The organism is Actinoplanes sp. NPDC049265 (assembly GCF_043197135.1).
Lineage (GTDB): Bacteria > Actinomycetota > Actinomycetes > Mycobacteriales > Micromonosporaceae > Actinoplanes.
Map to the genome: position 1 here is coordinate 56,807 of NZ_JBICSP010000015.1, position 55,916 is coordinate 112,722.

Genomic DNA, 55,916 nt, shown 5'->3' on the forward strand with positions numbered 1-55,916 from the left:
CGCAACCTCTACGCCGCCAAGCACAACGGCCGCAACCGTGTCGTCGGGGACGACTGACGGCTGCGGCCGTGGTAACCAGCCGGGGCGTGCTTTGATCAGGGCTTGATCGGCAGGGTCTCGCCGGCCAGGATCTTCTTGCCGCCGGCGACCTTGCCGTCGTACGGGCTCTCCAGCTTCCACAGCTTGGCCAGCTGGGCGGCGTCGTCGTAGTCGTAGCCCTTCTTGAAGAAGGCGTCGACCTGCTTCTGCTCGGCCGAGGTCTGCGGCGGGGCGGTGTTGCCCGGCTTGATCGGCAGCTTCTTGCCGTCCAGCAGCTTCTGCCCGGCGATGGACTTGACCTGGAGGAGCTCCTTGTCCTCCATCTTCCAGATCTTCTGCAGCTTGCGGGCCTCACCGAGCTCGTAGCCGGCGGCGAAGTACTTGTCGAGCGCCTTCTCCTCGGCCTTGGAGATGCCGGGGCCGGCGTTGGGGTGGGCGTCGTCGCCGGCCGGGGGCAGCTTGCCGGCCTCGATGAGCTTCTTGTTGAGCTCGGTCGGGCTGAGCGGGGACGCGCTGGCGGCCGGGGCGGCGCCCGGCTGCACGACAGCGGTCCCGCCGACGCCGGCGGAGGTGTCCGACGACTTCGCGGAGAAGGCGTGGGGAAGCGCGAAGGCACCGCTGATCACAGCGGCCCCCAGCAGCGCGCCACCGGCGGTCTGGGCGATCAGACGGCGACGGCGGTTCTTGGGCTGCTGCTCGGCGCCCAGCAGGGCCTCACCGAGCTGAATGGTTTCCGGGTTCTCGTTGGTCACATTCCCTGAGATGCGGCTGCGCCCGGTTCTGTGCACTCCGGTCCGGAGAATATTCTCAGCCGAGCTTGGCCGCCGCCGGGATCACCCGCTCGGCCATGGCCCGGAGCTGCCGCGGCTCGTCCACCCGGGGCACGCCGCCATAGGCCACGGTGAAGCCCAGGGCCGCGTACCGCTCCAGGTCGGCCGGCAGGCCGGCGTCGTCGGGGTCGAAGTAGCCGTGCATCACCGACTTCTCGATCTCGTCGAAGTCGCGGCCGGCCCGGTCGCAGTGCTCCCGCAGCAGGCGCAGCTTGCGGGGCAGGTCGTCGGCACCGAAAAAGTTGCAGGCGTCGGCATACTCGGCCACCAGCCGCAGCGTCCGCGTCTCGCCTCCGCCGCCGACCAGGATCGGCGGTCGCGGCCGGCTCAGCGGCGCCGGGTGATTCAGCCGGTCGCCGCGGCCCGCGAACATGTCCCGGCACACCCGCAGCGTCGCCTCGACCTGGTCGAACCGTTCGCCCAGGGGCGGGAAGGGCAGATCCAGACCACGGGCTTCCTCCGGGTACGAGCCGGCCCCGAGCCCGAGGATCGCCCGTCCCCCGGACAGCACGTCGAGCGTCGTGACCAGCTTGGCCAGCATCGCCGGGGCCCGGTAGGAGACCGCGGTGACCAGGGCCAGCAGCTTGACCCGGGAGGTGTGCGCGGCGAGATGGGCAAGCGTCGTGTACGCCTCGAGCATCTCGAACTCCTCGGCCCGCTCCGGGTGCACGGTCGGGTGTTGCCAGAGGTGGTCCATCACGGCGAGCCGGTCGAACCCGGCGTCCTCCGCCTCCCGGGCGATCCGGGCCAACGTCGGGCCCAGGCCGCCCGGTCCGTCGGCAAAGGTGAAGTCGGCGATGTAGAGACCGAGTTTCACGATCGTCCTCTCTGCTGGGTGTGTCCGGGGGTCAACCTTGGCCGCCCGGCCCGGCCGGGGCTTGTATCTGAGCGCCGCCGATCCGAACATGAGCGACATGACGGGCACCAGAACCCTGGCGCTGGAGGTCGGCGGCCCGGGCGGGATGGACGCCTTCCGCTCCGGCTGGCTCGCGTCGATCGGCGCGTCGTTCCCGCTGCCGGCGTTCAGTTCGGGTTATCTCCGCGGCCGGGTACGCGCGGCCCGGCTGCACGACGTGGCCATCACGACGATGTGGACCGAGTCGCTGATCCGCACCGCCGACGAGACCGGTGACACCGAGGACCAGGTGCAGCTGTGGGCCGTACACCGGGGACGGTGGACGCTGGCCGGGCCGGGTGCGACAGTGCCCGGGGGCGGGTTCCTGCTCCGGCCCGGCGGGCGGAGGTCCGGGTTCGAGGTCGGCCGGCACACCGCGGCCCAGGTGCTGCGGCTGCCCCGGGACCTGCTCGAGTCACTGCTGGGCGGCCGCACGGTGACCGGGCCGGTGACGTCGGCCGAGGTGCGGGTGCTGCTGGCCCACGTCGGCGCCGTCCACGACACGCTGGGCGAGCTGACCGCGCCGGGCGTACGCGCCGCTCATGATGCCCTGATCGAGCTCGTCCGGGCGGTCGCCGCGGGCCGGTTCGACGACACCGAGCCGCGTCTGGCCCACGCCCTGGTCCGGGCGGCCAAGGACCTCGCCGACGCCCGCCTCACCGACCCGGCGCTGGCCCCGGCGCTGCTGGCCGGCGCGTTGCACGTTTCGGTCCGTACGCTGCACCGGGCGTTCGCGGCCGGCGGCGAGTCGGTGTCCGGCTACATCCGGGCCCGGCGGCTGGAGCAGGCCCGGCTCGCTCTGTCCGGCCCGGCGAGCGTGACCCAGGTGGCCGCCCGCTGGCACTTCGCCGACGGCAGCCATTTCGGCAAGGCCTTCAAGCGACGGTACGGCCGGACCCCGACCGACTATCAGCGGTCGCTGCGGTCAGCCGGCGAGGACCCGGCCGGCGATCTCCTCGGCCAGGGCGAAGGCGGACGTGGCGGCCGGTGACGGCGCGTTGCGGACGTGCGTGACGACGCCCGCGCGGTCGATCACGAAGTCGTCGACCAGGGCGCCGTCGCGGCCCAGGGCCTGGGCCCGCACGCCGGCGTGGACGGTGCCGTCCAGGTCGGCGGTGGTCAGCGACGGTACGTAGCGGGCGGCCTCGCGTACGAAGGCCCGCCGGTCCACGGCCATCCGCAGCTCGTGCAGGCCGGTCCGCCAGAACCGCCGGCCCAGCCGCCAGGTGCCGGGCCAGGTCGCGGTCTGCCACAGGTCGCGGGGGCGCCAGCGGTTCAGCGTGTACGCGTCCCGGGCCGGCGCCAGCAGCGCGGTCGGGCCGAGCATGGTGTGGCCGTCCACGTGCGGGGTCACGTGCACGCCGAGGAACGGCAGCCGCGGGTCCGGCACCGGATAGATCATGTGGCCGGTGACGGGTGCCCGCAGCCGCAGGTAGGCGCCCCGGAACGGGACGATCCGCGGGCCCTTTCCGGCGGCCAGGCGGTCTGACCACAGCCCGGCGCAGACCACCACCCGCCGTGCCGTCAGCCGGCCGCCGGCATGCTCGACCGCACCGCTGGGATCGACCCGCCGCACGTCGACGCCGAGCCGGACGTCCAGTTCCGAGGCCAGCGACCGGGCCACCGCGGCGAAGTCGGCGATTCCGGTGTCCGGCGCGTGCAGGGCCGCCACCCCGCGGACGTTCGGTTCGATCTCGGTCAGTTCCGCACCGGTGATCCGGCGCAGTCCCGGCACCCGATTGGCCCGGCCGCGTTCTTCCAGCGCTTCCAACCGGGTCAGTTCCGAATCATCGGCGGCGACGATCAACTTGCCGCACCGGGAGTGCGGGATGTCGTGGGCGGCGCAGTACTCGTACATCATCCTGGCCCCGCGCACGCACAACCGCGCCTTCAACGACCCCGGTGGGTAGTAGACGCCGCCGTGGATCACCCCGGAGTTGTGGCCGGTCTGGTGGGCGGCCACCCGGTCGGCCCGGTCGACCACGACGACCGAGTCGCCCGGCCGCCGGCGCCGCAGCTCCCGGGCCACGGCCAGCCCGACGATGCCCGCGCCGACCACCACCAGATCCGCATCCATCCGCCGAATCTACTGGGAGCCGGCCATCAGCCGCTGCTCCAGCACCTCGCCGGACAGCGGCCGGAAGAAGTGGAAGCCCTGCCCGAGGGCGCAACCCATCTCGCGCAGCCGGTCCGCCTGCTCCTCGGTCTCGATCCCCTCGGCCACCACGGTCAGCCCGAACGCGGCACCCAGCCCGACCACGGCCGCGGCCACGCCCCGCTCCTTCTCGTCGTCGGCGATCCCGGTCACGAACGAGCGGTCGATCTTGAGCACGCTGACCGGCAGCCGCCGGAGGTACGTCAGGGCCGCGTACCCGGTGCCGAAGTCGTCCACCGCGAACCGCACTCCCATGTCCCGCAGCGTCTCCAGGCGCTCCACGGTCAGCGCGTCCGGTTCCAGCACCACGCTCTCGGTCAGCTCCAGCACCAGCTGGCCGGGCGGGAACCCGGTCTCGGCCAGGATCACCCGGATCACCTCGACCAGCCGCGCCTGCACCACCTGCCGGGGCGACAGGTTGACGCTGAGCAGCAGGTCACGGGCGGCCGGGATCTCGGACCGCCAGCGGGCGGCGGCCCGGCAGGCGGCGCGCAGCACCCACTCGCCCAGTGGCACGATCGCGCCGGTCTCCTCGGCCAGCTCGATGAACTCGCCCGGGAACAGCAGCCCGCGCGCCGGATGCTGCCAGCGGACCAGCGCCTCCACCGCCACCGGCCGGCCGGTGTCCAGGCGGACCACCGGCTGGAAGTTCACCACCAACTCGTCGTTGGCGATCCCCCGGCGCAGATCGGCGTCCCGGCTGCGGGTGTCCAGCTCGGCCGAGTAGACCGTGCACCGTCCGGTGCGTTTGGCCGCGGCGGTCGCCGTCTCGGCGTGATGCAGCAGGATCTCGCCGCCGGGCGCCTCGGCGTCGCGCACCGCCACCCCGATGCTCGCCTCCACCGCCAACAGCTGATCACCGAAGATCACCGGGGTACGCAGCGCGTCCGACAGCCGCTCGGCCACGGCCAGCGCGGCCCGGATGGTCGGCAGGTTGTTGATGATCACGGCGAACTCGTCGCCGCCGAGGCGGCCCGCGGTGTCCCCGGCCCGGATCACCGCCCGCAGCGCCGTGGCCACGGCCAGCAGCACCGCGTCGCCGGCGTCGTGCCCGTACGTGTCGTTGATGGGTTTGAACCGGTCGAGGTCGATCACCAGCACCGCGGTGTGCTTGCCGTCCCGCAGCGGCTGGCCGGTCAGCTGGGCCAGCCGCTCGGTGATCAGGGTGCGGTTGGCCAGACCGGTCAGGCTGTCGGTGACGGCCAGGTCGCGGTTCTCCCGCAGCGCGTACATCTGCCGGGCCACCACCAGGAAGGTGAGCAGCACCGCGCCGACGATCATGCCGCCGAGGGCGCGGTCGGAGCCCCGCCCGGCCACCGCCGACAGCAGCGCGTAGGCCAGGCCGACCCCGGCGTACGGCAGCCAGCTGACCGCCGAGCGGGCCGCCCGCTCGCCGGGAATCGGCTCGGCCGCCTCCCGATGGGCCCGCCACGCCGCCACCGCCATCAGGTAGTACGCGAACAGCCAGGCCAGATGCGACCAGTTGGTGCCGGTGAAGCCGCCGTGCAGGGCGCTCCAGGCGTAACCGGTGTCGGCCACCACCTGCAGCACCACGGCACCGGTCAGCAGGCGCAGCGACATCGGCCGCTGCCGGCCCGGGCGCCGGAACAGGGCCATGGCCACGGCCAGCACGAGCAGCAGGTCGCCGATCGGCAGCGCGGTCGAGTAGGCGAGCTCGGTCCATCCGGCGTCCCGGCTGGCCAGCAGCGGGCCGAGCACCAGGTACCACAGCACCATGAACGCGCTGACCCCGACGATCAGCGCGTCCAGGGCCAGCCGGATCCGGTCCTGGCGACTGCGTTCCGGGCCGGGCAGCAGGAGCAGGCCGGCCAGCATGAACGGAACGAAGGCGAGGAAGAAGTAGTCGGAGACGGCCGGATAGCTGTCGCGATGCAGCAGGTCGTGCTCGGCGAACCAGACGACGCTGCCGATCACCAGACTGGACAGCGCACCGGTGATCAACCACCACGCCCGCCGGGTGCCGGCGTCCTGCTCGGGCTGCCGGGCCACTCGGACGCCGAAGACGGCCAGGACGAGCGCGTTGGGCATGTTGGCCAGGTCCGCGACGGTGACCCGGACCGCCTCCGATCCCCAGCCGCCGAAATAGAACACCAGATATCCGGCGAGCAGCACCCCGCATGCGGCGACCGTGCTCGCGGCCAGGCGGTCCGCCCGGACCCATCCGAACCTCACGTCCCACTCTTCGGCGACTTTTCCCGGTTGTTGAGCGGTAGCGCACCGGAATGGGATGCTCGACGACATGTGCACCGAGAAGTGCTCGCAGCTCACCCGCCGGTCCGCCGTGATCGGGGCGGCAGCCGCCGTGACCACCGCCGCCCTCGGCCCCGAGGCCGCGTCCGCCGCCCCCACCGGCCGTCCCGTGCCCGGGCGCCACCTGCAGGACCTCACGTACCCGTACACGACGTCGTTCCCGGCCTTCACCGCCGGCGAGGAGCCGTCCCGGCGGGTCTACACCAGCATTCCCCACGACGGCTACTACATGCAGGAGTGGCGGATCATCGAGCACACCGGGACGCACGTCGACGCGCCCGGCCACTTCGCCGAGGGCGGGCGCCTCTCCACCGAGCTGCGCCTGTCCGAGCTGATCACCCCGGCGGTCGTGGTGGACATCGCGGCCCGTGCCGCGCGCGAGCCCGACACCATGGTCACCGTCGACGACCTGCGCGGGTACGAGCGGAGCCACGGCCGCATCCCCGACGGCGCGGCCGTGCTGATGCATTCCGGCTGGGGCGCCAAGGTCGGCGACGCGGGCGCGTACCGGAACCATTTCCCCGGCTTCTCGGTCGAGGCCTGCGAGTGGCTGCTGCGCCACCGGCGGGTGGCTTCGCTGGGCGTGGACACGATGAGCATCGATCCGGCGCCGTCGGAGACGTTCGACGTACACGTCACCCTGCTCGGCGCCGACCGCTACGGCCTGGAAAACCTGGCCAACCTCAACCGCGTCCCGCCCTCGGGCGCGACCATCGTCGTCGGTCTGATCCCCTACGAGCAGGGCTCCGGCGGCCAGGCCCGCGTCTTCGCCACCTGGTGACTCCGCCCCGCGCGCTCTCACCCCGGACGGGTTCACTCCCGCGTCTTCACCAGCCGGGGAGCCCGGCCTGCCGGGTGAGCCACTCGGCGGCCGGCACGGCGAAAACGGCCACCACCCCCGCCATGGTGGCGATCGACGGCCGGCGGGCCAGCACCGCGTACCCCAGGATCACCGCCGGCGCCATCACCACCTGCGCCACCGTCGGCTCCCGGCTCAACCACAACCCGTCGGCCGCGATCCACATGGCCAGCCCCGCCTGGTAACAGCGCTCCGCCCCCCACCGCACCGCCGAGGTCATCAGCCCCGCCGCCCGGTCGCTGGCCTCATCCATCACCGTCGTCGGCAGATAGAGCGCCGCCGCCAGCAGAAACCCCAGCACGATCCAGATCCCCGGGTACGCCGTGACCGGCCGATGCAGCGCCCACCCCGCCGCCGGCGCGAACACCCCCACGACCAGCGCGTTGACGGCGACGTCAAGCCCCGGCCGCGCCTTGAGCCGCAGCGGCGGCGCGCTGTAGGCCCAGCCCAGCCCCAGCACGACAGCCGCACCCACCACAAAGGCCGGCCCCAGCGCCGCCGCCACAACCAGCGTGACGGCGGCACTCCCCCGGTGCCAGCGCCGCACCACCTCCGGTCCGAGCACACCCGTGACCAGCGGCGCCGTGGCCTTACGCGGATTGACGCGATCGGTCGGCAGATCATGGAGATCGTTCTGCGCCAGCACGGACACCCAGACCAACGGCCCGAGCAGCAACGCCAGCAACAGCCCCCGCGCCGGTGGCACGAGCTGGCCGCCGCCGAGCACGGAGCCGAGAAACGCCCCGCCCCACCCGAGCGGCCAGAACCAGGGCCGGCTCAACCGGACAAGCGGCCGAGCGCCAATCACCACCATGCCGTCAACGCTAGAAACCGGCGGGCGTCCGGACCTCCCGCGCGAGCGCCAACCGCCTCCCCCTCGCGAGGGACATCGGCACCACGCGCCAACCTCTCAGGCGGAACACCTAGGCCGCATCGGACGGATCACCCAGGGCTGCGGCGGCCAGCTCCCGCAACACATCGTCGAGCGGCGTCGGCTTCAGATCGAACTCGGCCGCCGTCCGTGACCAGTCCAGGACGCACTCGCGCTGGTACATGTACTGCATCTCCGCCGACTCGACCATCAGCGGGTCCACCATCGCCGTGTGGAGCTCCAGCGGCGTCATCGCGCGGACGGCCGGCTGCGGGCGGCCGGCCACCGTCGCGAACCGGGTCGCCAGCTCGCGGATCGACATGTCCGAGGTCTGCGGCGTGTGCCAGGCACTGCCCCATGACCGCTCGGATCGCGCCACCGCGACGAGCGTCCTGGCCACGTCACCCGTGTAGGTCCAGCTGTGGGCCACGTCCAGGTCGGCCGGGAACACGACCTCCCGACCGGCCCGCACCTGGGGGCCGATGAACCAGTTGAACAGGGCCATTGCGCCCACGCCGAGGTAGTCGGCCGGCCGGACCTCCGTGAACCGCAACCGCCCGGCCTCGTGCGCGGCGAGGCCGTCGCGGTACATCCGCGCCCGTACGCGGCCCTTGATGGTGGTCGGGCGCAGCGGCAGGTCGTCGGTCAGCGGCCGGTCGGCCGGGCCGTAGCCGTAGGCGTTGGACAGGTTCACGTACCCCGCGCCGGTCTGCTCGGCCGCGTTCAGCAGTGCGTCCGACAACGCGGGGGCCTCTTCCGGCCATCGGTGGTACGGCGGCATCGCGCAGTTGATCAATGTGGCGGCGCCCTTGGCCAGGTCGGGCAGCCCCGACGTGGCGTCCGCGGCTGCGAGCTCGATCCGTGGGTGCGCCGGCCCGGCGCCGCGTCGCGTAACCACCCGGACGTGGTCCCCGGACTCGGCGAGCAGGAGCGCGGTGGCCGTGCCGGTCGGGCCCGCACCGACAACAACGTGGAATGTCATGCCTTCGACGTTAGGAACGAACGGGAAGACCGTGGATGGCTCAGAAGCTCAGAAAGATGTCTTAGAGTCTTCGGAGTGGATGCGCTGAGCGACGTGCTGATGGCCATGCGCACCAGCAGCCCGACGGCGGCTCGCACCAGCAGCCGCGCCCCGTGGGGTGTGCGCTTCTGCCAGACCAGGGCGGCGGGCTGCCATGTCGTCCTGGCCGGCACCTGCTGGCTCGTGTCCGACCATGGCGAGCCGGTCGCGCTGGGCGTCGGTGACGTCCTGTTCACCCCGCACGGTGACGGCTACGCGCTCGTCGACCAGTTGGGCCGCCCGATCGTCGACTACGAGCCGCGGCCCGACGACGCCACGCGACTGGACGAAATGCACATCGACGGTGCCGGCGCGGTTACCGAGCTGCTGTGCGCCTACTACCTGTTCGACCCGGCCCGCCCGCACCCGTTGCTGGCCGACCTCCCGGCGGTCGTCCACCTGCCGGCGCGGGCCGGGCAGCACCCGTCGTTGCGCAGCGCGGTGGAGCTGTTGGGCAGCGAGCTGCTGGACCCGCGCCCCGGCACCGAGGCGGCGCTCCCGGCGCTGATCGACATGCTGCTGTTGTATGTACTGCGGGCGTGGTTGGCGGAGCAGCCCCCCGACACGGCCGGCTGGGCCACGGCGCTGCGCGACCCGGCCATCACGACCGTGCTGCGCCAGATCCACCGCTCCCCCGAGAAGCCGTGGACCGTCGAGGACCTCGCGGCGGTCGCGGGCCTGTCCCGCGCGGCGTTCGCCAAACGCTTCAGCACGATCATCGGCCAGCCTCCACTCACGTATCTGACCTGGTGGCGTATGACGACCGCGGCCCGTCTCCTCCGCGAGTCCGACGCCTCGCTCCGCACGGTCGCCACCCGCTGCGGCTACGGCTCGGAGTACGCGTTCGGCAAGGCGTTCAAACGCGCCTACGACGTGGCACCCGGCCAATACCGCACACAGCGCCCAACCTGATCCGAGGATCCAACGTCCCTGTTCGGCAGTAAGGCGGGAGTCCCTTTCGGGCGCGCGACCACGGCCGCACGGCTGATCTCAGCGCTGCGTCACGCCGCCACAAAACCCTGCCCATGCCCTGGCGCCCGAAGTCGATGACGTGGGTCAACCGCGAGCCGGGAAGGCGCGGCTGGGATGCTGGCGCGGTGATCGTGGAGTTCGAGTCGGAGCTGTGGGTCTGGGCGGCCCGGCGGGATGACAGCTGGACGTTCGTCAGCCTGCCGGTCGACGAGTCGGAAGAGATTCGCGAGCTGGTCGGCGGGCTGGCCCGCGGTTTCGGGTCGGTGCGGGTGCGGGCGGCGATCGGCGGCAGCAACTGGCGTACGTCGATCTTCCCGGACGCCGGCCGCCGGTGTTACGTGCTGCCGGTGAAGAAGGCGATCCGTACGGCCGAGCGGCTCAACCCGGGTGACATCGCGCTGATCCAGGTGGAGACCGTCGATGTTTGACGATATCGCCGCCGATCCGCTGGTGGTCGGCATCGTCCTGACCGGCTCGCACGCGCGCGGCACGGCCACCGGACAGTCCGACGTCGACGTCTGCGTGGTGACCACCGGCACGCGTCCCCGTCGGCGCACCCGTGAGGTCGACGAGTTCTCGTGCACGCCGGAGCAACTCGCCGACACCAGCGACACCTACATGCGATACACCTTCCGCGGCGCGCGGGTCGTGCTCGACCGGGGCGGCGTGCGGGAGCTGGTCGACCGGCAGGCCACCCCGACCGCAGAGGAGGCGCGGCGCTGGTCGCGCGAGAGTCTCGACGGGTACGTGAACTTCCTCTACCGCGCGGCCAAGAGCGACCGTGACGGCCATCCGACGGCGGCCGCGCTCGACCGGGCGGAGAGCATTCCGTGGCTGCTGACCACGGTTTTCGCGCTGCACGGGCGGCTCCGCCCGTACAACAAATATCTGCGGTGGGAATTGCGGACCTATCCGCTCGGCGACCCGTGGGGCGACCTGCCGGAGCGGGCCCTGAACGATCCGGCGGGGCAGTTCTCGGACGTCGAACGGCTGGCCCGCGAGCGTGGTCACGGCGATGTCCTCGACAGGTGGGGCGACGATCTGGGGTTGATCAGATCAGCGTACGGAAGAAGGCGGTGATGTCCTCGGCCAGCAGTTCCGGCTCCTCGTAGGCGGCGAAGTGTCCGCCTCGCGGCATCACCGTGTACCGGGTCAGGTGGTAGGTGCGTTCGGCCCAGCTGCGCGGCTGCTGCCCGCCGATGTCGGCCGGGAAGAGGGCGAGCGCGGTCGGCACGTCGACCCGTTCGATGGGCGGCACGAGTTGCCGGCCGCGCTCGTAGTAGGGCCGGAACGACGTCGAGATCGCGTTGGTGAACCAGTACAGCGAGGCCTGGGTGAGCAGGTAGTCGTCGCTGAACCGGGAGTAGTCGTCGCTCCAGACGCGGTGCTTCTCGAGGATCCAGGCCAGCAGCCCCGACGGCGAGTCGGACAGTCCCTGGGCCAGGGTCAGCGGCCGGGTGCGCTGCTCGTGCTGGTAGCCGCCCTCGGTCTCGTGCCATCTCCGGTGAACGGCCAGGAAGGATCGTTCGTCGTCGGAGAGCCCGGCTTCGTCGTACTCCGGCGGGTCGGCCACGTCGAGCACGTGCAAACCGGCAAGAGCCGACGGGTACGCCTGCCCGAGCCGGCTGACATCGCCGGCGCCGACGTCCGAGCCGTGTGCGGCGTACCGCTCGAAGCCCAGTTCGTCGTGCATGAGCCGGTGCCACAGGTCGTGGGTGTGCGGCGGGCCGGCGAGGGACGGCCGGGGCGGCGCGACGGCGTAGCCCGGCAGGGACGGCACGATCACGGTGAACGCGTCGTCCGGACGGCCGCCGTACCGCGAGGGGTGGGAAAGCCGGTCGGCCAGGCCGGTGAGCTCCAGGAACGAGCTGGGCCAGCCGTTGGCGAGCAGGATCGGCCGGGCGCCGTCCCGTTCGGCGTCGTAGCGCAGGTAGTGGACGTCGATTCCGCCGACGTCGGCGACGTGCGAGGGCAGGGCGTTGATGGCCGCTTCGTGCGTACGCCAGTCGTACGTGGTCTGCCAGTAGCCGACCAGCCGCCGCAGCTCGTCGCCGTCGGTGCCGGCCGCCCAGGGGTCGACCGGCCAGGCGGTGGCCCACCGCGTGCGGCGCAGCCGGTCCCGCAGATCGTCAAGGTCAGCGTCGGTGACACTCAGCATCTCTCTCACACCAGTGAACGCTAATACCGGTGTCGTCACGAGTCAACACCGGTAATCGGCTAAGATGGTGTCGTGCCCACTTTGCAGCTGGTCGAGGAGTTCCTCAACACCGTCGACGAGCGAACCTTCCGCCGCCACGGCGAGCACCACGACCCCGGCGAACACCTGACCTCCCCCGCGGCGTTGTCGGATTGGCTGGCCGCCCACGACCTGCCGCCCCAGGCCACCGAAGCCGACCTGACCGCCGCCGTCGCCCTGCGTACGGCCCTGCGCGGGTCCCTCCTGGGCGAGGCGACGGTTCTCGACCACCCGTTGCGGCTGAGCTCCGACGGTTCCGGCGGCCTGCGCCTGACCGCCGCTTCGGGCCGCCCGTGGCTGGACGCCATCATCGAGACGATCGCCGAGAACACGGCCACCGGCGACTGGAAACGCGTCAGGCTGTGCGCGGCCCCCGACTGCCACTGGGCCTTCTACGACACTTCCCGCAGCGGCCGGGGCCGCTGGTGCGACATGGCCGTCTGCGGCAACCGCCACAAGACCCGCACCTACCGCGAACGCCGCCACCAGACCACCTGACGCGGCTTTTGCGGGCACGCAGACCTTTCGGCCCAGAGCGTCACCGGAACGCGGACGGGCGACGTTCCCGATGCCGGCTCGAACAGAGTGAGCGGCACCCTGATCAGGAGGGCGACGGGCGAGCCGGCCTGTACGCCGGATTCTGTCTCCGGTGCCGAAGCACCGGCGGCGGTCATCCATCTCGGCCTGCCGTTGCCGGCAGGCTCTTGCGGCCTACCCGCAGGCTCGGGCGAGCAGCCCTCGAACGCCTGCGCCGGCGCCCCCGGCCGTGAGGCCGTGAGCTGCCTTGCTTGGCCTTGCTCCGGGTGGGGTTTACCGAGCCATCCCGGTCACCCGGGATGCTGGTGAGCTCTTACCTCACCGTTTCACCCTTACCGGCGGGCGGAACCCACCGGCGGTCTGCTTTCTGTGGCACTGTCCCGCGGGTCACCCCGGGTTGCCGTTAACAACCACCCTGCTCTGCGGAGTCCGGACGTTCCTCGGCGGCGTTCGCGGGGAACACCGACGCGACCGCCCAGCCGACTCGCCCGTCGCACGGCCCATCCTACGCGGCCCGTACATTCAACCTTGCCATGGACCTTGGACATGTACTTCTGCTCATCCTTGCCGGTGTGGTCGCCGGCGGGGTCAACGCGCTGGCCGGCGGCGGGTCGCTGATCACGTTTCCCAGCCTGATCGTGACCGGATTGCCAAACGTTGCGGCAAATGTCACCAATTCCGTCTCGGTCTTCCCGGGATACGTGTCGAGCGTGCTCGGCAGCCGGGCCGACCTGGCGGGGCAACGGCGGCGGATTCCGGCGGTCCTGCCCGCGTGCGTCGCCGGGTCGGCCGGCGGATGTGCGTTGCTGCTGCTCACGCCGGCCCGGGCGTTCGAACTGATCGTTCCGTTCCTGGTGTTGGCGGCGGCGGCCACGCTGTTCTTCCAGGATCGGCTGCGCGGGCTGGTCGGGCATCCGCGGGCCCTCAGCGCACGTCGGCAGGCGATCACGTTGCAGGTGGTCGTGTTCGTCGGCGCGGTGTACGGCGGCTATTTCGGCGCCGCGCTCGGTGTCATGTATGTCGCCGCGCTCGCGCTGGTGCTGGACGAGACGCTCAACCGCATCAACGCCCTCAAGAACGTGCTGTCGGCGACCGTCGGCGCGGTCACCGTGGTGGCGTTCGCCCTGTTCGGGCCGGTCCACTGGGGCGCGGTGCTGGTTCTGGCGCCGGCCACGATCGTCGGCGGGTACGTGGGGGCACGACTCGCCCGGCGTCTGCCGCAGCGTGTCCTGAGGGCGCTCATCGTCACCTTCGGCACGACGATCGGCCTGGTGCTGCTGGTCCGCGCGTTTACATGAACGCTCTCATGTTGAGGGCGTGCAGCAGCTGGTGGAACTGGTCCTCGGCCATCTCGGTGGTGGCGGTCAGGGCCGCCGCCACGGCGTCGGAGTCGACCGGGCCGGCCGCGAAGGGCAGGAACGCGGCCACGTCGGCGCCGTAGGGGCCGGTGGGCGGTTCGTCGTCGGGGCCGTACGGCCGGCCGAGCATGTCGACCATGAGCTCGGTGCCGTCGTCCTCCCAGTACTCCATCAGGTAGGCCTGGTCGGACAGATAGTCGTGGTAGTGCCGTCCGGCCCGGTAGAGGCCGGCGAGCAGCACGTCGGAGTCGAAGACCTGGAACGACGCGGCCACGGCGCCGGCCGGCTCGCTCAGGTGGCGGGCGAGTTCGTCGGTCTCGGCGTACGCCTCATGCTCGGTCGTGGCCGGAACCACCGCCCAGCGCGACTCGCCGATGGCCCGGACGTCCGCCTCCTGCCCGGTCGCGGCGACCGCCGCGCGTACCGCGTTCTCGTCGCCGGCCGCGACGACCACCTGAAAGCTCGTTCCCACCCCGCGCACCCTACGCGACGGGGCAGCGCGTCGCTGGATGTGTTGTTAGCGTGCGGCGTGATCTCATCGCTGCGCCGGGGCGGGGGCCTCGTGGGCACGGCTCTCCTCGCTGTTGCCTGTGTTGCCGTCGTCGCGCCGTCCACCGCGTCGGCCGCCTGCACCACGCCCACCACCGTCCCGCCGGCGGCCGGCCCGCCCTGGCCGGCCGGTGACGTGCTGGCCGCGGGCAACACGTCCACCTTCAAGTCCACCGGCAGTTCGATCGCGTGGGGTCCGTTCGCGGTGGCCGCGGACACGGTCACCCGCACCGGCGCCGGGCCGGACGCCCAGTCCAGTGCGGTCACTCTCTGGTACTCGAACCGCGTCGACACCAGCGGCGCCCCGGCCAACAGCGTGATGACCTCGGCCAACTCCGGCTCCACGTTCACCGATGCCGGCCCCGATCCGCGGAACGCGAACTACGGCTACCTGGGCAGCGCCGGCCCGATGTTGGACGGGCGGCTGCTCTCGGTCGCGTTCATCGCCAACGCGACCGGTCTGACCACCACCAGTGACGGCGCCACCTTCCAGCTCGCCGGCAGCCTGTCCAACGACAAGGGCAAGACCTGGTCGCCGGTACGCCCGACCGTGACGGTCACCAATGCCGACATCCCGTTGACCGGCCGTACCGTCGCCAACATCCAGGGCATCCGGATCTCCGGCCGCCCGGTCCAGACGACCGCCGGCACGATCGTGCTGCCGGTCTACTTCGCCATGTCCGGCGGCCCGAAGCAGACGCATTTCGCGGCCGTGCTGACCGCGTCGAGCCCGCTGACCGCGGACGGCACCTCCGACTCCACCGGCTGGGCCTTCCGCACCCGGCCGGTCAACTGGAACCAGGACTGGAGCTCGAACGAGACGAGCGTGGTCGAGCGGCCGGACGGCGCCCTGCTGGCGGTGACCCGGCGGGCCGCGGCCGGCGATGTCTCGGTGCTGACGTACACGGTCTCCACCGATCAGGGTGCGACCTGGTCCGACCCGGCCGCGGTGACCTTCGCCGACCAACCCGGCTGTGCCGTCGACGGGGTGTCACCGCAGGTCGCGTTGTTGCCCAACGGGCATCTGGTGCTCTCCAGCGGCCGGCCGGACAACTGGATCGCGTTGTCCACCGACGCTTCGGGTACGAACTGGCGGCAGGAGCAGATGACGTACCGTAACCGCCCGGGCAGTGGCGGGCTGTTCTGGTACGGCTCGTCCGGCTACACCTCGCTCGTCCCGACCGGGTCGAACAGCCTGCTGCAGCTGATGGACAACTGCAAGGCGCCGGCCGGCACGACGGCGAAGGACGGCTGTGTCACCGGCTCGGGCTACGACCACGGGCAGAACTACGCCCTGATCAGCCGGGGCGTGTCGGCGCTCACGCCCGACCTGGGCAAGATCGACCTGGCCACCAAGATCAAGCGCGGCACGGTACGCCTGACCACCGACCTGACCGGCGCGGCGCCGCCGGCCGCGGTGAGCCCGCCCACCCCGTACGGGTCGGCGCCGTCGGCGGCCGACGCCACCCGCACCGACTACTGGTCGCGGGCCGAGGGCGCGACCGACGGCAGCACCGCGTACTGGTCGAGCGCACTGTCCAGCCGCGCCGACGGCACCGGCACGTACCAGCTCGACCTGGACCGCACGTACCACCTGACCAAGCTGGGCCTGGCCCTGCGGCCCGGCGTGGCCGCTACCGCACACCTGTCGACCTCGGCCGACGGCACCACCTGGACCGACGCCCCGGTCACGATCGCCACCGGCGGCGACCGGGCCATGCGCTACTACGCGTTCGACGCGACCGCCCGCCACGTCCGGGTCACGGCCGACGCGACCACCTGCCCGGGCGGCACGCCCTGCAGCATGATCAACGAGCTCGAGCTCTACTCCACGGTGAACTCGTTCGAGAACGAGGCGACCATCCCGCGCGGCCTGACCGGACTCGCCTGCGTCCGGATGACCCAGCCCGCCGGCAACGGCGACCCGGCCCACGACAGCCGTTTCGCCGTACGCCTCAACGACGGCAACGATCCGGTCTACTGCGACGGCGCCAAGACGCAGGGCCGGTTCACCTACTCCGGCGCCCCCGCGGCGCAGCGGACGTTCGAGGCCGGCGTCTACCCGGTGGCCATCAGCAACGCCCTGCTCTTCGACGTCAACGGCACCCGCGCGGCCGACGGGACCACCGGGCCGGCCTACCGTTTCGGCATCGGCGCCGACCGGCACTGGACGGTGCACACCGAGGCCGGCTGGCGGACCCTGACCGACACCCCGGCCGTGCCGCTGACCGCCTGGACCCGGTTGCGCGTGACCGCGTCCCCGGCCACGGCCACGCTCGCCACAGTGGACGCGGACGGCGAGGCGACGTTCGTGGCCACCCTGCCCCGGGAGGCCGGCGGCGCCTTCTCGGCCCTGACCGGTTACACGGTCGCCAGCAACGGCACCCCGACCGTCGGCGACCAGGCCGTCTTCGACGACATCGCCTTCGAGTGAGCGCGCATCCCGCAGGCTCACCGCGGGCCGGCCGCCAAGTCGACCGCGCGACCGTGCGGGAGCGGAGTGCCCCGGCCGGCCGACATCCGCGGGTGGTCGTTGGTAGCGTCGGGGCATGCATCGGAGCAGGCTGTCCACGTTGCTGATCGACGTGCCCGGCGACGAGGCCCGGGCCGCGGCCACCTTCTGGGGTGCGGCGCTCGGGGTGCCGGCCACGCCGGTCGAGGGTGAGGAACAGTACACCGCACTGCCCGGGTCGCTGCCGCACGTCGATGTCGCAGTGCAGGCGCTGGAGAACGGCGACGCCCGCTACCACCTGGACATCGAGTCCGACGATGTCGCCGCCGAGACGGCTCGGTTGGTGGGGCTGGGCGCGGTCGAGGTCGGCAGCTGGCTACAGTGCCGCACACTGCGCGTACCCGGCGGCTTGTTGATCTGTGTCATCCCCGTGCACAGCAAGGACTTCGAGCGGTACGCCCGCACCTGGCCCTAGGTGCGTGTCGCTGGCATGGACGCGCCTCGATCCGGCATGGTGGGGCAATGCAGCCGACTGAGATCGCCCGGGCCTGGTTCGAGATGTGCGCACGCGGCGACCGGGACCGCTTCGGCGAGCTGGCCACCGACGACTATGTGCCGCACGGGCCGGGTGGCACGGGTACGCGCGACGACTTCATCGAGTGGCTGCAGTGGTATTCGACGTCGTTCGCCGAGCAGCAGCCGGTGCTGGAGGACGTGCTCGAGTCCGGTGACCGGGTGGCCGTCCGCTACACGGTCCGGTCCGTCTACCGTGGCGGCTACCTGAACCTGCCGGCGGCCGCGCAGAAGGTGCACGAGACCGGCATCATCATCTTCCGCTTCGCCGCCGGCAAGGTCGCCGAGACCTGGTTCGAGGGCAACGATTTAGAAGTCGCCCAGCAGCTCGGGGGCCGGGTCGAAACGTCCTGACCGGTCCCGTCGGCAACGGACTCGCCCTGGTTCCGGCCGGTTCGCGGGTACGTCCGAACGGACCGCTGACATGGCGTGACGGGCAAGAATCACGGGCCTGTGTTTGTCACGGGAAGTAGTTTCGCCATACTGACGCAGTGATCGGCAACTGGGAGCGGGTGTTGCTGGCCCGGCATGGTCAGACCGAGTGGAACGTCGTGGGTCGCCGGCAGGGCCAGCTCGACTCGCCACTCACCGCAGTCGGCATCGAGCAGGCCCGGCGACACGCCGGGTCCGCCACCGGCGCCGACCGGGTGTTCACCAGCCCGCAGGGCCGCGCCACGGCCACCGCCCGCCTGATCGCCGAGGCCCTCGACCTGAGCGTGGTCGTCGTCGACGAACTGGCCGAGATCCACCATGGTGGTTTCGCCGGCCTGACCGACACCGAGATCGAGGCCCGGTACCCGGCCGAGTGGTGGGACCGCACCGAGGACAAGTACGAATGGCGCTTCCCGGGCGGCGAGAGCTACGCCGACGCCGATCCCCGCGCGCTGCGGGCGCTGGAGCGGATCGCCGCCGACCCGGCCCGCCGCCCGCTGATCATCACCCACGAGATGGTGAGCCGGCTGCTGTTACGCCACCTGCTCGGCCTGACCCCGCAGGAGGCCCTGACCCGCCGCCACCCGCACGACGTGCTCTTCACGATCGGGCGGGACGGCCTCACCACCCTCTGAGGACACGCGACCACGACCGCCGGCCCTGTTCCGGCAGCCGCGGATGGGCAAGGGCCGCGGGGTCCGTGCCGGTTCGATTCGGCGCCTGGGCCAGGCGCCACTCGTACCTTCGCCCGGCGGGCCGCGGGTCACGCCACTCCACGACCCAGTGCTCCGCGCTTCCGTCGTCTCGCTCGGTCCGGCGGGCCGGCTGGAACTCGCCGACGCTGCGTAGTTCCTCGACGTGCGGCGGCGGACCGTCCACGTAGGGGAAGCGGAACTCGACCCGGAGATCACTGAGCCCCGACCGGCCCCCGTTGTCGGCCGGCAGCCGGTCGGTCCACACCAGATGGTCGAATCCGTCCTGGCGCAGCGGCCTCCAGAGCCCGGCCGGCTGGTAGGTGACCTTCCAGTCGAACGGGTTTCTGCGTCCCGGGTCGAAGACCAGCCAGACCCGTGGACCGCGATGGCTGGGCAGCGGCAGCGAGGTGATGTTCCCGGTGATGGAGGGGTGCAGGGTGGCCCGGAAGGAGATGTCCTCCAACCTGATCAGGGCCCCGCTGCCGTCGGGCACGATGGGGCGGATCGCCCGCTGCGTCACCCGCGGCAGTGGCGTGGTTTGGCGTTGCTCCTCGACGGCGTCGCCGGCGTCGTCCACCCCGATGGTGATGATGAGGTGCAGGCTCTCGGTGTAGATCAGCCCTTCCTGGTCGATGATCCGGTCGACCGCGTCGGCGTACCGCCGGTGGCCGAGCTCCACCGTGACCGCTCGCCGGTTGGCCCGTTCGGCCTCATCCTCGAGCTGCCCGGCCCGGCGGACGTAGTAGTGCAGGGAGAAACGCACGACCAGAAACAGCAGGCAACCGATCCCCACGGCGGTGAGGAGCCACTGACCCAGGCCGTCGGAGAGGTTCGCCAGCTGAGCGATCCCGGCGCTGATTCCCACCGTCAATGCGGTGAAGTTGACGAATGCTCGAAGGATTTTTCGATGAGGTCGTCTGGTCATGAGCCAACCGATCTCTGGGCGTGGATACGAGCCCAGTCCCCGCGATGACGGCCTAGTATGACAAACTGGTCATAGCGGGAGAATCGCACGATCAGCTGACCCGTTGAGTGAATAGGCGATCCCGAGGATTACCGGCCGGTATCCGTTGCGATCTCGATGAGTCACCAACCATGCTGGCGATGCCTCACCGATATCGATTCACGCGACTTTTCGCGCGCCCGGCCTTGAGGAGATCTCGATGCGCAGCGCATCCACGAGTCAGAAACAGCGCCGGCCCGGAGGCGAGGGCGAAGGCGTTCTGCATGATCTTCTCGGGGCGCCGACGCAGATCACCGAGGCCCTGACAGCGCGTGGCCTGCTGGCCGTCTCGCTGCTGCTCGCGGCCCTGCTGGTCAGCATGGCGGCCACGGCTCTGACCCCCTGACGCCCACCCGTCAGCAGTAGTTGCCGCCTTCGCCGCCGCGACCGGGCGACGTGGAGGCGGTGGTCGTCGTGGTGATCAAAATAATCGCATCCTTCAGATGAATCGACACTTTCGCGCCCAGCCTGGCACCACATCGATTAACTGTTCGTACTTCGCCCGGGTGACTACCCAACGGGGTCGGGAATTCAGACCGAATATATCGCCGAACGGTGTGCCGGCCGGTGGAAACGCCGAAACCGCTCAGGCCGGCGTGGAGCGCGAACCGGAGTGGGAATCGGCGAGCTGGAGGAACTCGCGGATCGGCGTGCTCAGCTCGCGGTCGGTGGTGGCGAGCGAGATGACAATGCGCGGGGCGTGCTCGCCGATCGGGACGAAGGTCAGCCCGGGACGGGCCATCGCCGGCGGGCCGATCGCGACGCCGAGCCCGTGCCGGACGAAGTCCACCAGGCCGCGGATGTCGGTCATCTCGTAGCGTACGGTCCGGGTGGCCTCGGCCTTGATGAACGCCCGGTCGATGGCGACGCGGATGCCCCAGGCCGGTTCCGAGTCCACGAACGGCTCATCGGCCAGTTCGGCCAACTCGACCCGTTCGCGACCGGCGAGGTGATGGCCGTCGGGCACGACCAGGCCCATCGTCTCGGCGTGGACCGTGCGCAGGGTCAGGCCCCTGGCCTCGGCCGGTGGCAGGGCGACGTAGGCGAGGTCGAGCCGGCTGCGCCGCAGTGCCTCGGCGTGCTCGACGCTGCCTCCATAGCGGACGTCGACCGACATGTCGGGGTGCGCGGCGATGAAGCGGGAGATCAGCCCGGGCACGCTCACGCCGATCAGCGAGTCGGACTGCATCGTCCCGAGCCGCAGCGTGCCCCGGAGGCCGCCGCGCAGCTGCTGGATGACGTGCTGCGCCTCGTCGGCGGCGGCCAGCACCCGCCGCGCCTCGGGCAGGAAGACCTGGCCGGCCTCGGTCAGCTCGACCTTGTGGGTGGTACGGGCGACCAGTTCCACCCCGAGCTGCCGCTCCAGGGTGCGCAGCGTCGCCGACACGGCCGACTGCACTACATGGTGCCGCCGGGCGGCCTTGGTGATGCTCATCTCCTCGGCCACCGTGACGAACACCGCCAGCTGGCGCAACTCCACGTCATCACCCGTTCTGATAACCGTCAGCTACATCTTTCGCTTTTCGTGCGAATAAAAGCCCGGTTCACTCCAGGTGTCAACTGTGGCAGCGAAAGGGACAGACAGATGGGCAACCTCAAGGGCAAGACGGCACTGGTTACCGGCGGTTCGCGGGGCATCGGCGCGGCGGTCGTACGCCGGCTGGCCGCCGACGGCGCGGCGGTGGCAATCCACTACCGCTCCCAGGCCGAGGCGGCCGCGACGATCGCGGCCGAGATCAACGACATGGGTGGCCGAGCGGTAGCGGTCCGCGGCGACGTGGCCGTCCCGGCCGAGATCCCGCCGTTCGTGGACGCGGCCGCCGAGCATCTGGGCGGGATCGACATCCTGGTCAGCAACGCCGGGGTCGAGCAGTTCGGCGCGCTCGAGACGATCACGGCCGAGGACTTCGACCGGGTCTTCCACACCAACGTACGCGGACAGCTCCTGGTGACCCAGCAGGCGGTGCGGCACATGCCCGAGGGCGGCCGCGTGGTGCTGACGTCCTCCGGCAGCGCCCATCGCGCGGTGCTGAACCACAGCCTGTACTCGTCGTCCAAGGCCGCCGTCGAGACGATGGCACGCAACCTGGCGCCGGAGCTGGGCCGGCGCGGCATCAGCATCAACGCGATCGCTCCCGGTGGCGCCGTGACCGACATGTCGGCCAAGGACGCGATCCACTATCTGGAGGGGCGGACCGACATCGACCCGGCCAACGAGTTGAAGCACCGGCTGGCCCTCGGCCGGTTCGCCCAGCCGGCCGAGATCGCGGCCGCTGTCGCGTTCCTGGTGTCGGACGACGCCTCGTTCATGATCGGCGCGACACTCACGGTCGACGGAGGTTGGCGCTAGCCCGTTTTCCGCGGTCGGCCGGGCGCGCTGGTTTGATCCGGATGAGGCCGCTGTAGTAGACAGCTGTCGTGACTGAGGACGTGCTGGGGACGATCGAGACGCAGGTCGCGATGTTGATGCGGCTCGGGGAGGCGACGCGTCGCGCCACCGATCTGAAGCCGCATCGGGCGCTCGACCGGTCCGCGTACGTGATCCTCCGGCATCTGGAGGCGGCCGGCCCGCTCAACGTCTCGGCCCTGGCCGACCGTCTCAACCTGGACGGCTCGACGGTGACCCGGCAGGTCACCGCGTTGGAGAACGACGCGCTGGTCGAGCGGCGGCGCGACCCGAACGACGGCCGGGGCACGGTGATCGCCGCGACCGACCGCGGGCTGGAGCAGATGGAGGCGGTCCGGGTGGCCCGCCGTGGCGTCTACGACCGGGTGCTGCGGAACTGGGACGCGGACGACCGCGCCGCGCTGGCCACCGCCCTCAGCCGGTTCAACGAGTCGCTGGAGCAGTACATGAGGGCGCCGCGCCCCTGAGGAGGAGGGACGCGGCGCCCGTTTACCGTGGGAGCGGGTCGGACGGTCAGGTGGACGAGGCCAGTTCCTCGTCCGGCTTGACCCGGGACTTCTCCAGCCGCGCGTCGCCCTCGTCGGCGAAGTAGTCGTCGGGCTGGGTGGCGTCGATGCCGTCGGGGGTCTTGGCGGCCCGCAGGATCAGCGTCACGACCGCGGCGATCAGCAGGTTGACCAGCACCGTGACGAAGCCGACGTAGATCGTCTTCTTGGTGTCGAGGCCGAAGTCGGACAGCGAGAAGGCCGAGCCGCCGAAGTGCGCCCGCTTGGTCGCCGCGTTCGGGATCTGCCAGAGCATCCAGAAGCCGAGCCCCATCCCGACCGCCCAGCCGGCGATCAGGCCGCCGCGGTGGAACCATCGGGTGAACAGGCCCAGCACGACCGAGGGCGCGGTCTGCAGGATGATCACGCCGCCGATCAGCTGCAGGTCGATGGAGAACTGTGGGTCGAGGAAGAGGATGCAGGCGACCGCACCGACCTTGACCAACAGCGAGACGATCTTCGCGACCGACGCCTCCTGGGCGTGGGTGGCGTCCTTGCGGATGTATTCCTTGTAGATGTTGCGGGTGAACAGGTTGGCCGCGGCGATCGACATGATCGCGGCCGGGACCAGCGCGCCGATGCCGATGGCGGCAAAGGCGATGCCCGCGAACCAGGACGGGAACTGGGTGTCGAACAGCAACGGCACGACGGTGTTGCTGTCGACCGTGCCCGCCTTGGCGCCGGGCAGCGGCTTGACGCCGGCCGAGATGGCCGCGTAGCCGAGCAGGGCGAGCAGACCGAGCAGGAAGCTGTAGGCCGGCAGGGCCGACATGTTCCGCTTGATCACGTTGCGGTTCTTGCTGGCCAGCACCCCGGTGATCGAGTGCGGGTAGATGAACAGCGCCAGCGCCGAGCCCAGGGCCAGCGTGATGTACTGCAGCTGGTTGTTGGCGTTGAGTGTGATGCCGTCGTTGGGCGCGGGCGATGCGGCGAACTTGGCCTTGGCGTCGTCGAAGATGCCGCCCCAGCCGCCCAGCTTGTAGGGCAGGTAGATCACCGCGACCAGGATCACGATGTAGATCAGCGTGTCCTTGACGAAGGCGATCAGCGCCGGGGCGCGCAGGCCCGACTGATAGGTGTACGCGGCCAGGATCGCGAACGCGATGATGATCGGCGCGTGCCGGGCCAGGAAGCTCTCTCCGGTGATCCCCATCGTCTTGAGCACGGCCTCGATGCCGACCAACTGCAACGCGATGTACGGCATGGTCGCCACGATGCCGGTGATGGCGATCAGCAGGGCCAGGGTCCGCGACCCGTACCGGTTGCGGACGAAGTCGGCCGGCGTGACGAACCCGTGCCGGTGCGACACCGACCAGAGCCGGATCAGGATCAGGAAGAAGATCGGGTACATCACGATCGTGTACGGCACGGCGAAGAACCCAGCCGCGCCGGCTCCGAAGACCAGCGCGGGTACGGCCACGAACGTGTACGCGGTGTAGAGGTCACCGCCGACCAGGAACCAGGTGATCCAGCCGCCGAAGCTGCGCCCGCCCAGACCCCATTCGTCGAGGTGGGCCATGTCCTTGGGCGCCCGCCACCGCGCGGCCACGAAGCCCATGGCGCTGACCAGCAGGAACAGCACCGCGAAGACGGTGATCTGGGTGATGTGCTCACTCATTGGGCGACCGCCTCTTCGTGGTCATCCGGTACACCAGGGTCGTGGTGGTGACGCCCAGGATGATGAACACGACCTGGATCCAGTAAAAGAGCGGAAAGCCCCCGAGCCGGGGGTTCTCGGAATTGAAGATCGGGGTCAGCACAGGGACCACGATCGGAATGATCAGCAGCCAGTTCCACGGACTCCGGTCCGAGCGTGGTGCCGGGGTGAGGGTCTCGGGCTCGGCCATCGGCCGTACCTCCGGATCAGGGGTTACAGGGTCGACGTGAGGTTAACGACGAGGTACGCCGACAAGAGCTCTCTGTGCGCTGAAAGGCGACGGTGGTGCGCCGAACGGCACACCACCGAGAGCTGCCGTTATTCAGTTGAGACCCTTGGATATCGCCCGTGTGAGTGACGCGGAGGCATCGTCACCGTCCAACGACCACATCATCGCGCCGCCGAGACCCTTGTGGCGGATGTAGTCGGTCTTCTGCCGCAGCTGGGCCGGGTCGTCGAAGGTCCAGAAGGTAGTGCCGTTGTAAAGGTAGGTGTGCCCCGCCCGCCGGTCGCGATACACCGTGTACCCCTGCGCCGGCAGGCCGGCCAAGGTCTTGTAGTCCTCGGTGCCGGCCGCGAAGACGCCCGGGGCCGCGCCGGTGGCGGCGCCGAAGAGCCCGCCGGTCACGCCGGTCCAGCCCTGGCCGTAATAGGGCAGGCCGAGGACCAGTTCACCGCGCGGCGCGCCCCGGTCGAGCCAGGCGTCGATCGTGGTGGTGATCGAGAAGTCGGGGTTGTCGGGCGCACCGGCCGGCACGCGCAGGGCCGACTGCTGGTTGGCCCGGGCCTCCCACGATCCGTGGAAGTCATAGCCCTGCACCGTACCGAAGTCGAGGAACTTGAAGATCTTCTTGGCCTCGAATCCGGCGTCGATCTTGGCCGGGGCGGCCGGCAGGAACGCGGTCAGCTCGTACTTGTGGTGCCGGGCGCGGCCGAGCCGGTCGAGCGCGTCGCGGAAGGTGGCCAGCAGCCGGGTGAAGTTCTGCTTGTCCTCGGGCCGGATCACGTTGCCGGCGTTGCCGTCCGCGCCAGGCCACTCCCAATCGAGGTCGATGCCGTCGAAGATGCCCGCGGCGGCACCCGGGGCGACGCCGGGCAGGTTTCCCTTCAGCCACAGGTCCACGCACGAGTCGACCAGGCGCTGGCGGGACCGCGCGGTGGCGGCGGCGTCGGAGAACCACTTGGACAGCGTCCAGCCGCCCAGCGAGACCAGCACGCGCAGCCGCGGGTTGGCCGCCTTGAGCTCGGCCAGCTGGTTGAGGTTGCCGGCGATCGGCTGGCCGGCCACGTCGGCGACGCCGTCCACGCTGGTCTCGGCCGGGAACGGCACCTGCCAGTCGGCCCACGCGTCGGCCGAGGCGCAGAGGCCGTCCTCGGTCACGTCACTGAAGGCGTAGTTGATGTGGGTCAGCTTGCTCGCCGCGCCCGAGGTCTGCAGCTTCGCGACCGGGAACTGACGACCGTAGATGCCCCACTGGGTGAAATATCCGACCTTGACGTACCGGTGGCTGTGCGCCTGGGCCGGAGTCGCGACGCCCGCGAGCGACACCAGCACGGCGGCGCCCATGGCGAGAAGACGGCTTCGCATCGAGCACTCCAACAGTGAAGAAAGTTTCCTGTTGGAGGAAGCTAGCCCCGGGCATCGACCCCGGTCAAGGAATCAACGCAGGTGAGCCGTCTCGTTGACCGAACGGACAGCCACGTTGCCGTCGGGCCAGATGTCGATCGTGGACACTCCGGCCGCATCCAGGAAAAGCCGGTGCAAGAACCCGTCCCCCGCGTCGAGCGCGTCCCGCAGAATCAGCTTCAACGGCGACACGTGCGAAACCACAACCACATTCTTCCCCGGGTACGCGGTGAGCACGGTCCCCACCGCCGTCCGTGCCCGGGCCGCCACCGTGTCGAACGACTCGCCCCCCGGCGGCGCCACGGCCGGCGAGCCCAGCCACGCGTCCATCTCCCCCGGCCAGCGCTCCTTGACCTCGGCGAAGGTCAGCCCCTCCCACGCGCCGAAGTCACACTCGATCAGCTCGTCGAGCACCGTCACGTCGGCGCCACCGGCCTCGGCGGCGATGATCTCGGCCGTCCGTACACATCGCATCAGAGGTGAGGTGACCACGGCCGCGACATCACGGGCCAGACCGGCCACCCGCCCGGCCGCCGCCATCGCCTGCGCCTCACCCTCGTCGGAGAGCGGGATGTCGCCGCGCCCCGAATACCGCCCCTGCTTGGTGTAGGCGGTCTCGCCGTGCCGCACCAGAACGATCCGGGTGGCCTCCTCGGTCGACGCCGGCGGCGCCCAGTCCCGCTTCGCCCCGCCGGGTACGAAACTGTTTCGTTCACCCCCGGGCGCGGTCCTGTCCTGTACGAAACTGTTTCGTTCACCCGTCGCCGCGGTCCTGTCCTGTACGAAACTGTTTCGTTCGCCCGACCCCGCGGCCCGACCCTGTACGAAACTGTTTCGTTCGCCCGACGCTGCTCCGGCCGCCGCCGCCGGCCGCGACGGCACGTCGGGCACCTTCTTGCCGGCGGCCTCGTCCATCGCCCGGTTGGCCAGCGCGTCCGCCGCCCGGTTGCGCTCGCGCGGGATCCACTCGTAGGTGACCTCGGTGAACCGGCCGGCCAGCTGCACCGCCTCGGCGGCGAGCGGGCGCAGGCCCGGGTTCTTGATCTGCCAACGACCGGCCATCTGCTCGATGACCAGCTTGGAGTCCATGCGTACGTCGACCCGGGTCGCGTTCAGCTCGGCCGCCGCCCTGAGCCCGGCGATCAGCCCGGAGTACTCGGCCACGTTGTTGGTGGCGACGCCGAGCGACTCGTACCGCTCCAGCAGCACCTGACCGTCGTCGGCGGCCATCACCACGGCGCCGTACCCGGCCGGTCCGGGGTTTCCCCGCGAGCCCCCGTCGGCCTCGACGACGACGTGTAAGTCGCTCACAGGCCGGACTCTGCCGTACGCACCATGATCCGCCGGCATTCCTCGCAGCGGACCACCTCGTCGGCCGGCGCGGACTTCACCCGGGCCAGGTCGGCGCCGTACAGCTCGATCCGGCAGCCGCCGCAGCGCCCGGACCGGAACAGCGCCGCGCCCAGCCCGCTGTCGGTCCGGATCTTGTCGTACAGCGTGACCAGGTCGGCCGGCAGGTCGGCGGCCAGCGGACCCCGGGAGGTGGTCTTGAACTCCTCCTCCTTGGCGATCTCGGCCAGCGTCTCGTCCCGCCGCGTCTCGGCCGCCGTACGCCGCTCGACCGCCTCGGCCAGCCGCTTGCGCACGTCGTTCAGCGTGGCCTCGGCCGTCTCCTTCTGCTCCATCAACTCCAGCTCGGAGTCCTCGAGCTCGGACTGCCGGCGGTTCAGGGTGGCCAGCTCGTGCTGCAGCCCCTCGATCTCGCGCAGCGCACCGCCGGCGTCCAGCCGGGCCTGATCGCGGCTCTTGCGCGTACGTACCTGCTCGATGTCCTTCTCGAACCGGGCGATGTCGCGGTCCAGGTCGTCCACCGCCACCTGGGCCCGGACGCGTTCGTCCTCGAGCGCCGAGATGTCCCGGGCCACCGCCTCGATCTCGGCCAGCTCCGGCAGCGAGCGGCGGCGGTGGGCCAGCTGGGCCAGGGCGGTGTCAACGGCCTGCAGGTCGAGCAGGCGACGCTGGGCTTCCGGTGCGGCCTTCACGATCGGGACTCCTTCTTCAAGCTCTCAGCATGCACAGTCCACGGATCGGTGTCCACATCGGACACCAGAACGTCGGCCGGGAAACGGTCGCGCAACCACGCTGCCAGCTCGTCCAGCCACGGCCGTTCGCTGGCCCAGTGCGCGACGTCGATCAGGGCCGGTCCGCCGGCCGCGAGGTGCTCGCCGGCCGGATGATGACGAAGATCGGCGCAGAGGTACGCGTCCACGCCGGCCGTGGTGGCCGCACCCAGGAACGAGTCGCCGGCGCCACCGCAGACGGCGATCGTAGCGATCACGCGGTCGGGGTCGCCGGCCGCGCGTACCCCCGCCGCCGTGGCCGGCAGCCGGCTCGCGGTGAACGCGGTGAACTCGGCCAGCGTCACGGGGTCGATCTTGCCCACCCGGCCCAGCCCCAGCGTCGCACTTCCTTCATGGGGCACCAGCGGGCGCGTCTCGACCAGGTCGAGGCGGGCGGCCAGGGCGTCCGAGACACCCGGCGACGCGATGTCGGCGTTGGTGTGCGCGACGTAGAGCGCGATGCCCGCGCGGATCAGCCGGTGGACGATGCGGCCCTTGTACGTGTCCGGCGCGACCGACGACACGCCCTTCAACAGCAGCGGATGATGCGCCACGATCATCTGCGCGCCGGCCGCGATCGCCTCGTCGACGGTCTCGGGGACGCAGTCGACCACGCACAGGATCCGCTCGACCGGTGCGTCGAACTCCCCCAGCACGGGACCGACCCGGTCCCAGTCCTCGGCATGCGCACGCGGATAACGCTCGTCGAGGGCGGCGACGACGTCGATCACGGCGGTGGTGGTCACGGCCGCCAACTCTATAACCTCGACTAGAAGGCGCCCGGCTCCAGCATGCTGTTCGCGGTCATCCGCTCGCTGACCGTCCGCAGGGCGAGCCGCCAGGGAAAGCGCGCCCGGTAACGATCGATCTGCCCGGGTTGGCCGAGCCGGCGGGCGTCGTACAGCACATGCACACCCCAGCTGCTCAGCTTGGCCAGGCTCTCGTGCAGCGCCGGGTGCCGGGCCATCACGTTGTTCGTGTACGGCACGACCGCGGTCGGGATCTCGAAGCCGTACCCCTCGACCAGCAGCCCCAGTACCAGCGTGTCGGTGATGCCGGCCGCCCACTTGTTGATCGTGTTGACCGTCGCCGGCGCCACGATCATCGCGTCGGCCGGCGGCAGCTGGTCGGGCTCGCCCGGCTTCTTGTACCAGGTCCGCACCACGTGACCGGTCTGGCGGTGCAGCGCGTTCACGTCGACGAAGTTGCGGCCGTCCGGGGTGGTGATCACACACACCTCCCAGCCTTCGCTCTGCGCCATCGCGACGAGCTTGCCCACGTCACGGGCCATCGGCGAGCCGCACACCAGGATGTACAGCACGCGTGGGGCGTTGGTCGTCACGTGTTGACCCACCTCATACGCCGACTCCCATCTGCTCGGCCAGCTCCGCGATCGGCGCGGGCGGCGTGCCCCGCGTGCGTCGCAGCACGTCGGAGAGGACCTCGTGGGCGAGCGGGCGGCAGCGGATCTCGGACGGCGCGAGACGGTCCCCTTCGAGCAGCATCTCGCTGGCCCTCTCGACGTCGCCGATCTGCGCGTACCCGCGGGCGATGTCCAGGTAGTAGTGCGCCCGGCGCTCCGGGAGCATCGCCTGGAAGCCCTCGTGGTCGATGCGTTCGTACATCTCCACCGCGGTCCGGCCGTCGCCGAGCTCCACCGCGGCCGCGGCCCGGTGCAGCTGCACGTTGGTCGGGCCGAAGCTGGTCCAGTAGTGGTTCTGGTCGCCGCCGAGCTGGATCGCCGCCTGCTCGGCCCCGCTGATCAGGTCGCGGACGGTGGCGCTGTCGCCGATCCGCGCGGCGGCCATGGCCCCGTTGAGCAGCAGCATGCCGTACACCGACAGCTTTTCCTCGCGCTTGGCCTCGCTGCCGTCGTACCCGGCCAGCCGGTTGGCGATGTTGACGTTGACCTCGAGCGACGGGCGCGCGCGGCCCAGCGCCAGCAGCGCGCTGCCGACCCGGTAACTGGCGATCCCGGCGAGCAACTGGTCGCCGGCGCGCTGCGACACCGCGATCGACCGGTCGGCGGCCAGCCAGGACAACTCGTGCTCGCCCACCTTGCGCAGTGCCGAGGAGGCGATCTGATAGACCTGTCCCAGCAGGTGCGCGGCGCGCCGTCCCTCGTCGCCGTTGGCGTGCGCGGAATCCGCCGCCTGGGCGTCGCGCAGCAGCTTGGGCAGCGTACGGGCCAGCACCCCGTATTTCGCGTGTTGATAGGTGAGCCAGGCGTGGCTGACCGCCTTCTGCATCTCCTCCAGCGGCGGGCACTGCGGCGCGGGCTGGAAGAACGCGCTCATCTGGTCGTACCGCTCCAGGGCGGCGCGGATCTCCTCGACCTCGACCTGGTCGATGCAGTTCGGAGTCTCCGGGCGGCGCTCGACGTCCTTGCCCAGCAACAGCTGGACGTCCACCTGCAGAACGTCGGCGATCTCGTAGACGACGGAGAACTTGTCGAGCCGGCGTACGCCTCGCTCGACCTTGTCGACCCAGCTCTTCGACTTCCCGAGCCGGTCGGCGAAGACCTGCTGGGACATCTTGCGGCGGCCGCGCCAGTAGGCGACGCGACGCCCGATCGGCAGCTCGTCCACGGGTGCCTCCCCAACTCAGCCGGCGACCCCCACCGGTGAGCTTCCCTTGTGTCGCGTGCAGTGTGGACCACTCGTGACAGTGCTGATCGCACAGCTTGTGTGATCTCGTGCACGGCAACGCTCGTATTTTTACATGCAACTTGCAAATTGTGGATCTGACCGGACCAACGATGCGTGTTGCGCTTGGACACGGCAGCCGGGGCTGGTAGGACCGCCCCGGCCCGGACTCGGGGGTTTTCGAACCATGCGGAGGAACCGCCGGCGGCCGTTCGGCCGAACGACCTTCCTCGATCGGCTCCGCCGCCGGCGGCTGATCCACCGCTACGAGGCGCACGGCTGGCGGGTGCTGGACGACGATGTCGAACAGGGACAGACCCGGCTGGCGACCGGCCTGCGGTTCGACGCGCTGGCCGTACCGGACCTGCTCGGCCTGCGCGTCCTCGGCGCGACCCGGCTGCACGCTGAGCTCGACCTGCCCGATCTGCGCGGCCCGGTGCTGGGCACGCCCGCCGGTTCCTGGTTGTTCCTGGTACGCCCGGGCGCCCCGCTGCGGTCCGACCTGGAGGGCGTGCCCGGCATCGTCCGGCACGGCCGCGGCTCCTGGGTGCCGGCCGCGCCCGGCCGCACCGACGAGGGCCCGGTCCGCTGGGTGGTTCCCCCCGAACGGGTGAACTGGCGGCTGCCCGCGTCGGCCGCCGTGCAGGGAATACTCGCCGGCCTTCCGATACCGCGGACTGTTCTCCCGCGCCAGATGTCCACGTTGCGCCGAGCCCTCTGAACACGCGTCCCGGCCCGGGCCTTGCGCCATCCGGACAACCGGACACGCCGCTGCCCACCCGACCGTCGGATCGTTGACGCTCATAGCGGTCGGTTGACGGGCATGGGCGGGGGCACACATGTCGAGAGACAACGTAGTAGGGGGATTTGCCGGGGTCGAGTCACCCGAAGGGGTGAATACGAATTTCCGGCACGCGGGCACCCGTCCGTCCGGTTCCCGGCCGACCGGGAGCCGCCCCGCCGGGAGCCGCCCCGCGGGCACCCACCGCCCGGTCCGGGACCTCATCCTCGGGTGACCACCGGCCGCCCCGGATCCCGACTCCGGCCACGCCGGCACCCGCTCCGCCACCAGGGCCACGACCGCCGTCCCCGGCCGCGTCGTCACGCCCCTGTTCATCGCCGTTTTCCGGCCGACCGGCCTACTCCCCGACCGGCCGTCGCGGGGTTGAGTGAGGGTCGGCGCCCGAGCGACCTGGGGAGGGTCCCGTGTCCGACGATCCCTTCGGCCCGACCCGTGCCATCCGGCCACCCGCTCCGCCCCCGTCCCACGCGTCGAGGTGGCCGTGGGTGGTCCTGATCGCCGCGGTCGTCTTCACCGCCTCCGGCATCTGGTACGCCTACCAGCACGACATGATCGTCCCCGACTCGGGCATCCGCGCCTGCGAGGCCCTGGCCGCCGGCGACAAGTCCGTGGCCGCGCAGGACCGCGACAACAACTTGACCATGAGCGAGTACAAGCACCTGCGCCAGGTCTTCGCCCGCTCCCGCCACCGCGACATCCGCGACCACGGCACCAAGCTCATCGACGTGGCCTGGCAGATGAGCCGCTCCCCCGACGACGACCTGAGCGCCCTGGCCTACCTCGGCCCCCTGGTCACCCACCTCACCGGCCTCCAGTCCGCCTGCGCCGACCAGGGCATCTTCATCAACCTGACCCCGCCCGCGACCAACCGGACCCGCCCCCGCGACTGCGCCGAACTGTTCCCGTCCCCCGGCCGGATCATGGCCCCACGGGACACCCACGAGTGCACCGCCACCGATGGCTCGACGACGCTGGTGACCGCCCGGGCCTGCTCCGACGGCCGCCTCCTCTTCGAACTGATCCCGAACGGCGGAACGCAGCCCACCACGTGGGGCTTCGGCGGCGACAAACCCCACCCGGTCGACGGCAACCCGCTGACCGACAAGGCCTACACCAAGGCGGGCGCGGACTGCCGGACCTGACCTCGCACCCGCCGAGCCTGGTGCGGAAGGCGCGCGACGACGCTCGGCCCGGCAGCTCAGCCCGGCGCTCGCTGCACGGGCGGGAGCAGCGGCTCGGTCGCGGGCAGGGCGGGGCCGTCCAGTGCCCGTACCTCAGCATGGTTTTGATCGTCGTAGCGACGCAGGCCGGAATGGGACGGCAGGAGGGTCAGCAGGAAGCTGTGGCGGAGCTGGTCGGCGCCGGAGAGGACCTGGCCGGCGAAGCTGTCCCACTCGGCGGCCTGGCGGCGCCAGCGTAGGTCGGACTCGTACTGGGTGCGGCGGACCGCTTCCAGGTGGATGCGGGCCGCGGCCATGGCCTCGAGGTGGCGGCGGTAGAGGTAGAAACCGGTCCAGACCGCGATGACGGCGACGGCGCAGCCGCCGGCCACCGCGCCCAGCCAGAAGTCGGGCATATGCGCACCGTAGCGTTCATGTTGGCCCTGCGTAATCGGCCTGTCGGGTCATTGACGGGTGAAGCGCAGGACACGGTCGACGGTGGGACTGTCGGCGTCGTCGGGCGGCTGCTGCCAGCGGGCCACCGACCAGGTCGCTATGCGATAGATGAGGGCTCGGATCAGCATCTGGGACCACTCGGGGAAGTACGGCGCCCAACGCGGGATGTGCTCGGCGTCGGCCCGGTGTCAGACCAGGGCGTCGGTCACCGCCACGGCCCACGTCGGTGGGCGGTGGTAGGCCGGCCGGTCGAGCGCGTTCGCGGCGGAGAAAACTGTCAGGGGGTGGCTCTAGGTTCTCAAGCATGGATGAGAACCGGTACCAGCCACCGGAGGCCCCGCTTCCAGACCTGTCCCTCGAACGTCAGATCACCATCGGCGACACCCAGTTCCTGATCACCGCGACCGGCGGCATCGACACCCGCATCAACCTGGCCGTGGTCGGCTGCGATCGCGACGGGCGGGTGCTGAGCGAGATCAGCGGAGGGATCTCGCGCGCCAATCTCCCGATGCTCGCCGAAGCCCTGTCCTCCACCCTGGCCGGACTGGTGGCGCTGCACGGGCAGCACCACCGGGCGACGGTGCGCCGCCGCCGACCGGCCAACCACGGCGTCCGCTGGCGTCGTGCCGACGACGAGCACCTGATCGCCCGGCACCGCGACGGTGCCTCCCGGCGTGAGCTCGCCGACGAGTTCGGCCGTAGCCCGGCGGGCATCCGGGCCCGGCTCGAGCACCTCGGCGAGCTGGACCGCCCCGACCCGGCACCCACACCCGAGTAAACGCGGGCCGGTCGGTCCGAGCCCATCGGACCGGCCGGCCTTCCGCCTGACTTTTCCCGCACCCGGCCCGCACCCCGGCGCCGGCTCAAGTGGCACCGGCCAACGCCGATCCTTCTGACATCCGCGGGGGGTTCCCGCGGATGGGCGGGCCCGGCCGTACCCCCTCGGCGGTTCGGGCCCGCCCCGGCTCAGGCCACGTCGGCCTGGATCAGCTCCATGTTGATGGCGGCCGCGGCGGCCAGGCCGGCGGTGGCCGAGCTGATCACCACGGCGGCCGGGTCCTTCACGTTGCCCGCCGCCCAGACGCCCGGCACCGACGTGCGGCCCATGTCGTCCTCGACCGGCAGATGGGTGCCGACGCCCATCGGGTGCTCGACCGGCTTCAAACCCAGCGGGGCGAGGAAGTCCACCCGCGCCTCGACCCGGCTCGCCACGACCAGGTGGTCACGGGCGACCACGGTGCCGTCGGCCAGGCGTACGCCCGCGTCGGTGACCGCCTCGACCTTCCCGGCGACGGTCCGCACGCCGCGCACCCCGAACTGCCGTGCCTGTTCGGCGTCCGGATCGAACGAGTCGTTGAGGAAGAGCAGCAGGTCATCGGTCCACTGGCTCCACAGCAGCCCCTTCATCGCCGACATCGCCGGCCCGGCCGTCGCGATCACCCCGATCCGGGTGCCGCGGGCCTCCCAGCCGTGGCAGTACGGGCAGTGCAGCACCGTCCCGCCCCAGCGCTCGGCCACCCCCGGGATGTCCGGCAGCACATCCCGCACCCCCGAGGCCACGATGATCCGCCGGGCCCGGGCCTCGGACCCGTCGGCCAGGGCGACCCGGAAGTCGCCGATCGCCCCGGTCACCTCGCGCACCTGCCCGGTCCGGAACTCGGCACCGTAGTGCTCCGCCTCGGCCCGCCCGGCCGCCGCCAGTTCGGCCGGCGGCATCCCGTCGCGGGTGAGGTAGTTGTGCACCCCCGCGGCGGGCGCGTTACGCGGTTCGCCGCCGTCGATCACGAGCACCGTCCGCAGTGCCCGCCCCAACGCGACCGCCCCCGCCAGTCCGGCGGCCCCTCCACCGATGATCACCACGTCATGAGTCATGCGTCCGAAGGTCCCGCACCCCGCGCCGGGTGGCAAACTATCTTGCCATGATGGCAAAGGACGACGTGATCGCGGCCGTGGGTCCCCGCCTGAGGGCGCTACGCAAGGAACGCAACACCACGTTGACCGCCCTGTCCGAGTCGACCGGCATCTCGGTCAGCACGCTGTCCCGCCTCGAGTCCGGCCGGCGTCGCGCCACCCTCGAGCTGCTGCTGCCGCTGGCCCAGGCGTACCAGGTCCCCCTCGACGACCTGGTCGGCGCCCCACCCACCGGCGACCCACGCGTCTACGCCCGCCCGATCCAGGCCTTCGGCCAGACCATCGTCCCCTTGACCAGGCAACCGGGCGGCGTCCAAGCCTTCAAACACCTGATACCGGCCGGCCGCCGCGCCGAGCCCGACCCGAAGAGCCACGACGGCTACGAGTGGCTCTACGTCCTGACCGGCCGCCTACGCCTCGTCCTCGGCCACCACGACCTGGTCCTCCCACCGGGCGAGGCGGCCGAATTCGACACCCGCATCCCCCACTGGTTCGGCACCGCCACCGGCGACGCGGTCGAGTTCCTCTCGATCTTCGGCCCTCAGGGCGAGCGCATGCACGTGCGGGCACGGACCAGATAAGACCTTTCCGGGTACGGGCACAGCAACTGCCCGCCCCCTCCGCGAGCACCCGGGCGGTCCCGCCCGGTGCCGCGGGCGCCGGGCTGAGCTGCCCGCTCACCCCAGTCCGGGGGCGAGCCGATTTGTCGTCATCGTTGGAGAATCGCCATTCCGGGTGAAAATCATCGACACCATTGTCACGCTGTCGAATTCCCGATGGTGCACTCGCTGACCGGTCGCAATCGGTACCGTGGAAGTGCGTGAACGACACGATTCGACGTGGGGCGACGACAAGCGTGGTGGTACCCGGGGCCGCGCCGATGTAGCGTGTGGCCACGACGACCCACCGTTCACAGTAGTGAGCCAGGAATCATGACCACGATGGAGCGCCGATGCTGACTGAGGCACTGATCGCACTGGCGGCCGCGGGTGGCACTGCGCTCATGGAAGCCGCCGCCACCGACGCGTGGAATACCGCCAAGACCGGCATCGCCCGCCTATTCGGCCGCGACCAGCAGCAGGTGACCATTCTCGAGACCCGGCTGGAGGACTCACGCGCGCAGGTGACCGCGGCCGTCCCGGCGGACGAGCTCGATCAGGTGCGCCTGAGGCAGGCCCAGGCGTGGGCCACCCGGCTGGAAGATCTCCTCAGCGAGCAGCCGCAGGCCGCCGACCGCCTGCGGGGACTCATCGATGAGCTGGCGCGACACCCGGCAATGACCGGTACGGCAACGGCGATCGGGACGCGCAGCGTCGCGGTGGGCGGCAACGTCGACGTGCGCGCCGAGGGCGGCAGCGCCGCCGCCCTCACGATGGGAGACGTGACGCTGGGCGCCCCGCCGGTGGACCCCTCCGGGCCGGGCCGGCAACGCGACTGACCGCACCCGGCACGCATTTCGACCCGTCGCCGGCCGGGGGCCGGGCGGCAACAACACAGTCGCCCATTCCCGCCGAATCCTTCTTTCCGCCGGGCGTAACCGCCGTCAACAACTCGGTGGCCGCGCACAACATCGACCAACTGCATTACTACGCCGGTCCCTCGGCCGCGCTGTGGCCACGATCCGGCATCGTGTCGCACGCCGACGAAGTAGCGGCACTCGAGGGTTTGCGACGTAACCTTCGAGACGACTGCCTGCCTTTCGTGCCACCTCCGGCCGACGCCGAGACCCATCCCGAGCAAATTCTCGAGCGACTCGCGGGAACATCGGAACAGCGCGGCATTCTGCTGGTCGGCGCGGCCGGGACAGGCAAGACCCGCACCTGCTTCGAGGTCGGCACGCTGGCCGCCCGCACCGGGTGGACCGTCCTGCACGTCAAGCCGGGCGAGCCCCTGGTCACCAACGCCGATCTGGGCAACGCTCTGCGGCACCTCGGTTCCGACCGCACCCTTCTCGTCCTGGACTACCTCAACGACTGCACCGGCCTCGACCCGGTCGGCCTTTACCAGCAGGTGTTACCCGACGCACGACGCGAGGGCACGCATGTCGCCCTTCTGGCGTCGGTGCGCCCCGGCTGGTTCATCAACACCGAAGCCCCGATCAGCCGGTTGTTCGAAGTGGTCGAGCTGGCCCCGGACGCCGGTCGCACGGCCGAGATCCGTGATCGCATAGTCCGGACCCTCGCCCCCACCGCGATCGCCGCCGTCAACGAGCAGGATCTGCTGCGGCTGTGCGGCGTCCGTCCGATCATCGCGATGCTGGTGGCGATCGAGGCGGAACGTCGCGCCAAGGCCGGGGATCTGCAGCCGGTGCTCAGCAGCGTTCGCCCCGGCGACCTGGTGGACTGGCTGAATCGGCGCCTGGCCGAGGACGAACTGCTGGCCCCGCGTACCGGTGCCGGGCAGCTCGACGCCCGCCTGCGGGCCTGCGTGGCGATGTCACTGGCCGGTCCCCAGGTCCGGGAGAGCCTGATCGCCTGCGGGGACGCGGTCTCCAACGCCGAGGCCGGCGACGCCGAGCATCTCTTCGAGATCATGTTGAAGATGGGCTGGCTGGTCGCTCAGTCCGGGGAATACTCGACAGTGCACGACGCGGTGACCGATCAGCTGGTCGACCGCGCCTTCCACCGGCAGGGCAGCGCGCTGGTCCGCGCGGCCGCCGCCGACGACATCCTGGCCGCCTGTCTGACCCGGGGACGCGCGGTCGGCCGGTATGCCACCAACCTCGGCCGCGTGTTGCGCGACCTGGTCCTCGAGGAACGGGCCGTTCCGTTGCAGGAACACTGCAACCGCTGGCTGGCCGCCAACGCCGACGAGGTCGGCCGGCTGCTGGCCAGCGAGCAGGACGAGGGTGCGTACGCGCTCGGCGCCGTCATGGACAACCCGGCGTGGTCGCCCGTCGCGGTCAGCCACTGGGATCGCATCGTCGCGCCCTGGCTGGCACTGCACAGCGGGTCGCTGCCCGCGCGGCACCTGCTGTACAAGGGTCTCAAGGCGAACGTCTCCACCGACCGGTTCATCGAGGAATCGATGACCTGGCTGGGCCTTCACCACAACCGTCCGGAAGCGACATTCGTCCTGCGCCCCCTGCTGGAACGCACACCCGACGATCGCACCGACACGATCACCGGCTACGCCTTCGCCTGGCTGCAACGGCACAGCGGCAACCCCATGGCGCAATTCGTCCTGCGACCTCTGCTGGCCAGCTCCACACTCACTCCGGCCCAGATCGACCTGTCCGCCGGCTACGCCCTGGCCTGGCTGCGGCAGCACGGCGTCATCTCCGAGGCCGGATTCGTGCTGCCCTTCCTCCTGGGCCGCGATCTGTCCGCCGACCAGGCCGACACCGCTGTCACCGCCGCCCTCACCTGGCTGGAACACCACGGCAGCACCGCCGAGGCCCGGTACGTCCTGCGCGCGGTACTCGAACGGGACCTGAACGCGGACCAGTCCGGCCAGGCCATCGCCGCCGCCCTGACCTGGCTACGACAGCACGGCACCATCCCGGAAGCCCGGTACATCCTGCGCGTGGCACTGGAACACGACCTGAGCTCGGACCAGGCCGACATCGCGGTCGCCGCGGCCCTCACCTGGCTGGAACACCACGGCACCACCCCCGACGCCGGGTTCGTGCTACGTGCCGCGCTGAACCGCGAACTGACCGACGACCAGGCCGACATCACCGTCGCCGCCGCCCTCACCTGGTTGGAACACCACGGCACGAGCCAGGTCGCCGGTTTCGTCCTGCCCGAGTTGCTCAACCGCGACCTGCCCCCCGGCCGCACCGGCACCGTCATCGCCACCGGCCTCAGCTGGCTGCAGCACCACGGCACCTTCCAGGCCGCGGACTACGTGCTACGCGCCGTGCTGAACAGCGAACTGGCCCGCGATCAGGCCGCCATCGCCATCGCCACCGGCCTCAGCTGGCTGGAGGAACACGGCACCACCCCGGCCGCGGACTACGTGCTACGCGCTGTGCTGAGCAGCCAACTGACCGACGACCAGGCCGACAGCGCCGTCGCCACCGCGCTGACCTGGCTGGAACAACACGGCACGACCCAGGCCGCCGGTTTCGTCCTGCCCGAGTTGCTCAACCGCGACCTGACCCCGGCCCGCACCGGCACCACCATCGCCGCCGCCCTCACCTGGCTGGGACAGCACGGCACCATCGCGGACGCCGGGTTCGTGCTTCGCGCCGTGCTGGGCCGCCGCCTGCGCGCCGACCAGACCGGCAATGCCGTCGCCGCGGCCCTGACCTGGCTGGAACACCACGGCACCGCCCCGGCCGCCGGGTTCGTGCTGCCCGAGTTGCTCCACAACGAGCTGACTCCCGACCAGGCCCGGGACGCCATCGAGGTCAGCACCGTCTGGGTGCGGCAGCACGGCGGCACCCCCACCGCCGACTACGTGCTGCGCGCCGTGCTGAACCACGACCTGAACGGTGATCAGGCCGGCATCGTCACGGCCGCCGCCCTCGCCTGGCTGGAACGACACGGCACCGCGTTCGGCGCATCCTTCCTGCTGCAGCCGCTGCTCGTGCGCCGCGACCTACCGGCCGAAACGGCAGCGTCCGTGACCGCCGCGGCCTTCGCCTGGCTGAAGCAGCACGGCACCACACTCGAGTCCCGTTTCGTACTGTCCGAACTGCTGGGTCGCAGCCTGAACCCCGATCAGGCCGGCACCGCCGTCGCCGCCGCCCACGCGTGGCTGGAGCAGCACGGCACCGCGTTCGTCGCTTCCTTCCTGCTGCAACCGCTGCTCCTGCGCCGCGACCTACCGGCCGAAACGGCAGCGTCCGTCTCCGCCACCGCTGTCGCCTGGCTGGAGCACCACGGCACCGTCCCCGAGGCCCGCTTCCTGCTGCAGCCGCTGCTCGGCCACCGCGACCTGCCCCGCGACCGGACCGCCGGCGTCATCGCCACCACCGTCACCTGGCTGAAGCGCCACGGCACCATGGCCGAGGCCACGTTCCTGCTGCAACCACTGCTCCGCCGCCGCGACCTGCCGGCCGACCAGGCGGCCGGCGTCATCGCCACCACCGTCACCTGGCTGAAGAACTACGGCACCCTCGCCAAGGCCCGGTTCCTGCTACAGCCACTGCTGCGCCGCCGCGACCTGCCGGCCGGCCAGGCGGGCGAAGCCATCACCGCCGCCGTCACCTGGCTCCAGCACCACGGCACCGCCGCCGAAGCCTGTTTCGTGCTGCCCGAGCTCCTGGGGCGCACCCTGGACGCGGACCAGACCGAAGACCTCGTTTCCACCGCCCTCGCCTGGCTGAAGCACCACAGCACCACGCCCGGAGGGCGATACGTGCTGCACGCCCTGCTGGGCCGCAAACTGCCGGCCGACCAGGTCGCCGACGTCACCTCCGCCGCACTCGGCTGGCTGGACCAGCACGGCAGCACGACCCTCGCCTCTTTCGTGCTGCAGCCGCTTCTGAACCACCGCGACCTTCCCGCCGCCCAGACCGCTCAGGTCATTGCCGCCGCCTTGACCTGGCTCGACCGGCACGGCACCCTTCCCACGGCCCACTTTGTGCTGCAGCCCCTCCTCCTCCACCGCGACCTGCCTGACGCCCAGTCGGCCCACCTGACCGCCGCCGCCACCGCCTGGCTCCGCCAGCACGGCACCGCCTCCGCCGCGGCCCAGATCCGCCACTCCCTGGAGCCATAGAAAGCCCTGTTCATCCTCGGCGGGCCGCGGTCATTCCCGGCGATATCTCGACCGGGTCGCGGTCCTCGTGATTCCACTGCCGGCGGTGGAGTCCCTCGATCCCGCTCCATCCGCTGCCGCTTCGCGCCTTCCCGCTCCCGCGCCGCAGCCAGCCGTCGTCTGCCTGGTCATGCCCACCCCCGTCTCAGCCGGTATCACCAACCCGGATGCCCGCCGCCGTGCCGGTGCCGCGTGGCTTCTCTCGATGTGATTCGTCCCCCGAAGGCCAACGTTCCGGGTGGGCGGAAGCGTTGTACCTGTCTTTGGCGGCCACCACGGCCGCCTGGACGTGTTCGGGGCCGACGCCGTGCACGTTGAGCGGCGGGCGCAGGCGTCGGACCAGTTCGGCCTCGATGGTGGCCGGCTCCGCGTCCTCGGCCCAGGTCAGGCGCAGATGCTCGTGCATCCACGCGGTCAGCCGGGCCTCGTCCTCGGGAACCAGAACAACTCGGTCGGTCCAGGTCGTCCGATAGCCGTCGGCCATGAGGAGCCCCGCCAGTGTGCGGCGCAGTGTGGAACTGCCCGAGCGCCTCAGATGATTGCGCAGGATCCGCCCCCGCAGGCTGGTGGCCCGGCCGAGATACAGCAGCCGTAGCGACGGGGTGGTCCCGTTGGGCGGGCCGGGCAGATCGGGAAGAACTGAAGGAGCAGCCCACCAGGCGTAGACGCCGCTGCCACGGCTGAGTCTCTTGCCCGCGACATCGAGTGCCAGCGGCATGTCGGACAACAGCCGCAGGGCTTGTTCCGTCCCGGAATGATCTCTCGGGGTGGTGTCGGGTCGCGTTCCGGAAGTCGTCATCAAGACGATGCTAGGCGCCCTGATCCGGTGGCCGGGCCGGCCCGGCGCGTAGCTGGGGAAACTTCTGACGCAGATCAGAAATGAAGTCGCTGTAGAGGTCGCCGCCGAGGGAGGTGGCGGCGACATCGATGGCCGCTAGGGCGGCGGTCAGCGAGTCGGCTTCGGCGGTGGCCACGACGGCGGCGATCGCATTCCACTGCCGCTTGGGGAGGGACTCACCGGGCTCCCGTTCCCGGCCGGGCAGCGCCGGGACCTGCTCGGCTGAGATCGGCGTCCGCAGCGCTCGATACCAGCTGAGGTCGTCGGCGAACGGGGCGACGGCCGGCTCACCGCGGCGCAGGGCGACGATCGAAGGACCCAGCTCGGGCACATGGATCAGCTGGGCGACCTCGAGCGCGCGCAGAGCGGCCCAGGCGGCGACCCGGCGGTGGGTGTCATCGTCGGCCTGCGCGAGCGCGAACGTCAGGTCAAGATCCAGATCGGCCAGGAACGCGTGCTCGGCGGCAGCACGCAGCCTGGCGTTGGGTGACCGCCCGCCGAACCTGCGCAGCAGCCAGGCCTCGTGTCCGGGATCTTCCTCAACCACGTCACTCCCGGTCTGGCCCGCAGGTCTTGAGGTCGCTCGCGCCCGCTGATGCCAGTACGCGGCGTGCGCACTGCCCTGCCGCACGATCGCATCCTCCGCGGTCGGCGAAGGCCACAGTTCCAGCAGGTACCGGTCGATCACCGGTTCACCCTGACCGCGGTGCGCATCGCTCGCCGCGTCCATACCAGTGGCGCAATACCGCGCTCGCAGGTCCGCGACGGCCGGCAGACGCAGCTCGTGATGATCCTCGAACGCCGCCAGCACCAGATCCTCGGCCGTCGGACGGAAGGACACCTCGACGACGTCCTCCCATCGCGCGTCCAGCCCCGGCTCGGTCTCGTGCCACCGCACGACCACCGGGACGTCTCCGGTGTGCAGTCCCGTGATGAGCGAAAGCATTCCCGGCACGGCGGCGCCGCATAAACCATTCTGTTGACCCGCACGCATCTCCGTCAGCCCCGGCGGATCGTCGGCGTCGTCATGGTCCGAGGACAAAGACATGAAACCGTAGTGCACCGAAACCTCGCCCGCGAACAACTCGATCACCTGATCATCGTCGCGTCGCGCTCGGCCGCCGACGGCCAGATCACGAAACCAGCACCGAACAACGGGCCGAACCTGCCACGTGGAAACGGGTGCGACAGCCCCGCCGGGATGCCGAATCGGCCACCGGCGCGCACCGCGGCTGCTGACGGCGGTAAGCCCGTCGACGTGGCTGTTCCCTCAGGTTCGCCACTGCGATGTCGATACAAGCACCCCACAACGCCGACAACCACCCGACACAGCAGGCCCCTGAGCCAGCCCAGCCCCCCACGGTGCCGACACCGACGAACATCGTGGGGCCTCCGGGGGCTCGGCCCCCGGAGCGGAATACGACAAAGGCCCCCGGCCCGCGCTTTCCGCGGGCAGGGAACCCCGCCGACTCGTGGGCGCGGTAGGTTTCGAACCTACGACCCCTCGCTTGTAAGGCGAGTGCTCTCCCACTGAGCTACGCGCCCGGCCCGGCCCGCCGCGAACGAGCGGCGCGCCTCCGGAAGTGGACATCTTATCGGAGCTGGGGGCGGCGCCTACAGCGCCGCCAGGGTTGATCGCCATGTGGCCTGGTCGCGGCGGGTGCCGGGGGGTAGTTCCTCGGCGAAGACGATGGTGCCGCCGCGGTCGATGATGAAGGTTCCGCGGTTGGCGAAGCCGCCGGCGGTGTGGAAGACCTCGTACGCCTGGGCGACGCCCCCGTGCGGCCAGTAGTCGGCCAGGATCGGGAAGTCGAAGCCTTTCTCCGTGGCCCACACCTTGTGCGCGTAGGTGGAGTCGACGCTGATCGCCAGAACCTGGACGTGGTCGTTCTGGTATTCGTCCAGGTGTTCGACCACCTCGGTCAGCTCACCCTGGCAGGTGCCGGTGAACGTGAACGGGTAGAAGACCAGCAGTACAGCTTTGCGGCCGGCGAAGTCGGCCAGGCTGATCTCCTGGTTGTTCTGGTCCTTGAGGGTGAAGTCCGGCGCCCGGGCGCCCACCGCCAGCGGCATCTATTTCTTCTTCGCTGCCCGCGGTGCGACCAACCGGGCCCCGGTCCAGTCCTTGCCGGCGTTCAGCGTGGATGTCTGCTGCAACCCGGCGGCAGGTGCGGACTCGGTCACCTCGCTCGGCTCCACGTGTCCGTCCCGGCCCGCCTTCGGGGTCAGGAGCCAGACCACTCCGCCGTCGGAGAGGGGGCTCAGGGCGTCGGTGAGTAGTTCGAAAAGGTCACCGTCACCGTCGCGGTACCACAACAGCACCGCGTCGACGACCTCGTCGGTGTCCTCGTCGACCAAATCGCCAACGCGTTCGGTCAGGGCGTCACGGAGGTCCTCGTCGACATCGTCGTCGTATCCCATTTCCATGACCACCATGTCCGGCTCGAGGCCGAACCGGTCCGCCAGGCTGCGTACGCCGTCGGCCTGACCAGCGGTCGCGCTCACAGTCGAATTCCTCCTATACGATTTCTATTGACCTGGGGGTCAGTCCACACACTTGCAGGCGTGCGCGCAAGTGGCGCACCGAGTGTGTGGCAATTTACCGTGCCAGCAGGGCGCGGGCACCCTGTGTGATGGCATCTTCCCCGACCAGGACGTACGACGCTGCCGGACCGAGCGGGATCAGGGAATCGGCCGAAGCGATGAGCCGGGCCGATCCGACGAATCCGCCGTCGACGAGGGCGGCGAGTACGCCTTCGCCGACGCCGCCGGTGCGCCTGGTCTCGTCGACGATCAGCACCCGGCCGGTGGCGGCGGCCTCGCGGCGCAGGTCGGCGACGGGCAGCGGGCTGAGCCAGCGCAGGTCGACGACCCGGGAGCCGTAGCCCTGCTCGGCCAGTTTGGCCGCGACACGCAGCGACATCCGCAGGCCGTTGCCGTAGGTGACGATGGTCAGGGCGTCGGCGGCGCCGATGGGGTAGGTGCGGGCGCGGCCGACGGGTATGTGGTCGTCGCCCCAGCGCGTGGGCGCCGGGTATTCTGCCAGCCACTCGTTGTCGCCGGGTTCGTACAGGTCACGGGTGTGGTAGAGGGCGATCGGCTCGAGGAAGACGCACACGCTGCCGTCGACCGCGGCCGAGGCGACGCAGGAGCGCAGCATGGCCGCCGCGTCGCCGGGCCGGGAGGGCACGGCCAGCACCAGGCCGGGCACGTCGCGGAGCACGCCGACGGCGTTGTCGTTGTGGAAGTGGCCGCCGAAGCCGGGCTGGTAGGCGAGCCCGGCCACCCGGACGACCATGGGGTTGCGGTAGGCGCCCTGGGAGAAGAACGACAGCGTGGCCGCCTCGCCGCGCAGCTGGTCCTCGGCGTTGTGCAGGTAGGCCAGGTATTGGATCTCGGGGATGGGCAGCCGCTCGGCCAGGCCGGGCCCGCGCAGACCGCCGCCGAGGGCGAGGCCGAGGATGCTGGTCTCGTCGAGCAGCGTGTCGAAGACCCGGTCGGAGCCGAACCGGTCGCGCAGGTTTTTGGTGACCCCGTAGACACCACCCTTGCGGGCGACGTCCTCGCCGAAGATCTCGGCGCCGGGCTCGGCCAGCATGGTGTCGGTGAGCGCGGCGTTGAGGGTCTGCGCGAGGGTGAGCGGGCCGGCCTGTTCGGGCGGTTTGCCGCCGAAGACGCGGGCACGTTCCTTGGCGCCGATCCCGTTGGCCCGGTCGGCGGCGTCAGCGATGTGCCGGGCGGCGCGCAGTGGCCGGCGTGGGGCCAGCGGGGCGACCACGTCGGCCGCGCCGGCCAGTTTGGGTTCGCCGATGACGTCCTCGGCGACCTTGCGGACCTGCCAGCCGATCTCGTCGTACCGGGCGATCAGGTCGTCGGGTTTGCCCTGCCCGGACTCGACGAGCAGCCGGGCCGTCCGGACCAGGGGGTCGCGGGCCAGGTCGGCGGCGATGTCGTCGGCCGACCGGTAGGCCACCTCGGCGTCCGCCCCGGCGTGACCCATCAGCCGCACCATGGAGAGATGCAGGATCGCGGGGGTACGGGTGGACCGCACGAACTCCGAGGCTTCGGCAGTCGTGTCGTACACGGCGGCCAGGTCGCACCCGTCGGCGGAGAAGTAGCGGATCCCGGGCCGGCTGGACAGCATCGACCGCACCCAGCCGGAGGGTGATGGGACGCTGATGCCCCAGCCGTTGTCCTCGCAGACCAGCAGCAGTGGCAGCTCCTGCGACACGTGTCCGAGATATCCGGCGGTGTTGAGGGCCGCGGTCGCGGCGGCGTGGTTGACCGAGGCGTCGCCGAAGGAGGCCACCACGATGGAGTCCGGAGCGGTGACCCGGGCCAGGCCGACCGCCCGGGGCAGGTGTGAGGCGATCGTCGAGGTGGTCGGGATGATGTTCAGGTCGGCCCGCCCGAACACCTTGTGGCGGCCGCCGGCGATGGGTTCGAGGGACGAGGCGACGACGCCGCGGAGCACGTCGCGGGCAGCGTCGTTCAGCCCGCTCTCGGTCTGGGTCGAGAAAAGAGCCCGGGCCAGGAAGAACCCGGCCGAGCGGTAGTGCAGCAGGGCCGGGTCGCCGGGGCGCAGCGCCGCCGCCACGGCCGCGTTCCCCTCGTGGCCGGCTGATCCGATGGTGTAGAAGCCCTCGTTGAAGCTGCGCAGCCAGCGGGCCGCGAGGTCGAGGTGGCGGCTGGTGAGCTGGACGTCGAAGAGCTGCTGGGTCTGGGCTCCGGTGAGCGCGGAGCCGTCCCGGACGGGGTCGTCGGGTGAGCGTCGCTCGGCGGGCGATTCCAACGCGGACACCGCGTCACGGAAGCGCTCGTCGAGGTTCTGCGGGGTGGTCACGCCACCCATGTTTCCCGACCCGGGCGAGCCTCGCCAACGGTGTGGACAGTCACCGACACCGGGAGTAGCCTCAAGGTTCAGAACGTTCTGAACCTTCAGGGACACAAAAGTGAACGAAACCCGAATCGAATTGTCACCGGAACGCCGCTACGCCGAGCAGGCCGGGCTGGTGCTGACCAGCATGGGCATGCCGGCGGCGTACGGGAAACTCATGGGCTGGCTCTTGATCTGCGATCCGCCGGCGCAGAGCGGTGCCGAGATTTCGGCCGCGCTCGGCCTGTCCAAGGGTTCGGTGAGCGGGGGCCTGCGGATGCTCGAGACGGCCGGGCTGATCCATCGGGTGGCGATGCCGGGACGCCGCGGCATCTTCTTCCGGATGGCGCCGGACGCCTTGATGAAAGCCACCGGTTCGGAAAAGTTCACTCAGTTCCGGGAGTTGATGGACCACGGGCTCGAGGTGATCGGCGGCCGCGACGCACCGGGGGCGGAACGGCTGCGCGAGACGCGTGACTTCTACGCGTACATCGAGGTCGAACTGCCCAAACTGATCGAGCGCTACCACCGGGAACGGGGAGGAAGATGAGCGCCATCGTGACGCGCGGCCTGGTGAAGACCTATGGCCGTGGCAGCCGCGGCCTCGCGGGTCTTGATCTGGAGGTCAACCGCGGTGAGGTGTACGGGTACCTGGGTCCCAACGGGGCCGGCAAGTCGACCACGATCCGGATCCTGCTCGACCTGATCCGCCCCACCGACGGCGAGGTGGCCGTGCTCGGCCTGGATCCGCGGCGCGACGGCGTCGAGCTGCGCCGCCGGGTCGGATACCTGGCCGGTGACTTCGTCGTGGACGGACGGCAGACGTCGCGCCGGCTTCTCGCGTACCTGATGGATCTGCGCGGCCGCACCGACCGCGGTGGAATCACCGCGCTGGCCGACCGGCTCGATCTCGATCTGGAGAAACCGATCCGCGGCCTGTCCAAGGGCAACCGGCAGAAGGTCGGTCTGGTCCAGGCCTTCATGCACGAGCCCGAGCTGCTGGTGCTGGACGAGCCGACCAGCGGCCTCGACCCGTTCCTGCAGCAGGAGTTCGTGCACCTGGTCCGCGAGGCGAAGGAGCGCGGCGCCACCGTCTTCATGTCGTCGCACGTGATGAGCGAGGTGCAGCAGACCGCCGACCGGGTCGGCATCATCCGCGACGGCCGGCTGGTCACCGTGGAGAGTGTCCACTCGCTGCGGGAACGGGCGGTCCGCAGCGTCACGCTGACGCTGGCCGATCCGGTCGGTCCGGACGAGTTCCGCGCCCTGCCCGGCTTCACCGACGTGACGGTGACCGGCGCGACCGTCCGCGGGCGGCTCGCCGGGCACACCGACGAGTTGGTCAAGGCGGCGGCCCGGCACCGGGTGATCGATCTGCTGTGCGAGGAACCCGATCTGGACGAGATCTTCTTCCACTACTACGGAGGCGACCGTGTTGCTGCGTAGAGCGCTCTGGGAGGCCCGGCGGACGCTGCCGGGCTGGGCGGTGGCCATCGTCGGGATAGGCCTGATGTACGCCGCCTTCTGGCCGTCCATGCGTACGCCGGCGATGTCGGCCGCCCTGGCCGCGTACCCACAGGACGTGCTGGCCGCGTTCAACATGAGCGACCTGACGTCGGCGGCGGGCTACCTCGGCAGCACGGTCTACGGGCTGATGGCGCCGTTGCTGGTGGCGGTGTTCGCGATCACCTGGGGTGCGCGGACGGTGGCCGGTGACGAGGACGCCGGCACGCTCGACCTGATCCTGGCCCATCCGGTGAGCCGCCTCCGGCTGGCCCTGCAACGCTTCGCCGCCCTGGTGGCCGGGCTGGTCGCCGTGGGTGCGGTGCTGCTCGCGGCCATGCTGGCCGTGCGCGGCCCGGTCGAGCTGGCCGAGGTGCCGGTGGCCGGGCTGGTCGCGATCAACCTGCAGCTGGTGCTGCTCGGCGTGTGCCTGGGCGCGGTGGCGTTCGCGGCCGGCGCGGCGACCGGCAGCCGGGCCGTCGCCGTGGGCACCGGTTCGGTCGTCGCCGTGCTGGCCTACCTGGCCAACAGCGTGCTGCCGATGGTGGACGGGCTGGCCTGGACCCGGAACGCGTCGGTCTTCCACTGGTACCTGGGCGGTTCGCCGCTGCTCACCGGCGTGCGCTGGGGCGGCGTGGCGGCGCTGGTGGTGACCACGCTGGTGCTGGTGACCGCCGGGACGGTCGTGTTCACGCGGCGTGACCTCAAAGCCTGAACGTCAGGCGTTCGCCCGCGCGGCCCGCGATGTGATGCTGCACTCGTGCTGTGATCCTGCGAACGTTCTCGCTGGGTGTGCTCTGCCTCTCGCTGTCCGGAGTGGCCTTCCTGGTGATCGACCTGTACTTCTAGGTGATGCGCTCCGAGCTGATCACCGTCCGGACCGGCGACCAGCCCGTCGTCCGGGACATCACGCGTGAGGCGGCCGACTTCGTCCGGGATTCCGGCGACGGGCTGCTGCACGTGTTCGTGCCGCACGCGACCGCCGGTCTCGCGATCATCGAGACCGGCGCCGGGTCGGACGACGACCTGCTCACGGCCATCGGCGAGCTGCTGCCGGCCGACGACCGGTGGCGGCACCGGCACGGCTCGCGCGGGCACGGCCGCGACCATGTGCTGCCGGCCTGGATCGCACCGTACGCGACACTGCCGGTCCTCGGCGGCCAGATCGCGTTCGGCACGTGGCAGTCCCTGTGCCTGGTCGACCCGAACGGGGACAATCAGACCCGCCAGGTACGTTTCAGTTTCCTGAACGGTTAGTTACCCGCCGGTACGGCGGTCGGCGTGACGATGGTGACCGCCAGGGGGCAGGATGGAGACAACACCGCGTGGCGCACACAATGCGGCGCGCGGCCGACACACGACAAGAGGACTGCCTGTGGCTACGGAGCGCAAGCGCCCGGTGATCAGCGACGGCCTGCCGAGCCAGCTTCCGGACATCGACCCCGAGGAAACGAACGAGTGGGTCGAGTCGCTGGACGGGGTCATCGACGAACGCGGCGCCAAACGAGCCCGTTACGTGATGCTGCGCCTGCTCGAGCGGGCGCGGGAGCGGCAGGTCGGCGTGCCGCCGCTGACCTCCACCGACTACATCAACACGATCCCGCCCGAGCAGGAACCCTGGTTCCCGGGTGACGAGTTCGTCGAGCGGCGCATCCGGGCGTTCATCCGCTGGAACGCGGCCATGCTGGTGCACCGCGCGCAGCGTCCCGAGATCGGTGTCGGCGGTCACATCTCGACGTACGCCTCCTCCGCCTCGCTCTACGAGGTGGGCATGAACCACTTCTTCCGGGGCAAGGACCACCCGGGCGGCGGCGACCACATCTACTTCCAGGGCCACGCCTCTCCCGGCATGTACGCCCGGGCGTTCCTCGAGGGCCGGCTCAGCGAGCACCAGCTCGACGGGTTCCGCCAGGAGCTGTCGCACTCCGGCGGTGGCCTCCCGTCGTACCCGCACCCGCGCCTGATGCCCAACTTCTGGGAGTTCCCGACGGTCAGCATGGGCCTCGGCCCGCTGAACGCGATCTACCAGGCCCGGTTCAACCGCTACCTGCACAACCGCGGCATCAAGGACACCAGCCAGCAGCACGTCTGGGCGTTCCTCGGCGACGGCGAGATGGACGAGGTCGAGTCGCTCGGCGCGATCGGCCTGGCCGCCCGCGAGGAGCTCGACAACCTGACCTTCGTCATCAACTGCAACCTGCAGCGGCTCGACGGCCCGGTCCGTGGCAACGGCAAGGTGATCCAGGAGCTGGAGTCGTTCTTCCGCGGCGCCGGCTGGAACGTGATCAAGGTCGTCTGGGGCCGCGAGTGGGACCCGCTGCTGGCCGCCGACACCGACGGCGCGCTGGTCAACCTGATGAACGTGACGCCCGACGGCGACTACCAGACCTACAAGGGCGAGTCCGGCGGGTACGTACGGGACAACTTCTTCGGCCGCGACCCGCGCACGTTGAAGCTGGTCGAGGGCATGAACGACGACCAGATCTGGCAGCTCAAGCGGGGCGGTCACGACTACCGGAAGCTGTACGCGGCCTACAAGGCGGCCACCGAGCACACCGGCCAGCCGACCGTGATCCTGGCCAAGACGATCAAGGGCTGGACGCTGGGCTCGCACTTCGAGGCGCGTAACGCCACGCACCAGATGAAGAAGCTGACCCTGGACGACCTCAAGCAGTTCCGGGACCGGCTCTACCTCGACATCCCGGACAAGCAGCTGGAGGAGAACCCGTACCTCCCACCGTACTTCCACCCGGGCGAGAACTCCGACGAGATCCAATACCTGCAGCAGCGCCGCAAGGAGCTGGGCGGTTACCTGCCGTCGCGTCGCACCACGACGATCCCGCTGAACATTCCGCCGACCGAGCGTTTCGGCGACGTCAAGCGGGGCTCGGGCAAGCAGAAGGTCGCCACCACGATGGCCTTCGTCCGCCTGCTCAAGGACATCATGAAGGACAAGGAGTTCGGCGCGCGCTGGGTGCCGATCATCCCGGACGAGGCGCGTACGTTCGGCATGGACTCGTTGTTCCCCACCCGCAAGATCTACTCGCCGCACGGCCAGACCTACACCTCGGTGGACCGGGAGCTGTTCCTGTCCTACAAGGAGGCCACCAACGGCCAGATCCTGCACGAGGGCATCAACGAGGCCGGTTCCACGGCCAGCTTCATCGCCGCCGGCACGTCGTACGCGACGCACGGCGAGCCGATGATCCCGCTGTACATCTTCTACTCGATGTTCGGCTTCCAGCGCACCGCGGACGAGCTGTGGGCGGCGGCCGACCAGATGACCCGCGGCTTCCTGCTCGGCGCGACCGCCGGACGGACCACGCTCAACGGTGAGGGTCTGCAGCACGAGGACGGGCACTCGCTGCTGATCGCGGCGACCAACCCGGCCGTGGTGGCCTACGACCCGGCGTACGCGTTCGAGATCGCGCACATCGTGGAGAACGGCCTGCACCGGATGTACGGGGAGAAGCAGGAGAACGTCTTCTACTACCTGACCATCTACAACGAGCCGATCCTGCAGCCGGCCGAACCCGCCGATGTGGACGCGGACGGCATCCTCCGGGGCATCTACAAATACTCCCCCGCGGCGGACGCGACCGGTACCCGGGCCAACATCCTGGCCTCCGGCAGCAGCATGGGCTGGGCCCTCAAGGCGCAGCAGCTGCTCGCCCAGGATTGGGGCGTGGCCGCCGATGTGTGGTCGGTGACCTCCTGGACCGAGCTGCGGCGTGACGCCATCGAGGTCGAGGAACACAACCTGATGCACCCGGGCGACCAGCCGCGGAAGCCCTACATCCAGCAGAAGCTGGAGGGTTCCGACGGCCCGGTGGTGGCGGTCAGCGACTTCATGCGGGCGGTGCCCGACCTGATCAGCCGCTGGGTGCCGGGCGACTACACCTCGCTGGGTACCGACGGCTTCGGCATGAGTGACACCCGGCACGCGCTGCGCCGGCACTTCCACGTCGACGCCGAGTCGGTCGCCGTGGCCACGCTGCGCCAGCTCGCGCTGCGCGGCAAGGTTCCGTCGCACGTGCCGGCCGAGGCGGCCAAGAAGTACGCGATCGACGACGTCAACGCGGCCCCGGTCGGCGAGACCGGCGGCGACAGCTAGGTCTGTTCGTTCTGAGCGCGGGCCCCGGACGGGGGTCCGCGCTCAGTCGTTTCCGGTCGCGGTTTCCGCGCCGGCCGGCGCCACCGGCGTCTGTCCGGCCCAGAGGTGGCGGTAGTGCTCGACCCAGTCGGCGGCCGGGCGTAGCGAGGCCGCCTCCAGCCGGCAGGGCCGCCACTGTGCTTCGCGCCCGCGGGTGATCAGGCCGGCCCGCTCCAGCACCTTGAGGTGCTTGGAGATGGCCGGCAGTGACAGGTCGAACGGCTCGGCCAGCTGGTTGACGGTTGCCTCACCCTCGGCCAGGCGGGCCAGCATCGCGCGGCGGGTCGGGTCGGCGAGCGCGGCGAAGACCACGCTCAGGGGATCCGTGGCCACGCTCGCGGTGTCAGGCCGGGACGTAGGTCAGGACGGCCACGCCGGTCTTGGTCGTCCAGGAGTGCGCCAGCGACAGCGCGACCTTCGTACCCTCGTCCCACAGCTTGCGGCCGGCGCCGACCACCACCGGGTAGACCATGATGCGGTACTCGTCGACCAGGTTGTGCTTGGTCAGGTAGTTGAGCAGGGCGCCGCTGCCGTTGATCACGATGTTGTCGTGCTGCTCCTTGAGCCCGCGGACCGCCTCGGCCACGTCGCCCTGGATGAACGACGCCTGCCACTCGGGCTCGGTCAGCGTGGTCGTGGCGACCTGCTTGGGCATGGCGTTGAACTTGCGGCCGAACTCGCCGGTCGCCTCCTCCATGGCCGGCCAGGCCTCTTTGAAGCCCTCGTAGGTCACTCGGCCGAGCAGCTGGATGTCGGCCGCCATGGTGTTCTGGAACTGCCAGTCCTGCAGCTCGTCGTTGAAGTAGGGCCCGCTCCAGGACGGCTCCTCGAAGACGCCGTCGAGAGTCACGTACTCCACCGCGAAGATCTTGCCCATGGTGTTTTACCCTTCGGTTAATTAGCCGATGAGTAAATTAACCAGCCGGGACACCAGTAGTCAAGCGACACTGGACGACGCGGAGCCGGACGTTTAAGGTCCGAGAAACTTTCAGCTTTTCGAGGAACGCGGGGGGCCCGATGGCGGTCGCGGCGCTCGCCGAGCCGGTCGTACCGGTCCGGCGTACCTGGATCGCGCTCCTCTTCGCCTCGAACCTGGGCCTGTTCACGGCCAGCTTCACCCCGGTGCAGATCCTGCTCCCGCTGCAGATCGCCGAGCTCGGCGTCACCGGCAAGGAGACCGCGCTCGGGTGGGTGACCGGGCTGGCCGCGGTGTGCAGCATCATCGCCGCGCCACTGGCCGGGACGCTGTCCGACCGTACCCATCCGAGGTTGTTCGGCCGGACCTTCGGGCGGCGGCACGTGTGGACGTTCGGCGGCTGCCTCACCGCGGCGGTGGCGCTGGCCTGGCTGGGGCAGGCGCCCGGCCTGACCACGGTCGCGGTCGCCTGGTGCGTGGCGCAGGTCGGGCTGAACGCGATGCAGGCGTCGCTGAGCGCGGCCGTGCCCGACCGGGTGCCGGTGCCGCAGCGCGGTTTCGTCTCCGGCTGGATCGGCATGCCGCAGGCCATGGGGCTGGTCGTGGGGGCCGTACTCGTCACCGCGGTCTTCTCCGGTGTCGCCACCGGCTATGTCGTCCTGGCGGTCACCCTGATCCTGCTCGGCCTGCCGTTCGCGCTGATCACGAGGGACGACCCGATCGACCGTACGCAGATCGCCCGGGCCACCTGGAAGATCGACCTCCGGCAGCACCCGGATTTCGCCTGGGCCTGGGGCACCCGGTTCCTGGTCCTGCTCGGCAACGCGCTGGGCACGCTCTACCTGCTGTACTTCCTGACCGACCGGGTCCGCCTGGCCGACCCGGAGACCGGGCTGCTGATCCTGATCGTGCTCTACACGCTGGGCATGGTCGCCACCGCGGTGATCTTCGGCCGGCTGTCCGACCGCTCCGGCCGGCGCAAGGTCTTCGTGATCTGGGGCGGCTCGGTGATGGCGGTGGCCGCGCTGATCCTGGCCGTGGCACCGACCTGGCCCGCCGCGATCGTGGCGGCGCTGGTGCTCGGCCTGGGCTTCGGCATCTACCTGGCGGTCGACACCGCCCTGATCACCCAGGTCCTCCCCGCGGCCACCGACCGCGCGAAGGACCTGGGCGTCATCAACATCGCGTCGTCCGCCCCGCAGGTGCTGGGCCCGGCGATCGCCGCTCCCCTGGTCACCCATCTGGGCGGCTATCCGACGCTGTTCGGGGTCACCGCGGCCGTGATGCTGCTCGGCAGCGTCCTGGTCACCCGGATCCGGTCAGTTCCCTGAGCCGGCTCAGGCCGGCAGGGTCCAGCGCTGGTTGGCCCCGGCGAAGCAGTCCCAGATCTGCAGCCGGGTGCCGTTGGCCGAGGAGTTGCCCGAGGCGTCCAGGCACTTGCCGCTGCCGGCGTTGACCAGCGTCCCGTTCGACTGCGCGGTCCAGGACTGCGCGCCCGTCCCGTTGCAGTCGTAGATCTGGACCAGGCTGCCGTTGGCCGTGCCGGCGGCGTTCACGTCGAGACACTTGCCCAGGCCGCGGATGGTGCCGTCGGTGCCGACGGTCCACGTCTGGGCGTTCGAGCCGTTGCAGTCGTAGAGCTGGACCGCGGTGCCGTTGGCGCTGTTGGCGGCCGCGATGTCCACGCACTTGCCGGCGATGCCGGTGATCGCCCCGGTGCGCCCGCCCGACGGTGGCGGCGTCGTGCCACCGCCCGAGGCGACCTCGTAGATGGCGCTGACCAGCGAGTTGGCGCCGGTGGCGTCCTGCGACAGCTCCCAGTTCATGATGCCGCCGGCGTTGGCCACGGCCCACTGGGTCTTGCGGCGGATCGTCGGCAGGCCGTTGTAGCACTCACCGGCGGGCGTGCAGTCGCGGTTGGCGTTGGCCGGGTCCTGGGCGACCAGCTGCGCGTAGGTGAGGTAGCCGGGGCGGCTGTAGAACGGCACGCCGAGCACGGTCTTGGCCTTGGGCAGGCCGCGACCCTTCCAGAAGTTGGCCGAGGCGATCGACCAGTCGTAGTTGGCGTGTGGGCTGCCGCCGTCGTAGGCCATGATGTTGAGCCAGTCGACAATGCCGAAGACCGAGGTGGGTACGCCGTTGGCGGTGCCCCCCTCGCTCACGACGGCCGAGGTCAGCAGCTTGCCCTCGTTGTGCAGGGCGGTGCCGAGCTGCTGCATCAGGGCGGCGTAGTTGTTGGCCGAGGTGCCCGGGTCGGGGTATTCCCAGTCGATGTCGACGCCGTCCAGCCCGTACTGCCGGACGGTGTTCATGACGGTGTTGACGAACGTGGTCCGGGCCCCCGAGTTGCCGGCCAGCGACTCGAACGCGGAGTCGTTGCCGTCGTTCCAGCCGCCGATGGCCAGCGAGACCTTGACGTTGTTCTGGTGGCCGAGGCTGACCAGCTGGGACAGCTTGCTCGTGTTGTCGATCGGCTGCAGGGTGCCGTTGCTGTTGGGCAGCGCGAAGGCGTAGTTGATGTGGGTCAGCTTGGTGTACTGGATCGCCGTGACGCTGCCGGCCCAGGACGGCATGTAGCCGACGCTCTTGAAGCCGTTGGGGAGGACGGCGGCCTGGGACGGGCTCTGGAGGCTGAAGGCTGCGGCGGTTCCGGCGACGAGCACCGCGGCCGTGGCGGCAAGGGCTCGAAGACTGCGCTTCATGGGGATGAGGCCCTTCGATACGGGGATGGTCGAGGGCCTGAATGTTAAGTTGGTTTACTAATGTTCGTCAATACATGACGTGATAGAAGCCCGGTGACAAAG

At 70.6% G+C, this 55,916-nt stretch carries 55 protein-coding genes, 1 tRNA gene and 1 other RNA gene (1 of these 57 cut by a window edge); 27 read left to right on the top strand and 30 right to left on the bottom strand.

The features are described from left to right. Positions 1–57, top strand: the 3' portion of a protein-coding gene (locus ACGFIO_RS30585; RefSeq protein ID WP_392831192.1) for a diguanylate cyclase. Its footprint begins 1,509 nt before the window's first position; 57 of the gene's 1,566 nt are visible here — the last part of the coding sequence; its start codon lies beyond the left edge, outside the window; it ends in the stop codon at positions 55–57. 38 nt (positions 58–95) lie between these two features. Here the strand turns inward: ACGFIO_RS30585 and ACGFIO_RS30590 are convergent, their stop codons facing one another. Together ACGFIO_RS30590 and ACGFIO_RS30595 are read right to left on the bottom strand one after the other, a co-directional pair. Continuing rightward, on the bottom strand, positions 96–791 hold the full coding sequence (locus ACGFIO_RS30590) for a hypothetical protein (protein WP_392831194.1): 696 nt from the start codon (positions 789–791) through the stop codon (positions 96–98). 55 nt (positions 792–846) lie between these two features. Beyond that, positions 847–1,686, bottom strand: a complete 840-nt coding sequence (locus tag ACGFIO_RS30595; protein WP_392831197.1) for an LLM class flavin-dependent oxidoreductase — start codon at positions 1,684–1,686, stop codon at positions 847–849. Positions 1,687–1,783: 97 nt separating this feature from the next. On the opposite strand from ACGFIO_RS30595, the gene ACGFIO_RS30600 reads away from it, so the two are divergent. After that, entirely contained in the window at positions 1,784–2,755 is a 972-nt protein-coding gene (locus ACGFIO_RS30600) for a helix-turn-helix transcriptional regulator (RefSeq protein ID WP_392831199.1), read from the top strand. Here the strand turns inward: ACGFIO_RS30600 and lhgO are convergent. After that, positions 2,690–3,841 (bottom strand): L-2-hydroxyglutarate oxidase, encoded by a 1,152-nt coding sequence (gene lhgO, locus ACGFIO_RS30605; protein WP_392831202.1) that lies wholly within the window; start codon positions 3,839–3,841, stop codon positions 2,690–2,692. The genes ACGFIO_RS30600 and lhgO overlap by 66 nt on opposite strands. Positions 3,842–3,850: 9 nt before the next feature. Then, complete coding sequence (locus tag ACGFIO_RS30610) at positions 3,851–6,112, bottom strand: putative bifunctional diguanylate cyclase/phosphodiesterase (protein WP_392831205.1); 2,262 nt, start codon at positions 6,110–6,112, stop codon at positions 3,851–3,853. A 67-nt stretch (positions 6,113–6,179) separates the two neighbouring features. Here ACGFIO_RS30610 and ACGFIO_RS30615 point away from each other — a divergent pair, with 67 nt between their 5' ends. Next, entirely contained in the window at positions 6,180–6,971 is a 792-nt protein-coding gene (locus tag ACGFIO_RS30615; RefSeq protein ID WP_392831207.1) for a cyclase family protein, read from the top strand. A gap of 46 nt (positions 6,972–7,017) precedes the next feature. Here ACGFIO_RS30615 and ACGFIO_RS30620 read toward each other — a convergent pair whose 3' ends face one another. Beyond that, positions 7,018–7,863 (bottom strand): UbiA family prenyltransferase, encoded by an 846-nt coding sequence (locus ACGFIO_RS30620; RefSeq protein ID WP_392831209.1) that lies wholly within the window; start codon positions 7,861–7,863, stop codon positions 7,018–7,020. A gap of 109 nt (positions 7,864–7,972) precedes the next feature. Beyond that, positions 7,973–8,902, bottom strand: a complete 930-nt coding sequence (locus tag ACGFIO_RS30625; RefSeq protein ID WP_392831211.1) for an NAD-dependent epimerase/dehydratase family protein — start codon at positions 8,900–8,902, stop codon at positions 7,973–7,975. 75 nt (positions 8,903–8,977) lie between these two features. Here ACGFIO_RS30625 and ACGFIO_RS30630 point away from each other — a divergent pair, with 75 nt between their 5' ends. The 3 genes from ACGFIO_RS30630 to ACGFIO_RS30640 all read left to right on the top strand — a co-directional run bounded on the left by ACGFIO_RS30630 (position 8,978) and on the right by ACGFIO_RS30640 (position 11,032). Beyond that, positions 8,978–9,892, top strand: a complete 915-nt coding sequence (locus tag ACGFIO_RS30630) for an AraC family transcriptional regulator (protein WP_392831213.1) — start codon at positions 8,978–8,980, stop codon at positions 9,890–9,892. 185 nt (positions 9,893–10,077) lie between these two features. After that, positions 10,078–10,380 carry a DUF1905 domain-containing protein gene (locus ACGFIO_RS30635; protein ID WP_392831215.1) on the top strand — a complete coding sequence of 101 codons (303 nt, stop codon included), beginning with the start codon at positions 10,078–10,080 and terminating at the stop codon, positions 10,378–10,380. Continuing rightward, positions 10,373–11,032, top strand: a complete 660-nt coding sequence (locus ACGFIO_RS30640) for a nucleotidyltransferase domain-containing protein (protein WP_392831217.1) — start codon at positions 10,373–10,375, stop codon at positions 11,030–11,032. Before ACGFIO_RS30635 ends, ACGFIO_RS30640 begins: the two co-directional genes overlap by 8 nt. Here the strand turns inward: ACGFIO_RS30640 and ACGFIO_RS30645 are convergent. Continuing rightward, positions 11,004–12,110, bottom strand: a complete 1,107-nt coding sequence (locus tag ACGFIO_RS30645) for an epoxide hydrolase family protein (RefSeq protein WP_392831557.1) — start codon at positions 12,108–12,110, stop codon at positions 11,004–11,006. The genes ACGFIO_RS30640 and ACGFIO_RS30645 overlap by 29 nt on opposite strands. 72 nt (positions 12,111–12,182) lie before the next feature. On the opposite strand from ACGFIO_RS30645, the gene ACGFIO_RS30650 reads away from it, so the two are divergent. Further along, positions 12,183–12,686 (top strand): CGNR zinc finger domain-containing protein, encoded by a 504-nt coding sequence (locus ACGFIO_RS30650; RefSeq protein ID WP_392831220.1) that lies wholly within the window; start codon positions 12,183–12,185, stop codon positions 12,684–12,686. 115 nt (positions 12,687–12,801) lie between these two features. On the opposite strand, the gene rnpB is transcribed toward ACGFIO_RS30650, so the two are convergent. Then, positions 12,802–13,212: RNase P RNA component class A (rnpB, locus tag ACGFIO_RS30655), an RNA gene on the bottom strand. A 46-nt stretch (positions 13,213–13,258) separates the two neighbouring features. Here rnpB and ACGFIO_RS30660 point away from each other — a divergent pair. After that, on the top strand, positions 13,259–14,023 hold the full coding sequence (locus tag ACGFIO_RS30660) for a sulfite exporter TauE/SafE family protein (protein WP_392831223.1): 765 nt from the start codon (positions 13,259–13,261) through the stop codon (positions 14,021–14,023). Here ACGFIO_RS30660 and ACGFIO_RS30665 read toward each other — a convergent pair. Beyond that, positions 14,016–14,555, bottom strand: a complete 540-nt coding sequence (locus tag ACGFIO_RS30665) for a hypothetical protein (RefSeq protein ID WP_392831225.1) — start codon at positions 14,553–14,555, stop codon at positions 14,016–14,018. The two genes, ACGFIO_RS30660 and ACGFIO_RS30665, sit on opposite strands and share 8 nt — an antisense overlap. A 90-nt stretch (positions 14,556–14,645) precedes the next feature. Here ACGFIO_RS30665 and ACGFIO_RS30670 point away from each other — a divergent pair, with 90 nt between their 5' ends. The 4 genes from ACGFIO_RS30670 (at position 14,646) to ACGFIO_RS30685 (ending at position 18,724) form a co-directional block, all read left to right on the top strand. Further along, the gene (locus ACGFIO_RS30670) at positions 14,646–17,066 is read left to right on the top strand and encodes an exo-alpha-sialidase (protein ID WP_392831227.1); all 2,421 of its coding nucleotides are present in this window, start codon (positions 14,646–14,648) and stop codon (positions 17,064–17,066) included. A gap of 115 nt (positions 17,067–17,181) precedes the next feature. Continuing rightward, positions 17,182–17,559: a VOC family protein gene (locus tag ACGFIO_RS30675; RefSeq protein WP_392831229.1), complete on the top strand. Its 378-nt coding sequence runs from the start codon at positions 17,182–17,184 to the stop codon at positions 17,557–17,559. 47 nt (positions 17,560–17,606) lie between these two features. Continuing rightward, a complete protein-coding gene (locus ACGFIO_RS30680) occupies positions 17,607–18,011 on the top strand; it encodes an ester cyclase (RefSeq protein WP_392831231.1) in 405 nt (134 codons plus the stop codon). Between the two features lie 137 nt (positions 18,012–18,148). Beyond that, the gene (locus ACGFIO_RS30685; RefSeq protein WP_392831233.1) at positions 18,149–18,724 is read left to right on the top strand and encodes a histidine phosphatase family protein; all 576 of its coding nucleotides are present in this window, start codon (positions 18,149–18,151) and stop codon (positions 18,722–18,724) included. Here ACGFIO_RS30685 and ACGFIO_RS30690 read toward each other — a convergent pair. Then, the gene (locus ACGFIO_RS30690; RefSeq protein ID WP_392831235.1) at positions 18,711–19,709 is read right to left on the bottom strand and encodes a hypothetical protein; all 999 of its coding nucleotides are present in this window, start codon (positions 19,707–19,709) and stop codon (positions 18,711–18,713) included. The two genes, ACGFIO_RS30685 and ACGFIO_RS30690, sit on opposite strands and share 14 nt — an antisense overlap. A gap of 238 nt (positions 19,710–19,947) precedes the next feature. On the opposite strand from ACGFIO_RS30690, the gene ACGFIO_RS30695 reads away from it, so the two are divergent. After that, the gene (locus ACGFIO_RS30695; protein WP_392831237.1) at positions 19,948–20,133 is read left to right on the top strand and encodes a hypothetical protein; all 186 of its coding nucleotides are present in this window, start codon (positions 19,948–19,950) and stop codon (positions 20,131–20,133) included. A 240-nt stretch (positions 20,134–20,373) separates the two neighbouring features. Here ACGFIO_RS30695 and ACGFIO_RS30700 read toward each other — a convergent pair whose 3' ends face one another. Then, positions 20,374–21,267 (bottom strand): LysR family transcriptional regulator, encoded by an 894-nt coding sequence (locus ACGFIO_RS30700; protein WP_392831240.1) that lies wholly within the window; start codon positions 21,265–21,267, stop codon positions 20,374–20,376. Between the two features lie 105 nt (positions 21,268–21,372). Here ACGFIO_RS30700 and ACGFIO_RS30705 point away from each other — a divergent pair, with 105 nt between their 5' ends. Both ACGFIO_RS30705 and ACGFIO_RS30710 read left to right on the top strand, forming a co-directional pair. Further along, complete coding sequence (locus ACGFIO_RS30705; protein ID WP_392831242.1) at positions 21,373–22,137, top strand: SDR family NAD(P)-dependent oxidoreductase; 765 nt, start codon at positions 21,373–21,375, stop codon at positions 22,135–22,137. Between the two features lie 68 nt (positions 22,138–22,205). Continuing rightward, positions 22,206–22,661 (top strand): MarR family winged helix-turn-helix transcriptional regulator, encoded by a 456-nt coding sequence (locus tag ACGFIO_RS30710; protein WP_392831243.1) that lies wholly within the window; start codon positions 22,206–22,208, stop codon positions 22,659–22,661. Between the two features lie 46 nt (positions 22,662–22,707). Here ACGFIO_RS30710 and mctP read toward each other — a convergent pair whose 3' ends face one another. From mctP to ACGFIO_RS30750, 8 genes are all read right to left on the bottom strand, one after another. Further along, positions 22,708–24,357 (bottom strand): monocarboxylate uptake permease MctP, encoded by a 1,650-nt coding sequence (gene mctP, locus ACGFIO_RS30715; RefSeq protein ID WP_392831246.1) that lies wholly within the window; start codon positions 24,355–24,357, stop codon positions 22,708–22,710. Then, positions 24,350–24,586 carry a DUF3311 domain-containing protein gene (locus tag ACGFIO_RS30720; protein ID WP_392831249.1) on the bottom strand — a complete coding sequence of 79 codons (237 nt, stop codon included), beginning with the start codon at positions 24,584–24,586 and terminating at the stop codon, positions 24,350–24,352. Before ACGFIO_RS30720 ends, mctP begins: the two co-directional genes overlap by 8 nt. A gap of 132 nt (positions 24,587–24,718) precedes the next feature. Further along, positions 24,719–25,984 carry a glycoside hydrolase family 18 protein gene (locus ACGFIO_RS30725; protein ID WP_392831252.1) on the bottom strand — a complete coding sequence of 422 codons (1,266 nt, stop codon included), beginning with the start codon at positions 25,982–25,984 and terminating at the stop codon, positions 24,719–24,721. Between the two features lie 72 nt (positions 25,985–26,056). Continuing rightward, positions 26,057–27,334: a bifunctional RNase H/acid phosphatase gene (locus ACGFIO_RS30730; protein ID WP_392831253.1), complete on the bottom strand. Its 1,278-nt coding sequence runs from the start codon at positions 27,332–27,334 to the stop codon at positions 26,057–26,059. Next, complete coding sequence (locus ACGFIO_RS30735) at positions 27,331–28,065, bottom strand: zinc ribbon domain-containing protein (protein WP_392831256.1); 735 nt, start codon at positions 28,063–28,065, stop codon at positions 27,331–27,333. The genes ACGFIO_RS30730 and ACGFIO_RS30735 overlap by 4 nt, the downstream gene beginning before the upstream one ends. After that, a complete protein-coding gene (locus ACGFIO_RS30740) occupies positions 28,062–28,889 on the bottom strand; it encodes a Nif3-like dinuclear metal center hexameric protein (RefSeq protein ID WP_392831259.1) in 828 nt (275 codons plus the stop codon). Before ACGFIO_RS30740 ends, ACGFIO_RS30735 begins: the two co-directional genes overlap by 4 nt. A gap of 23 nt (positions 28,890–28,912) precedes the next feature. Further along, entirely contained in the window at positions 28,913–29,485 is a 573-nt protein-coding gene (locus ACGFIO_RS30745) for a flavoprotein (RefSeq protein WP_392831262.1), read from the bottom strand. Between the two features lie 13 nt (positions 29,486–29,498). Continuing rightward, the gene (locus tag ACGFIO_RS30750) at positions 29,499–30,731 is read right to left on the bottom strand and encodes a helix-turn-helix domain-containing protein (RefSeq protein WP_392831265.1); all 1,233 of its coding nucleotides are present in this window, start codon (positions 30,729–30,731) and stop codon (positions 29,499–29,501) included. 244 nt (positions 30,732–30,975) lie between these two features. Between ACGFIO_RS30750 and ACGFIO_RS30755 the strand changes: the two genes are divergently transcribed. Together ACGFIO_RS30755 and ACGFIO_RS30760 are read left to right on the top strand one after the other, a co-directional pair. Further along, positions 30,976–31,509: a DNA primase gene (locus tag ACGFIO_RS30755; RefSeq protein ID WP_392831267.1), complete on the top strand. Its 534-nt coding sequence runs from the start codon at positions 30,976–30,978 to the stop codon at positions 31,507–31,509. 485 nt (positions 31,510–31,994) lie between these two features. Next, complete coding sequence (locus tag ACGFIO_RS30760) at positions 31,995–32,732, top strand: hypothetical protein (protein WP_392831270.1); 738 nt, start codon at positions 31,995–31,997, stop codon at positions 32,730–32,732. Positions 32,733–32,788: 56 nt separating this feature from the next. Here ACGFIO_RS30760 and ACGFIO_RS30765 read toward each other — a convergent pair whose 3' ends face one another. Continuing rightward, positions 32,789–33,166, bottom strand: a complete 378-nt coding sequence (locus tag ACGFIO_RS30765) for a hypothetical protein (RefSeq protein ID WP_392831272.1) — start codon at positions 33,164–33,166, stop codon at positions 32,789–32,791. Positions 33,167–33,510: 344 nt separating this feature from the next. Here ACGFIO_RS30765 and ACGFIO_RS30770 point away from each other — a divergent pair, with 344 nt between their 5' ends. Then, positions 33,511–33,984: a hypothetical protein gene (locus ACGFIO_RS30770; RefSeq protein ID WP_392831275.1), complete on the top strand. Its 474-nt coding sequence runs from the start codon at positions 33,511–33,513 to the stop codon at positions 33,982–33,984. A 188-nt stretch (positions 33,985–34,172) separates the two neighbouring features. Here ACGFIO_RS30770 and ACGFIO_RS30775 read toward each other — a convergent pair whose 3' ends face one another. After that, entirely contained in the window at positions 34,173–35,078 is a 906-nt protein-coding gene (locus tag ACGFIO_RS30775; RefSeq protein WP_392831277.1) for an NAD(P)/FAD-dependent oxidoreductase, read from the bottom strand. A 47-nt stretch (positions 35,079–35,125) separates the two neighbouring features. Here ACGFIO_RS30775 and ACGFIO_RS30780 point away from each other — a divergent pair, with 47 nt between their 5' ends. The 3 genes from ACGFIO_RS30780 to ACGFIO_RS30790 all read left to right on the top strand — a co-directional run bounded on the left by ACGFIO_RS30780 (position 35,126) and on the right by ACGFIO_RS30790 (position 40,787). Then, positions 35,126–35,698 (top strand): helix-turn-helix domain-containing protein, encoded by a 573-nt coding sequence (locus ACGFIO_RS30780; protein WP_392831279.1) that lies wholly within the window; start codon positions 35,126–35,128, stop codon positions 35,696–35,698. A gap of 371 nt (positions 35,699–36,069) precedes the next feature. Beyond that, positions 36,070–36,555, top strand: coding sequence for a hypothetical protein (locus ACGFIO_RS30785; protein ID WP_392831281.1), 486 nt, complete (start codon positions 36,070–36,072; stop codon positions 36,553–36,555). Positions 36,556–36,671: 116 nt separating this feature from the next. Continuing rightward, positions 36,672–40,787, top strand: a complete 4,116-nt coding sequence (locus ACGFIO_RS30790) for a hypothetical protein (RefSeq protein WP_392831284.1) — start codon at positions 36,672–36,674, stop codon at positions 40,785–40,787. A 184-nt stretch (positions 40,788–40,971) separates the two neighbouring features. Here ACGFIO_RS30790 and ACGFIO_RS30795 read toward each other — a convergent pair whose 3' ends face one another. The 6 genes from ACGFIO_RS30795 to ACGFIO_RS30820 form a co-directional block, all read right to left on the bottom strand. Beyond that, entirely contained in the window at positions 40,972–41,625 is a 654-nt protein-coding gene (locus ACGFIO_RS30795) for a GIY-YIG nuclease family protein (RefSeq protein WP_392831286.1), read from the bottom strand. 10 nt (positions 41,626–41,635) lie between these two features. After that, on the bottom strand, positions 41,636–42,757 hold the full coding sequence (locus ACGFIO_RS30800; RefSeq protein WP_392831288.1) for a hypothetical protein: 1,122 nt from the start codon (positions 42,755–42,757) through the stop codon (positions 41,636–41,638). Positions 42,758–43,137: 380 nt separating this feature from the next. After that, a tRNA-Val gene (locus ACGFIO_RS30805) sits at positions 43,138–43,209 on the bottom strand. A gap of 69 nt (positions 43,210–43,278) precedes the next feature. After that, complete coding sequence (locus ACGFIO_RS30810; RefSeq protein WP_392831290.1) at positions 43,279–43,737, bottom strand: peroxiredoxin; 459 nt, start codon at positions 43,735–43,737, stop codon at positions 43,279–43,281. Further along, positions 43,738–44,169: a DUF3052 domain-containing protein gene (locus ACGFIO_RS30815; protein ID WP_392831293.1), complete on the bottom strand. Its 432-nt coding sequence runs from the start codon at positions 44,167–44,169 to the stop codon at positions 43,738–43,740. It abuts the gene before it with no gap. A 94-nt stretch (positions 44,170–44,263) separates the two neighbouring features. Continuing rightward, a complete protein-coding gene (locus ACGFIO_RS30820; RefSeq protein WP_392831294.1) occupies positions 44,264–46,516 on the bottom strand; it encodes a thiamine pyrophosphate-dependent enzyme in 2,253 nt (750 codons plus the stop codon). A 121-nt stretch (positions 46,517–46,637) separates the two neighbouring features. Here ACGFIO_RS30820 and ACGFIO_RS30825 point away from each other — a divergent pair, with 121 nt between their 5' ends. The 5 genes from ACGFIO_RS30825 to aceE all read left to right on the top strand — a co-directional run bounded on the left by ACGFIO_RS30825 (position 46,638) and on the right by aceE (position 52,157). After that, positions 46,638–47,090 carry a GbsR/MarR family transcriptional regulator gene (locus tag ACGFIO_RS30825; protein WP_392831559.1) on the top strand — a complete coding sequence of 151 codons (453 nt, stop codon included), beginning with the start codon at positions 46,638–46,640 and terminating at the stop codon, positions 47,088–47,090. Further along, entirely contained in the window at positions 47,087–47,986 is a 900-nt protein-coding gene (locus ACGFIO_RS30830; RefSeq protein WP_392831297.1) for an ABC transporter ATP-binding protein, read from the top strand. Before ACGFIO_RS30825 ends, ACGFIO_RS30830 begins: the two co-directional genes overlap by 4 nt. Next, positions 47,973–48,758 (top strand): ABC transporter permease subunit, encoded by a 786-nt coding sequence (locus tag ACGFIO_RS30835; RefSeq protein WP_392831299.1) that lies wholly within the window; start codon positions 47,973–47,975, stop codon positions 48,756–48,758. The genes ACGFIO_RS30830 and ACGFIO_RS30835 overlap by 14 nt, the downstream gene beginning before the upstream one ends. Before the next feature lie 137 nt (positions 48,759–48,895). Beyond that, entirely contained in the window at positions 48,896–49,300 is a 405-nt protein-coding gene (locus ACGFIO_RS30840) for a YjbQ family protein (RefSeq protein ID WP_392831302.1), read from the top strand. A gap of 118 nt (positions 49,301–49,418) precedes the next feature. After that, the gene (gene aceE, locus ACGFIO_RS30845) at positions 49,419–52,157 is read left to right on the top strand and encodes a pyruvate dehydrogenase (acetyl-transferring), homodimeric type (RefSeq protein ID WP_392831304.1); all 2,739 of its coding nucleotides are present in this window, start codon (positions 49,419–49,421) and stop codon (positions 52,155–52,157) included. 42 nt (positions 52,158–52,199) lie between these two features. Here the strand turns inward: aceE and ACGFIO_RS30850 are convergent, their stop codons facing one another. Continuing rightward, positions 52,200–52,529, bottom strand: a complete 330-nt coding sequence (locus tag ACGFIO_RS30850) for an ArsR/SmtB family transcription factor (protein WP_392831307.1) — start codon at positions 52,527–52,529, stop codon at positions 52,200–52,202. Between the two features lie 10 nt (positions 52,530–52,539). Beyond that, positions 52,540–53,073 carry a dihydrofolate reductase family protein gene (locus tag ACGFIO_RS30855; RefSeq protein ID WP_392831310.1) on the bottom strand — a complete coding sequence of 178 codons (534 nt, stop codon included), beginning with the start codon at positions 53,071–53,073 and terminating at the stop codon, positions 52,540–52,542. A 140-nt stretch (positions 53,074–53,213) separates the two neighbouring features. On the opposite strand from ACGFIO_RS30855, the gene ACGFIO_RS30860 reads away from it, so the two are divergent. Beyond that, positions 53,214–54,443: an MFS transporter gene (locus tag ACGFIO_RS30860; protein ID WP_392831313.1), complete on the top strand. Its 1,230-nt coding sequence runs from the start codon at positions 53,214–53,216 to the stop codon at positions 54,441–54,443. 6 nt (positions 54,444–54,449) lie between these two features. On the opposite strand, the gene ACGFIO_RS30865 is transcribed toward ACGFIO_RS30860, so the two are convergent. Continuing rightward, a complete protein-coding gene (locus ACGFIO_RS30865; RefSeq protein WP_392831315.1) occupies positions 54,450–55,814 on the bottom strand; it encodes a glycosyl hydrolase family 18 protein in 1,365 nt (454 codons plus the stop codon). Positions 55,815–55,916 lie beyond the last annotated feature (102 nt).

Excerpts from the sequence above, each read along its gene's own strand:
- ACGFIO_RS30855 (WP_392831310.1), bottom strand. The coding sequence starts at position 53,073 with ATGGGCAAGATCTTCGCGGTGGAGTACGTGACTCTCGACGGCGTCTTC.
- ACGFIO_RS30765 (WP_392831272.1), bottom strand. The coding sequence starts at position 33,166 with ATGCCCGACTTCTGGCTGGGCGCGGTGGCCGGCGGCTGCGCCGTCGCC.
- ACGFIO_RS30780 (WP_392831279.1), top strand. The coding sequence starts at position 35,126 with ATGATGGCAAAGGACGACGTGATCGCGGCCGTGGGTCCCCGCCTGAGG.
- ACGFIO_RS30840 (WP_392831302.1), top strand. The coding sequence starts at position 48,896 with ATGCGCTCCGAGCTGATCACCGTCCGGACCGGCGACCAGCCCGTCGTC.
- ACGFIO_RS30675 (WP_392831229.1), top strand. The coding sequence starts at position 17,182 with ATGCATCGGAGCAGGCTGTCCACGTTGCTGATCGACGTGCCCGGCGAC.
- ACGFIO_RS30690 (WP_392831235.1), bottom strand. The coding sequence starts at position 19,709 with ATGACCAGACGACCTCATCGAAAAATCCTTCGAGCATTCGTCAACTTC.
- ACGFIO_RS30600 (WP_392831199.1), top strand. The coding sequence starts at position 1,784 with ATGACGGGCACCAGAACCCTGGCGCTGGAGGTCGGCGGCCCGGGCGGG.
- ACGFIO_RS30615 (WP_392831207.1), top strand. The coding sequence starts at position 6,180 with ATGTGCACCGAGAAGTGCTCGCAGCTCACCCGCCGGTCCGCCGTGATC.
- ACGFIO_RS30640 (WP_392831217.1), top strand. The coding sequence starts at position 10,373 with ATGTTTGACGATATCGCCGCCGATCCGCTGGTGGTCGGCATCGTCCTG.
- ACGFIO_RS30705 (WP_392831242.1), top strand. The coding sequence starts at position 21,373 with ATGGGCAACCTCAAGGGCAAGACGGCACTGGTTACCGGCGGTTCGCGG.
- ACGFIO_RS30680 (WP_392831231.1), top strand. The coding sequence starts at position 17,607 with ATGCAGCCGACTGAGATCGCCCGGGCCTGGTTCGAGATGTGCGCACGC.
- ACGFIO_RS30770 (WP_392831275.1), top strand. The coding sequence starts at position 33,511 with ATGGATGAGAACCGGTACCAGCCACCGGAGGCCCCGCTTCCAGACCTG.
- ACGFIO_RS30795 (WP_392831286.1), bottom strand. The coding sequence starts at position 41,625 with ATGACGACTTCCGGAACGCGACCCGACACCACCCCGAGAGATCATTCC.
- ACGFIO_RS30820 (WP_392831294.1), bottom strand. The coding sequence starts at position 46,516 with ATGGGTGGCGTGACCACCCCGCAGAACCTCGACGAGCGCTTCCGTGAC.
- ACGFIO_RS30695 (WP_392831237.1), top strand. The coding sequence starts at position 19,948 with ATGCGCAGCGCATCCACGAGTCAGAAACAGCGCCGGCCCGGAGGCGAG.
- ACGFIO_RS30810 (WP_392831290.1), bottom strand. The coding sequence starts at position 43,737 with ATGCCGCTGGCGGTGGGCGCCCGGGCGCCGGACTTCACCCTCAAGGAC.
- ACGFIO_RS30645 (WP_392831557.1), bottom strand. The coding sequence starts at position 12,110 with ATGCTGAGTGTCACCGACGCTGACCTTGACGATCTGCGGGACCGGCTG.
- ACGFIO_RS30755 (WP_392831267.1), top strand. The coding sequence starts at position 30,976 with ATGCGGAGGAACCGCCGGCGGCCGTTCGGCCGAACGACCTTCCTCGAT.
- mctP (WP_392831246.1), bottom strand. The coding sequence starts at position 24,357 with ATGAGTGAGCACATCACCCAGATCACCGTCTTCGCGGTGCTGTTCCTG.
- ACGFIO_RS30860 (WP_392831313.1), top strand. The coding sequence starts at position 53,214 with ATGGCGGTCGCGGCGCTCGCCGAGCCGGTCGTACCGGTCCGGCGTACC.
- ACGFIO_RS30660 (WP_392831223.1), top strand. The coding sequence starts at position 13,259 with ATGGACCTTGGACATGTACTTCTGCTCATCCTTGCCGGTGTGGTCGCC.
- ACGFIO_RS30620 (WP_392831209.1), bottom strand. The coding sequence starts at position 7,863 with ATGGTGGTGATTGGCGCTCGGCCGCTTGTCCGGTTGAGCCGGCCCTGG.
- ACGFIO_RS30785 (WP_392831281.1), top strand. The coding sequence starts at position 36,070 with ATGCTGACTGAGGCACTGATCGCACTGGCGGCCGCGGGTGGCACTGCG.
- lhgO (WP_392831202.1), bottom strand. The coding sequence starts at position 3,841 with ATGGATGCGGATCTGGTGGTGGTCGGCGCGGGCATCGTCGGGCTGGCC.
- ACGFIO_RS30625 (WP_392831211.1), bottom strand. The coding sequence starts at position 8,902 with ATGACATTCCACGTTGTTGTCGGTGCGGGCCCGACCGGCACGGCCACC.
- ACGFIO_RS30720 (WP_392831249.1), bottom strand. The coding sequence starts at position 24,586 with ATGGCCGAGCCCGAGACCCTCACCCCGGCACCACGCTCGGACCGGAGT.
- ACGFIO_RS30775 (WP_392831277.1), bottom strand. The coding sequence starts at position 35,078 with ATGACTCATGACGTGGTGATCATCGGTGGAGGGGCCGCCGGACTGGCG.
- ACGFIO_RS30865 (WP_392831315.1), bottom strand. The coding sequence starts at position 55,814 with ATGAAGCGCAGTCTTCGAGCCCTTGCCGCCACGGCCGCGGTGCTCGTC.
- ACGFIO_RS30830 (WP_392831297.1), top strand. The coding sequence starts at position 47,087 with ATGAGCGCCATCGTGACGCGCGGCCTGGTGAAGACCTATGGCCGTGGC.
- ACGFIO_RS30725 (WP_392831252.1), bottom strand. The coding sequence starts at position 25,984 with ATGCGAAGCCGTCTTCTCGCCATGGGCGCCGCCGTGCTGGTGTCGCTC.